Source organism: Pseudomonas thermotolerans DSM 14292, assembly GCF_000364625.1.
GTDB classification, from domain to species: domain Bacteria; phylum Pseudomonadota; class Gammaproteobacteria; order Pseudomonadales; family Pseudomonadaceae; genus Aquipseudomonas; species Aquipseudomonas thermotolerans.
In genome coordinates, this window is sequence record NZ_KB822602.1 from 113,277 (window position 1) to 168,523 (window position 55,247).

General features: G+C 66.2%; 50 protein-coding genes, 3 tRNA genes and 2 pseudogenes (2 of these 55 cut by a window edge). 29 read left to right on the plus strand and 26 right to left on the minus strand.

Translation table 11 applies throughout. The features are described from left to right. The 12 genes from astA to mgtE form a co-directional block, all read left to right on the plus strand. Positions 1–178, plus strand: the 3' portion of a protein-coding gene (astA, locus tag H165_RS0104565; RefSeq protein WP_017937732.1) for an arginine N-succinyltransferase. It extends 848 nt beyond the left edge of the window; 178 of the gene's 1,026 nt are visible here — the last part of the coding sequence; its start codon lies off the left edge, out of view; its stop codon occupies positions 176–178. Further along, the gene (astD, locus tag H165_RS0104570) at positions 175–1,638 is read left to right on the plus strand and encodes a succinylglutamate-semialdehyde dehydrogenase (protein WP_017937733.1); all 1,464 of its coding nucleotides are present in this window, start codon (positions 175–177) and stop codon (positions 1,636–1,638) included. Before astA ends, astD begins: the two co-directional genes overlap by 4 nt. Beyond that, on the plus strand, positions 1,638–2,984 hold the full coding sequence (gene astB / locus H165_RS0104575; protein WP_017937734.1) for an N-succinylarginine dihydrolase: 1,347 nt from the start codon (positions 1,638–1,640) through the stop codon (positions 2,982–2,984). Before astD ends, astB begins: the two co-directional genes overlap by 1 nt. A gap of 10 nt (positions 2,985–2,994) precedes the next feature. Then, complete coding sequence (locus tag H165_RS0104580) at positions 2,995–3,276, plus strand: hypothetical protein (protein WP_017937735.1); 282 nt, start codon at positions 2,995–2,997, stop codon at positions 3,274–3,276. 9 nt (positions 3,277–3,285) lie between these two features. Beyond that, entirely contained in the window at positions 3,286–4,296 is a 1,011-nt protein-coding gene (gene astE / locus H165_RS0104585; protein ID WP_017937736.1) for a succinylglutamate desuccinylase, read from the plus strand. A 272-nt stretch (positions 4,297–4,568) separates the two neighbouring features. Further along, the gene (gene alaS, locus H165_RS0104590; RefSeq protein WP_017937737.1) at positions 4,569–7,193 is read left to right on the plus strand and encodes an alanine--tRNA ligase; all 2,625 of its coding nucleotides are present in this window, start codon (positions 4,569–4,571) and stop codon (positions 7,191–7,193) included. Positions 7,194–7,291: 98 nt separating this feature from the next. Next, positions 7,292–8,530 carry an aspartate kinase gene (locus H165_RS0104595; RefSeq protein ID WP_017937738.1) on the plus strand — a complete coding sequence of 413 codons (1,239 nt, stop codon included), beginning with the start codon at positions 7,292–7,294 and terminating at the stop codon, positions 8,528–8,530. Between the two features lie 209 nt (positions 8,531–8,739). Further along, a complete protein-coding gene (gene csrA, locus H165_RS0104600; RefSeq protein WP_003283978.1) occupies positions 8,740–8,925 on the plus strand; it encodes a carbon storage regulator CsrA in 186 nt (61 codons plus the stop codon). A 62-nt stretch (positions 8,926–8,987) separates the two neighbouring features. Further along, positions 8,988–9,078, plus strand: a tRNA-Ser gene (locus H165_RS0104605). Positions 9,079–9,181: 103 nt separating this feature from the next. Beyond that, a tRNA-Arg gene (locus H165_RS0104610) sits at positions 9,182–9,258 on the plus strand. A 78-nt stretch (positions 9,259–9,336) separates the two neighbouring features. Beyond that, positions 9,337–9,413, plus strand: a tRNA-Arg gene (locus tag H165_RS0104615). A 401-nt stretch (positions 9,414–9,814) separates the two neighbouring features. Then, the gene (gene mgtE, locus H165_RS0104620) at positions 9,815–11,257 is read left to right on the plus strand and encodes a magnesium transporter (RefSeq protein WP_017937739.1); all 1,443 of its coding nucleotides are present in this window, start codon (positions 9,815–9,817) and stop codon (positions 11,255–11,257) included. 29 nt (positions 11,258–11,286) lie between these two features. On the opposite strand, the pseudogene H165_RS19920 reads toward mgtE, so the two are convergent. The 5 genes and pseudogenes from H165_RS19920 to pchA all read right to left on the minus strand — a co-directional run. Beyond that, positions 11,287–11,667 (minus strand): annotated as a pseudogene (locus H165_RS19920) (transposase); the annotation flags it as partial. A gap of 436 nt (positions 11,668–12,103) precedes the next feature. Beyond that, the gene (locus H165_RS0104635) at positions 12,104–13,672 is read right to left on the minus strand and encodes an FAD-binding oxidoreductase (RefSeq protein ID WP_017937742.1); all 1,569 of its coding nucleotides are present in this window, start codon (positions 13,670–13,672) and stop codon (positions 12,104–12,106) included. A 13-nt stretch (positions 13,673–13,685) separates the two neighbouring features. Beyond that, the gene (locus tag H165_RS0104640) at positions 13,686–14,375 is read right to left on the minus strand and encodes a hypothetical protein (RefSeq protein ID WP_017937743.1); all 690 of its coding nucleotides are present in this window, start codon (positions 14,373–14,375) and stop codon (positions 13,686–13,688) included. Positions 14,376–14,385: 10 nt separating this feature from the next. Next, positions 14,386–14,721 (minus strand): c-type cytochrome, encoded by a 336-nt coding sequence (locus H165_RS0104645; protein WP_036987237.1) that lies wholly within the window; start codon positions 14,719–14,721, stop codon positions 14,386–14,388. Between the two features lie 35 nt (positions 14,722–14,756). Further along, complete coding sequence (pchA, locus tag H165_RS0104650) at positions 14,757–16,232, minus strand: 4-hydroxybenzaldehyde dehydrogenase (protein ID WP_017937745.1); 1,476 nt, start codon at positions 16,230–16,232, stop codon at positions 14,757–14,759. Positions 16,233–16,757: 525 nt separating this feature from the next. Between pchA and H165_RS0104655 the strand changes: the two genes are divergently transcribed. Next, entirely contained in the window at positions 16,758–18,611 is a 1,854-nt protein-coding gene (locus H165_RS0104655) for a sigma-54-dependent Fis family transcriptional regulator (protein ID WP_017937746.1), read from the plus strand. A 105-nt stretch (positions 18,612–18,716) separates the two neighbouring features. On the opposite strand, the gene H165_RS0104660 is transcribed toward H165_RS0104655, so the two are convergent. Further along, positions 18,717–19,658 carry a SphA family protein gene (locus H165_RS0104660; RefSeq protein ID WP_051059483.1) on the minus strand — a complete coding sequence of 314 codons (942 nt, stop codon included), beginning with the start codon at positions 19,656–19,658 and terminating at the stop codon, positions 18,717–18,719. A gap of 182 nt (positions 19,659–19,840) precedes the next feature. Continuing rightward, complete coding sequence (locus H165_RS0104665; protein ID WP_017937748.1) at positions 19,841–20,728, minus strand: helix-turn-helix domain-containing protein; 888 nt, start codon at positions 20,726–20,728, stop codon at positions 19,841–19,843. 193 nt (positions 20,729–20,921) lie between these two features. Between H165_RS0104665 and pobA the strand changes: the two genes are divergently transcribed. Both pobA and tatA read left to right on the plus strand, forming a co-directional pair. Beyond that, positions 20,922–22,109 carry a 4-hydroxybenzoate 3-monooxygenase gene (gene pobA / locus H165_RS0104670; RefSeq protein ID WP_017937749.1) on the plus strand — a complete coding sequence of 396 codons (1,188 nt, stop codon included), beginning with the start codon at positions 20,922–20,924 and terminating at the stop codon, positions 22,107–22,109. A gap of 52 nt (positions 22,110–22,161) precedes the next feature. Then, positions 22,162–22,395: a twin-arginine translocase TatA/TatE family subunit gene (gene tatA, locus H165_RS20145; RefSeq protein WP_026146358.1), complete on the plus strand. Its 234-nt coding sequence runs from the start codon at positions 22,162–22,164 to the stop codon at positions 22,393–22,395. 200 nt (positions 22,396–22,595) lie between these two features. Here the strand turns inward: tatA and H165_RS0104680 are convergent, their stop codons facing one another. Further along, entirely contained in the window at positions 22,596–23,972 is a 1,377-nt protein-coding gene (locus tag H165_RS0104680; RefSeq protein ID WP_017937751.1) for an L-serine ammonia-lyase, read from the minus strand. A gap of 175 nt (positions 23,973–24,147) precedes the next feature. Here H165_RS0104680 and H165_RS0104685 point away from each other — a divergent pair, with 175 nt between their 5' ends. Continuing rightward, entirely contained in the window at positions 24,148–25,491 is a 1,344-nt protein-coding gene (locus tag H165_RS0104685) for a glutamine synthetase family protein (RefSeq protein WP_017937752.1), read from the plus strand. Positions 25,492–25,617: 126 nt separating this feature from the next. Continuing rightward, positions 25,618–26,919, plus strand: a complete 1,302-nt coding sequence (locus H165_RS18365) for an MFS transporter (RefSeq protein ID WP_036987239.1) — start codon at positions 25,618–25,620, stop codon at positions 26,917–26,919. A gap of 21 nt (positions 26,920–26,940) precedes the next feature. Here H165_RS18365 and H165_RS0104695 read toward each other — a convergent pair whose 3' ends face one another. The 4 genes from H165_RS0104695 to flgA all read right to left on the minus strand — a co-directional run bounded on the left by H165_RS0104695 (position 26,941) and on the right by flgA (position 29,602). Next, on the minus strand, positions 26,941–27,678 hold the full coding sequence (locus H165_RS0104695; protein WP_017937754.1) for a flagellar brake protein: 738 nt from the start codon (positions 27,676–27,678) through the stop codon (positions 26,941–26,943). Between the two features lie 96 nt (positions 27,679–27,774). Beyond that, positions 27,775–28,242 carry a flagella synthesis protein FlgN gene (locus H165_RS0104700; RefSeq protein ID WP_017937755.1) on the minus strand — a complete coding sequence of 156 codons (468 nt, stop codon included), beginning with the start codon at positions 28,240–28,242 and terminating at the stop codon, positions 27,775–27,777. 69 nt (positions 28,243–28,311) lie between these two features. Beyond that, a complete protein-coding gene (gene flgM, locus H165_RS0104705; protein ID WP_017937756.1) occupies positions 28,312–28,653 on the minus strand; it encodes a flagellar biosynthesis anti-sigma factor FlgM in 342 nt (113 codons plus the stop codon). 187 nt (positions 28,654–28,840) lie between these two features. After that, positions 28,841–29,602 (minus strand): flagellar basal body P-ring formation chaperone FlgA, encoded by a 762-nt coding sequence (gene flgA / locus H165_RS0104710; RefSeq protein ID WP_081609327.1) that lies wholly within the window; start codon positions 29,600–29,602, stop codon positions 28,841–28,843. 65 nt (positions 29,603–29,667) lie between these two features. Between flgA and H165_RS0104715 the strand changes: the two genes are divergently transcribed. Together H165_RS0104715 and cheR are read left to right on the plus strand one after the other, a co-directional pair. After that, the gene (locus H165_RS0104715) at positions 29,668–30,600 is read left to right on the plus strand and encodes a chemotaxis protein CheV (RefSeq protein WP_017937758.1); all 933 of its coding nucleotides are present in this window, start codon (positions 29,668–29,670) and stop codon (positions 30,598–30,600) included. Between the two features lie 46 nt (positions 30,601–30,646). Then, a complete protein-coding gene (gene cheR / locus H165_RS0104720; RefSeq protein ID WP_026146360.1) occupies positions 30,647–31,474 on the plus strand; it encodes a protein-glutamate O-methyltransferase CheR in 828 nt (275 codons plus the stop codon). Between the two features lie 31 nt (positions 31,475–31,505). Here the strand turns inward: cheR and H165_RS0104725 are convergent, their stop codons facing one another. Both H165_RS0104725 and H165_RS18375 read right to left on the minus strand, forming a co-directional pair. Next, positions 31,506–33,089: a glycoside hydrolase family 17 protein gene (locus H165_RS0104725; RefSeq protein WP_026146361.1), complete on the minus strand. Its 1,584-nt coding sequence runs from the start codon at positions 33,087–33,089 to the stop codon at positions 31,506–31,508. Positions 33,090–33,185: 96 nt separating this feature from the next. After that, a pseudogene (locus tag H165_RS18375) lies at positions 33,186–33,409 on the minus strand (DUF2061 domain-containing protein). Positions 33,410–33,728: 319 nt separating this feature from the next. Here H165_RS18375 and H165_RS0104735 point away from each other — a divergent pair. From H165_RS0104735 to H165_RS0104745, 3 genes are all read left to right on the plus strand, one after another. Then, positions 33,729–34,040, plus strand: coding sequence for a DUF485 domain-containing protein (locus H165_RS0104735; protein WP_026146362.1), 312 nt, complete (start codon positions 33,729–33,731; stop codon positions 34,038–34,040). After that, positions 34,037–35,695 carry a cation acetate symporter gene (locus tag H165_RS0104740; protein WP_017937762.1) on the plus strand — a complete coding sequence of 553 codons (1,659 nt, stop codon included), beginning with the start codon at positions 34,037–34,039 and terminating at the stop codon, positions 35,693–35,695. Before H165_RS0104735 ends, H165_RS0104740 begins: the two co-directional genes overlap by 4 nt. A gap of 164 nt (positions 35,696–35,859) precedes the next feature. Continuing rightward, positions 35,860–37,008, plus strand: coding sequence for an acyl-CoA dehydrogenase family protein (locus H165_RS0104745; protein ID WP_017937763.1), 1,149 nt, complete (start codon positions 35,860–35,862; stop codon positions 37,006–37,008). Between the two features lie 42 nt (positions 37,009–37,050). On the opposite strand, the gene H165_RS0104750 is transcribed toward H165_RS0104745, so the two are convergent. Beyond that, positions 37,051–39,093, minus strand: a complete 2,043-nt coding sequence (locus H165_RS0104750) for a S9 family peptidase (RefSeq protein WP_026146363.1) — start codon at positions 39,091–39,093, stop codon at positions 37,051–37,053. 85 nt (positions 39,094–39,178) lie between these two features. On the opposite strand from H165_RS0104750, the gene H165_RS0104755 reads away from it, so the two are divergent. From H165_RS0104755 to H165_RS0104765, 3 genes are all read left to right on the plus strand, one after another. Next, a complete protein-coding gene (locus H165_RS0104755) occupies positions 39,179–39,628 on the plus strand; it encodes a hypothetical protein (RefSeq protein ID WP_017937765.1) in 450 nt (149 codons plus the stop codon). 156 nt (positions 39,629–39,784) lie between these two features. Continuing rightward, the gene (locus H165_RS0104760) at positions 39,785–40,564 is read left to right on the plus strand and encodes a class II glutamine amidotransferase (protein WP_017937766.1); all 780 of its coding nucleotides are present in this window, start codon (positions 39,785–39,787) and stop codon (positions 40,562–40,564) included. Next, a complete protein-coding gene (locus H165_RS0104765) occupies positions 40,564–41,094 on the plus strand; it encodes a DUF2937 family protein (RefSeq protein WP_017937767.1) in 531 nt (176 codons plus the stop codon). Before H165_RS0104760 ends, H165_RS0104765 begins: the two co-directional genes overlap by 1 nt. A 4-nt stretch (positions 41,095–41,098) precedes the next feature. On the opposite strand, the gene H165_RS0104770 is transcribed toward H165_RS0104765, so the two are convergent. The 4 genes from H165_RS0104770 to H165_RS0104785 form a co-directional block, all read right to left on the minus strand. Then, on the minus strand, positions 41,099–41,593 hold the full coding sequence (locus H165_RS0104770) for a PaaI family thioesterase (RefSeq protein WP_017937768.1): 495 nt from the start codon (positions 41,591–41,593) through the stop codon (positions 41,099–41,101). An 87-nt stretch (positions 41,594–41,680) separates the two neighbouring features. Next, on the minus strand, positions 41,681–42,859 hold the full coding sequence (locus H165_RS0104775; RefSeq protein ID WP_017937769.1) for a vWA domain-containing protein: 1,179 nt from the start codon (positions 42,857–42,859) through the stop codon (positions 41,681–41,683). Positions 42,860–42,880: 21 nt separating this feature from the next. Next, complete coding sequence (locus H165_RS0104780) at positions 42,881–43,273, minus strand: GFA family protein (protein WP_017937770.1); 393 nt, start codon at positions 43,271–43,273, stop codon at positions 42,881–42,883. 69 nt (positions 43,274–43,342) lie between these two features. Next, complete coding sequence (locus H165_RS0104785) at positions 43,343–44,188, minus strand: AAA family ATPase (protein ID WP_017937771.1); 846 nt, start codon at positions 44,186–44,188, stop codon at positions 43,343–43,345. Between the two features lie 312 nt (positions 44,189–44,500). Between H165_RS0104785 and cysK the strand changes: the two genes are divergently transcribed. Continuing rightward, positions 44,501–45,475: a cysteine synthase A gene (gene cysK, locus H165_RS0104790; RefSeq protein ID WP_017937772.1), complete on the plus strand. Its 975-nt coding sequence runs from the start codon at positions 44,501–44,503 to the stop codon at positions 45,473–45,475. A gap of 42 nt (positions 45,476–45,517) precedes the next feature. Here cysK and H165_RS0104795 read toward each other — a convergent pair whose 3' ends face one another. Beyond that, positions 45,518–47,701, minus strand: a complete 2,184-nt coding sequence (locus H165_RS0104795; RefSeq protein ID WP_017937773.1) for a patatin-like phospholipase family protein — start codon at positions 47,699–47,701, stop codon at positions 45,518–45,520. A 77-nt stretch (positions 47,702–47,778) separates the two neighbouring features. Here H165_RS0104795 and H165_RS0104800 point away from each other — a divergent pair, with 77 nt between their 5' ends. Beyond that, entirely contained in the window at positions 47,779–48,066 is a 288-nt protein-coding gene (locus H165_RS0104800; RefSeq protein ID WP_017937774.1) for an Rdx family protein, read from the plus strand. A gap of 16 nt (positions 48,067–48,082) precedes the next feature. Here the strand turns inward: H165_RS0104800 and H165_RS0104805 are convergent, their stop codons facing one another. From H165_RS0104805 to H165_RS0104825, 5 genes are all read right to left on the minus strand, one after another. Then, positions 48,083–48,964: a DMT family transporter gene (locus tag H165_RS0104805; RefSeq protein ID WP_017937775.1), complete on the minus strand. Its 882-nt coding sequence runs from the start codon at positions 48,962–48,964 to the stop codon at positions 48,083–48,085. Between the two features lie 23 nt (positions 48,965–48,987). After that, on the minus strand, positions 48,988–49,323 hold the full coding sequence (locus tag H165_RS0104810; protein WP_017937776.1) for a tRNA-binding protein: 336 nt from the start codon (positions 49,321–49,323) through the stop codon (positions 48,988–48,990). 67 nt (positions 49,324–49,390) lie between these two features. Beyond that, positions 49,391–50,158 (minus strand): helix-turn-helix transcriptional regulator, encoded by a 768-nt coding sequence (locus H165_RS0104815; protein WP_017937777.1) that lies wholly within the window; start codon positions 50,156–50,158, stop codon positions 49,391–49,393. Between the two features lie 74 nt (positions 50,159–50,232). Continuing rightward, a complete protein-coding gene (locus H165_RS0104820; protein ID WP_026146364.1) occupies positions 50,233–51,621 on the minus strand; it encodes an adenylate/guanylate cyclase domain-containing protein in 1,389 nt (462 codons plus the stop codon). Between the two features lie 214 nt (positions 51,622–51,835). Beyond that, entirely contained in the window at positions 51,836–52,156 is a 321-nt protein-coding gene (locus H165_RS0104825) for an Mpo1-like protein (protein WP_017937779.1), read from the minus strand. 124 nt (positions 52,157–52,280) lie between these two features. Here H165_RS0104825 and H165_RS0104830 point away from each other — a divergent pair, with 124 nt between their 5' ends. Continuing rightward, positions 52,281–53,282 (plus strand): AraC family transcriptional regulator, encoded by a 1,002-nt coding sequence (locus H165_RS0104830; protein ID WP_026146365.1) that lies wholly within the window; start codon positions 52,281–52,283, stop codon positions 53,280–53,282. Here the strand turns inward: H165_RS0104830 and H165_RS0104835 are convergent, their stop codons facing one another. Further along, on the minus strand, positions 53,283–54,743 hold the full coding sequence (locus H165_RS0104835; protein WP_017937781.1) for a TrkH family potassium uptake protein: 1,461 nt from the start codon (positions 54,741–54,743) through the stop codon (positions 53,283–53,285). 147 nt (positions 54,744–54,890) lie between these two features. Here H165_RS0104835 and H165_RS0104840 point away from each other — a divergent pair, with 147 nt between their 5' ends. Further along, positions 54,891–55,247: the 5' portion of a YkgJ family cysteine cluster protein gene (locus tag H165_RS0104840; protein ID WP_026146366.1), read on the plus strand. 15 nt of this gene lie beyond the right edge of the window; only the first 357 of its 372 coding nucleotides appear in the window; its start codon is at positions 54,891–54,893; its stop codon lies beyond the right edge, outside the window.

Genomic DNA, 55,247 nt, shown 5'->3' on the forward strand with positions numbered 1-55,247 from the left:
TGCGGTGCCCTACCTGATCCACAACCGCAAGCTGGAAGACTGCCGGATTACCGTCGGCCAGGCCCGCAGTGCCGCCGGTACCCTCGTGGTGGACGCGCAGACCGCTCGCCGCCTGCGCCTCGGCGCCGGCGACCAGGTGCGCGCGGTGCCCCTGTCGGCACGGGAGAGCAACCCATGACTACTCACTACGTCGCCGGCCACTGGCTGGCAGGGCAGGGCGAGGCCCTGGAATCCCTGAACCCGGTCACCCAGGCGGTGATCTGGAGCGGCCGTGCCGCCAGCAAGGCGCAGGTGGACGCGGCGGTGACCGCCGCCCGCGCTGCCTTCCCGGCCTGGGCACGGCGCCCGCTGGAGGAGCGCATCGCCATCCTCGAAGCCTTCGCCGCCACCCTCAAGGCGCGCAGCGACGCGCTGGCTCGAGCCATCGGCGAGGAGACCGGCAAGCCGCTCTGGGAGTCGGCCACCGAAGTGACCAGCATGGTCAACAAGGTCGCCATCTCCGTGCAGGCCTACCGCGAGCGCACCGGCGAGAAGCGCGGTCCGCTGGGCGATGCCACAGCCGTGCTGCGCCACAAGCCGCACGGCGTGGTGGCGGTGTTCGGTCCCTACAACTTCCCCGGCCACCTGCCCAATGGCCATATCGTCCCGGCGCTGCTGGCCGGCAACACGGTGATCTTCAAGCCCAGCGAGCTGACCCCCAGGGTCGCCGAGCTGACCGTGCAGTGCTGGATCGAGGCCGGCCTGCCGGCCGGGGTGCTCAACCTGGTGCAGGGTGCCCGGGAAACCGGCGTGGCCCTCGCCGGCCACCCGGACATCGACGGCCTGTTCTTCACCGGTTCGAGCCGCACTGGCAACCTGCTGCACAGCCAATTCGCTGGCCATCCGGAAAAGATCCTTGCCCTGGAGATGGGCGGCAACAACCCGCTGGTGGTCGACGAGGTGAAGGACGTGGACGCCGCGGTTTACACCATCATCCAGTCGGCCTTCATCTCTGCCGGGCAGCGCTGCACCTGCGCGCGCCGCCTCCTGGTGCCGCTCGGCGCCTGGGGCGATGCCCTGCTGGAGCGCCTGGTGGCGGTGGCGGCGAGCCTGCGGGTCGGTGCCTTCGACGAGGAGCCGGCGCCCTTCATGGGCTCGGTGATCTCCCTGGCCGCCGCCGAGCACCTGCGCGAGGCCCAACAGCAGCTGATCGCCAACGGTGCCGTGCCGCTGCTGGAGCTGACCCAGCCGCTCGACGGCGCCGCGCTGCTCACCCCGGGCATCCTCGATGTCAGCGCGGTGGCCGAGCGTCCCGACGAGGAGTTCTTCGGCCCGCTGCTGCAGGTGATCCGCTACGACGGCTTCGACGCCGCCATCGCCGAGGCCAATGCCACCCGCTACGGGCTGGCGGCGGGCCTGCTTTCCGACTCGCGGGAGCGCTTCGAGCGCTTCTGGCTGGAGAGCCGCGCCGGCATCGTCAACTGGAACAAGCAGCTCACCGGCGCGGCCAGCTCGGCGCCCTTCGGCGGCGTGGGCGCTTCCGGCAACCACCGGCCGAGTGCCTACTACGCGGCGGACTACTGCGCCTACCCGGTCGCCTCGCTGGAGAGCGAAGTGCTGAGCCTGCCCACCACCCTGACTCCGGGAGTTTCCCTGTAATGACCGCCTATGAGATGAACTTCGATGGCCTGGTCGGCCCGACCCACAACTACGGCGGCCTGTCTTACGGCAACGTCGCCTCGCAGAGCAATAGCCAGGCGGTGTCCAACCCTCGCGAGGCGGCCTTGCAGGGCCTGACCAAGATGAAGGCGCTGATGGACATGGGCTTCAAGCAGGGCGTGCTGGCCCCGCAGGAACGCCCGGACGTCGCCGCCCTGCGCGCCCTGGGCTTCTCCGGCAGCGACGCCGAGGTGATCGGCAAGGCAGCCAGGGAGGCGCCGGTGCTGCTCGCCTCCTGCAGCTCGGCGTCCAGCATGTGGACCGCCAACGCCTGCACCGTCAGTCCCAGCGCCGACACCGCCGACGGCCGCGTGCACTTCACCGCCGCCAACCTCAACTGCAAGTTCCACCGCAGCATCGAGCATCCCACTACCAGCCGGGTGCTCGCCGCGATGTTCGCCGACGAGCGCCATTTCGCCCATCACCCGGCGCTGCCGGCGGTGTCCCAGTTCGGCGACGAGGGCGCGGCTAACCACACGCGCTTCTGCAAGAGCTACGGTGAGCCCGGCGTGGAGTTCTTCGTGTTCGGGCGCAGTGCCTTCGACAGCCGCTACCCGGTGCCGCAGCGCTACCCGGCGCGGCAGACCCTGGAGGCCTGTCAGGCGGTTGCCCGACTGCACGGGCTGAGCGAGGAGGGCGTGGTCTACGCCCAGCAGAACCCGGCGGTGATCGACCAGGGGGTGTTCCACAACGATGTGATCGCGGTGGGCAACGGCGAGGTGCTGTTCCACCACCAGGACGCCTTCCTCGACAGCGAACGGGTACTTGCCGAGCTGGCGGACAAGCTGGCCCGCCGCGGCGGCCGCTTCCGCGCCATTTGCGTGCCGCGTGACGCGGTGAGCGTGGAGGACGCGGTGCAGTCCTACCTGTTCAACAGCCAGCTGCTGACCCGCACGGACGGCAACATGCTCTTGATCGTCCCCGAGGAGTGCCGGCAGAACCCGCAGGTCTGGCAGTACCTGACGCAGCTCACCGGCGAGGAAGGGCCGATCCGCGAGGTCAAGGTCTTCGATCTCAAGCAGAGCATGCAGAACGGCGGCGGCCCGGCCTGCCTGCGCCTGCGCGTGGCGCTCAAGGAGGAGGAGTTCCAGGCGGTCAACCCCGGCGTGGTGCTGACCCCCGAGCTGTACACCCGGCTGGTGGCCTGGGTGGAAAAGCACTACCGTGATCGCCTGACCGAGGCCGATCTGGCCGACCCGCAGCTGCTGGTCGAGTGCCGCACGGCCTTGGATGAGCTGACCGGCATCCTTAAACTGGGATCGGTCTACCCTTTCCAGATCAACTGAGAACCCGCACATGACCGAAGCCCTGCGCCTCATCCTCGAAGACACCGACGGCACTCAGCTCGAGACCTCCTGCACCCGCTTTGCCGTCGTCTGGCAGGGCAAGGAAGTCTGGGTCCAAGCCGTCGGCGACCAGCTGCTTATCGGTGTGGACGTGGAGGAGGGCGATACCGAGTACGCCAGCCTGTTGCTGCGCCCGCAGGCCACCAACCTGGTCAGCCTGCAGCTGGAAATGGAGCCGATCGGCGAGGACGACGGTCACGTGCACGGCCCGGATTGCGACCACGATCACTGAGGTGATGTGATGCTAGCCCTCGGCAAGCTGCTTGAACTGACCCTGGCCGACCACGAGCCGGCGGCCAAGATCCAGCTCACCCAGGAGGGCGTGCGCCTACGCTGGCTGACCGAAGGGGCCCTGGAGGTGACGCCGCCGGCAGCCGTCGACACGGGGCTCGACCTGCTGCTCTCCGCCGGCATCCATGGCAACGAGACGGCGCCCATCGAGCTGCTCGACCTGCTGCTCCACGAGATCGCCCGTGGCGAGCTCAAGCCTCGGGCGCGGCTGCTGTTCCTGTTCGGCAACCCCGAGGCCATGCGCCGCGGCGAGCGTTACGTGGAGCAAGACATCAACCGTCTGTTCAACGGCCGCCACGAGCAGAGCAGTGGTCGCGAGGCACTGCGTGCCGGCGAGCTGGAGCGCCTGGCGGTCAACTTCTTCGCCCAGCCGGGGCGCAGGCGGCTGCACTACGACCTGCACACCGCGATCCGCGGTTCGAAGATCGAGCAGTTCGCCCTCTATCCCTGGGCCGAGGGGCGCCGGCATTCCGCCCTGGAGCTGGCCCGCCTGCACGCCGCGGGGATCGAGGCGGTACTGTTGCAGAACAAGCCATCGATCACCTTCAGCGCCTATACCTATGCGGCCCTGGGCGCCGAGGCTTTCACCCTGGAGCTAGGCAAGGCACGGCCGTTCGGCCAGAACCAGGCGGTCAATCTGGATCGCCTGGCCAACCACCTGCGTGCTCTGATCGCCGGCAGCGAGCCGCCGGTGGAACCCGCCGACGTGCAGCACCTCCAGCTGTTCGCCGTGGCTCGCGAGGTGATCAAGCACAGCGACGCCTTCCAGCTGCACCTGCCGCAAGACATCGAGAACTTCACCGAACTGCCCCAGGGTTACCTGCTCGCCGAGGACATCGCCGGCACCCGCTGGGTGGTGGAGGAGGAGGGGGCGCGGGTGATCTTTCCCAATCCACGGGTGCAGAACGGCCTGCGTGCGGCGATCCTCATCGTGCCGGCCGACGCCGCGCAACTGGCCTGAAGCGCTCCACGCGGCGCCGGGCGTCGCCTGCAGTTGAAAAAGTGACGTTTTTGGAGGTCCATGGGCCTTTCTATCGCATAACACTCTATGCGCGGCTCGCAAGGCCGATATAATGCGGCCCTTTGCCGGCGAACGCAGAACATTCGCGTTCGCCGCGGTCGAGCGACCACAGGCCGGAAAGGCCGGGTCTGGACTGCCTCTGCCACGACTCCGTCCCGCTTCGATCGCGGCTTCGTCCGTCGCAATCGCCGCCGTTTTCCTGAGAAAAGCCTATGAAAAGCGCAGAAATCCGTGAAGCCTTCCTCCGCTTCTTCGAAGAGAAGGGACATACCCGCGTCGCCTCCAGCTCGCTGATCCCGGCGAACGATCCGACCCTGCTGTTCACCAACGCCGGCATGAACCAGTTCAAGGACTGCTTCCTGGGCCTGGAGAAGCGCGCCTACACCCGCGCCACCACCAGCCAGAAGTGCGTGCGTGCCGGCGGCAAGCACAACGACCTGGAGAACGTCGGCTACACCGCGCGGCACCACACCTTCTTCGAGATGCTGGGCAACTTCAGCTTCGGCGACTATTTCAAGCGCGACGCCATCCACTATGCCTGGGAATTCCTCACCTCCGAGAAGTGGTTGAACCTGCCCAAGGAAAAGCTCTGGGTCACCGTTTACGCTAGCGATGACGAGGCCTACGACATCTGGCACAAGGAAATCGGCGTTCCTGCCGAGCGGCTGGTCCGCATCGGCGACAACAAGGGCGCTCCCTACGCCTCGGACAACTTCTGGGCGATGGGCGACACTGGCCCCTGCGGTCCCTGCACCGAGATTTTCTACGACCACGGCCCGGAAATCTGGGGCGGCCCGCCCGGCTCCCCGGAAGAGGACGGCGACCGCTACATCGAGATCTGGAACAACGTGTTCATGCAGTTCAACCGCACCGCGGACGGTCAACTGCACCCGCTGCCGGCGCCCAGCGTGGACACCGGCATGGGCCTGGAGCGCATCAGCGCGGTCCTGCAGCACGTGCACTCGAACTACGAGATCGACCTGTTCCAGAACCTGCTCAAGGCGTCTGCCGAGGCCATCGGCTGCGCCAACGACGATGCGCCGTCGCTCAAGGTGGTGGCTGACCACATCCGTTCCTGCAGCTTCCTGATCGCCGACGGCGTGCTGCCCTCCAACGAGGGGCGCGGCTACGTGCTGCGCCGCATCATTCGCCGCGCCTGCCGCCACGGCAACAAGCTGGGTGCCAAGGGGCCGTTCTTCCACAAGATCGTTGCCGCGCTGGTCGCCGAGATGGGCGATGCCTTCCCCGAGCTCAAGCAGCAGCAGGCGCACATCGAGCGCGTGCTGAAAACCGAGGAGGAGCAGTTCGCCAAGACCCTGGAGCAGGGGCTGCGCATCCTCGAGCAGGACCTGGCCGAGCTGAAGGGTACGGTGATTCCCGGCGACATCGTCTTCAAGCTCTACGACACCTACGGCTTCCCCTACGACCTGACCGCCGACATCGCTCGCGAGCGCGGCCTGACCCTCGACGAGCCGGGCTTCGAGCGCGCAATGGAGGCCCAGCGCGAGCGCGCCCGCGCTTCCAGCGCCTTCGCCATGGACTACAACGCCCTGGTCAAGGTGGATGGCGACACCAGGTTCCTCGGCTACGAAGGCACCAGCGGCAGCGGCAAGATCATCGCCCTGTTCGCCAACGGTCAGGCGGTGGACACCCTCAAGGAAGGTGAGGAAGGTGTGGTAGTCCTCGACCAGACGCCGTTCTATGCCGAATCCGGCGGCCAGGTGGGCGATTGCGGCTACCTGGAAGGTGCCGGCGTGCGCTTCGACGTGCGTGACACCACCAAGGTCGGTGGTGCCCACCTGCACCACGGCCTGGTGGCCAAGGGCAGCCTGAGTGTCGGCGCTTCGGTTAAGGCTGAGGTGGACGCCTCGGTCCGTCAGGCCACGGCTCTCAACCACTCGGCCACCCACCTGCTGCACGCCGCGCTGCGCAAAGTGCTCGGCGAGCACGTGCAGCAAAAGGGCTCGCTGGTCGACAGCCAGCGCCTGCGCTTCGACTTCAGCCACTTCGAGGCGATCAAGCCCGAGCAGCTGCGCGAGCTGGAGGACCTGGTCAACGCCGAGATCCGCAGGAACACCGCGGTGGAAACCGAGGAAACCGACATCGAGACCGCCAAGGCCAAGGGCGCCATGGCGCTGTTCGGCGAGAAGTATGGCGACCAGGTGCGCGTGTTGACCATGGGCGGCGGCTTCTCCGTCGAGCTGTGCGGCGGTACCCACGTATCGCGCACTGGTGACATCGGCCTGTTCAAGATCGTCAGCGAAGGCGGCGTGGCCGCCGGCGTGCGGCGCATCGAGGCAGTCACCGGCGCCGCGGCGCTGGCTTGGCTGAACGCCGCCGAGGAGCAGCTCAAGGAAGCCGCGACCCTGGTCAAGGGCAGCCGCGACAACCTGCTGGACAAGCTGGCTGCGCTGCTCGAGCGCAACCGCCAGTTGGAGAAGGAGCTGGAGCAGCTCAAGGCCAAGGCCGCGAGCGCGGCCGGCGACGACCTGGCCGGCCAGGCAGTGGCCGTCAAGGGCGCCAAGGTGCTTGCCGCGCGTCTCGACGGGCTGGACGGCAAGGCCCTGCTGGCCCTGGTCGACCAACTGAAGAACAAGCTGGGCAGCGCGGTGATCCTGCTCGGCAGCGTGCTGGACGGCAAGGTGGTGCTGGTCGCCGGCGTCACCCAGGACCTGACTGCCAGGCTCAAGGCCGGCGAGCTGGTGAAGCAAGCCGCGGCGGCGGTCGGCGGCAAGGGCGGTGGCCGTCCGGACATGGCCCAGGGCGGCGGCGTGGAAGCCGGCAAGCTGGACGAAGCTCTGGCCCTGGCAGTGCCCTTCGTCGAGCAGGGGCTGTAAGGAGCGGCGGCCGGGCTCGCGGCATGCCCGCGGGCCTTGGCAGTCTCTCGCGTTAACTGTTTAATGGTCGCCCTTTCGCGGGCTGAGGCAGTTTTGAAATGGCTTTGATCGTACAGAAATTTGGGGGGACCTCCGTCGGCACCATCGAGCGCATCGAGATGGTGGCCGAGAAGGTAAAGAAGTTCCGCGAGAACGGTGACGACATCGTTGTCGTGGTTTCCGCGATGAGCGGCGAAACCAACCGTCTGATCGATCTGGCCAAACAGATCAGCGACGGCAACCCGGTTCCGCGCGAACTGGATGTGATGGTGTCCACCGGCGAACAGGTGACCATCGCGCTGCTGGCCATGGCGCTGATCAAGCGTGGCGTCCCCGCGGTGTCCTACACCGGCAACCAGGTGCGCATTCTCACCGACAGTGCCTTCACCAAGGCGCGCATCCTGCAGATCGACGACCACAAGCTGCGCGCCGACCTCAAGGCCGGTCGCGTCGTGGTGGTCGCCGGTTTCCAGGGCGTCGACGAGCACGGCAACATCACCACCCTGGGCCGTGGCGGCTCCGATACCACCGGCGTGGCCCTGGCCGCGGCGCTGAAGGCCGACGAGTGCCAGATCTATACCGACGTCGATGGCGTCTACACCACCGACCCGCGCGTGGTGCCGAGGGCCCGGCGCCTGGAGAAGATCACCTTCGAGGAAATGCTGGAGATGGCCAGCCTTGGCTCCAAGGTGCTGCAGATCCGTTCGGTGGAGTTCGCCGGCAAGTACAACGTTCCGCTGCGCGTCCTGCACAGCTTCCAGGAGGGGCCGGGCACCCTCATTACCATTGATGAAGAGGAATCCATGGAACAGCCGATCATTTCCGGCATCGCCTTCAACCGCGACGAGGCCAAGCTGACCATCCGTGGCGTGCCGGACACCCCCGGCGTGGCCTTCAAGATCCTCGGTCCGATCAGTGCCGCGAACATCGAGGTGGACATGATCGTGCAGAACGTTTCGCACGATAACACCACCGACTTCACCTTCACCGTACACCGCAACGACTACCAGAACGCGTTGCGCATCCTTGAGCAGACCGCCCGTGACATCGGCGCGCGCGAAGCCGGTGGTGACGTGGACATCGCCAAGGTGTCCATCGTCGGGGTCGGCATGCGTTCCCACGCCGGTGTGGCCAGCCGCATGTTCGAGGCTCTGGCCAAGGAGGGGATCAACATCCAGATGATCTCCACCTCCGAGATCAAGGTATCGGTGGTCATCGAGGAGAAGTACCTGGAACTGGCCGTTCGCGCCCTGCACACCGCCTTCGAACTGGATGCCCCCGCCCCCCAGGGCGAGTAAGATAATCGCTTCGACGAAAGGCGCGGTCTTCCGCGCCTTTCATCGTTTTGTCGGCCAGCGCGGAACTTTCTTTCTGCGTGCGCTAGTCAATACTCAGGTTGAGGGCCAGGCCCTCGCGTGACCCGCTTGATAAGTGCGCAGGCCGCCACCATTTACTTTTTTGCAGACTGAGTTTGTTGTCCTGAACTGTTATCCGTGAGGAGAAAGGAATGCTGATTCTGACTCGCCGGGTCGGAGAGACCTTGATGGTGGGTGATGACGTCACCGTCACCGTGCTGGGTGTGAAGGGTAATCAGGTGCGCATCGGGGTCAATGCTCCGAAGGAGGTCGCGGTACACCGTGAGGAGATCTACCAGCGCATCCAGAAAGAGAAAGACCAGGAACCAAGCCACTAATTTTTCTAAAATTTTTGGCTTTGCAAACGGGGAAAACATGGGTATCATGCGCCCCGTGTTGCGGAGAGGTGGCCGAGTGGCCGAAGGCGCTCCCCTGCTAAGGGAGTACACCTCAAAAGGGTGTCGGGGGTTCGAATCCCCCCTTCTCCGCCATGTTTGCATTACTGGGTTGTCCCGGGCGCTTCGATAAGTCTTTGATTTTATTGAAATAGTGCTTGATTCTCGCGAAGGGCTCCCTATAATGCGCACGCTCAGCGCACTCGTAGCTCAGCTGGATAGAGTACCCGGCTACGAACCGGGCGGTCAGAGGTTCGAATCCTCTCGAGTGCGCCATCTTCAAGAAGTCTGCCTTCAGGATGAAGGCCAGGCTGGCTGGAAACCAGAGGCGATCTGGTCAAAAAGCGCCATCACGCACTCGTAGCTCAGCTGGATAGAGTACCCGGCTACGAACCGGGCGGTCAGAGGTTCGAATCCTCTCGAGTGCGCCACCCCGAAGGGCCTGCAGCGATGCAGGCCCTTTTCTTTGTCCGCGATTTTCCCCGGCGGATCTGGCACTCCATCCAGGAGCGGGGATTGCCAGCCCCTGCGTGGCCATTCGCGCTGCACATGGCGGGGTGGGCGCTAGTTACGGGGATGTGTCCTGTTGGCCGTATCGCACGTCGCAAAGGCATGCAGTCGACGCTCAACTTTGACGTGCAACTGTTTGTTCTTGCCAAGATTTTGTCACCTGAAACGGGTTGCTCGGTGCTATCATGTGCGCCGTCTGCCCCGCCGGGGCTTGTTGGGCATCACCATGGACTTACCCAGTAGATATTCAAATCCGCTATCCGACTCGTACCTGATCGTCTGAGCCCTTGTAGCGCGCGCCGCTGCTGGGGTGGAGCGTGCTATGACCGAAGTAGAAGCCAAAAAGCCGCAAGAAAGCCTGCAGGACCGCCTCGCCTGGGTAGTCGACCTGCTGCACCGCCACAAGCTGGATGAGGACCTGGAGCATCGCCAGGACCGCCAGTATCCCGAACATCTCGTTGAGCTGGCGCGCCGCGAGAACCTCGCCGAACTGCAGCGCCGCCTCGACGAGCTGCACTCCGCCGACGTCGCCCACATCCTCGAAGCCCTGCCGCTGGATGACCGCCTGACCGTCTGGCAACTGGTCAAGGCCGAGCGCGACGGCGACATCCTCCTCGAAGTGTCCGACGCGGTGCGCGAGACGCTGATCGCCGACATGGACGATCACGAGATCCTCGCCGCCGCCAAGGAACTGGACGCCGACGAGTTGGCCGACCTGGCGCCGGAACTGCCGCGCGACGTGGTCCACGAGTTGATGGAGTCCCTGGACGCCCAGCAACGCGAGCGGGTGCGTTCGGCGCTGTCCTACGAGGAGGACGAGGTCGGCGCGCTGATGGACTTCGAGATGGTGACCATCCGCGAGGACGTCAGCCTGGAGGTGGTGCTACGCTACCTGCGCCGCCTGAAGGAGCTGCCGGGACACACCGACAAGCTGTTCGTGGTGGACTACGACGGCATCCTCAAGGGCGTGCTGCCGATCAAGCGGCTGCTGGTCAACGACCCGGAGAAGCTGGTGGCCGAGGTGATGGCCAGCGACCCGGTGTGCTTCGAGCCGGACGAGGACGCCCATGACGCGGCCCAGGCCTTCGAGCGCTACGACCTGATTTCCGCTCCGGTGGTGGACAAGAACGGCAAGCTGATCGGCCGTCTGACCATCGACGAGATGGTCGACCTGATCCGCGAGGAGAGCGAGAACGAAGTGCTCAGCATGGCCGGTCTGCGCGAGGAGGAGGACATTTTCGCCTCGGTGTGGAAGTCGGTGCGCAACCGCTGGTCCTGGCTGGCCGTCAACCTGATCACCGCCTTCGTCGCCTCGCGGGTGATCGGCGTCTTCGAGGGTTCCATCGAGAAGCTGGTCGCCCTGGCCGCGCTGATGCCCATAGTGGCGGGGATCGGTGGCAATTCCGGCAATCAGACCATCACCATGATCGTCCGCGCCATCGCCCTGGACCAGGTGGCCACCGGCAGCACCCGCCGGCTGCTGCGCAAGGAGCTGGGCGTGGCGCTGATAAACGGCCTGATCTGGGGCGGGGTGATCGGCGGAGTGGCCTGGTGGCTGTACGACAGCTGGTCGCTGGGCGCGGTGATGACCGCGGCCATGACCCTCAACCTGCTGCTCGCCGCACTGATGGGGGTGCTGATCCCCATGACCCTGCTGCGCCTGGGCCGTGATCCGGCGATGGGTTCCAGCGTGATGATCACCGCCATGACCGACAGCGGCGGTTTCTTCATCTTCCTCGGGTTGGCCACCTTGTTCCTGCTCTAGGCTGGGCAGAGGCCTGGCATAAAGAAGGTTCATCGCGCTTTCCCGGGGAAGGCGGCCTTGATTTTCAGGAAGAAGTAGGCCGAGTCCCGGGAACCGCAGGCCATGCGCTTGATCGCTTTGATGCGCTTGCTCACGTCCTCCAGGACGACGCCGGTATGCGGAAGCAAGCACAGGCGGGAATGCCCCGGGCCTATTCGCGCAGGTTGCGGGCGAAGCGCTGTAGCGGGGACCGCTGTCCCGGGCATGCCGCAGCCAGCTTCGCCAGCGCGCTAGCCTTCCCGCACGCTGGGGGCGTGCCAGACATCCTTGAGCGGATAGACCGTGGCCAGCGACTGGTTGGCCGCGAGCAGTTTCTGCAATCGCACGGCTTGCCCGTCCTTCGGGTTTTCGCGATTGCGCAGCAGTAGCCATGACCACCAGTCAGTCAATCCGCTCGGTTGCCTGCTCACAACTCAGGCAGTCGACGTGATGCACCGGCAGTTGTCGCAGGACGTGCTGGTCGAATCGCGATCACGCACCAGGCGAATCCGCCGCTCATGGATCGGCGGACAGGCTTGGCGGCAACGCCCGCCTTGGGGGCGGAGCGGCTTGCGGCGTCAATTCGATCAGCAGGGGCGGCAGTGGGGCAGGCGATGACGGCGTAGCCTGGCCAGAAAGCAGGAGGATCAATAGGATGCGCGGCGGCAGCAGGGGTGGGGGCGACTGCCAATCGGCCCACTTCCCTGGCTGTCAACTCGTTCTTTCCTCTGGTCCCGCGAAGAACCACAAAAAAGCCGGACGAGACCTGCAGGTCTGCGTCCGGCTGGGGAATCGGGGAGAGACTTGGCGGAGCCTCTCCGGACCTGATCAGAACTTGTTGTTCAGGTCGATGCCCGACTTGCCCGGGGCCAGGATGTTGTTCGGGTCCAGGGCACGCTTGATGGTGTGCTCCAGACGCCGCTTCACCTCGCCGTAGCTCTGCGCCACGCGCTCCTGGAACGCGGTGTTCACCCGGTACACGGCGTAGCCGTGCTTCTCGAACTCGTCCAGCAGTTCGCTGAAGCAGGCGTGGGCGCGCTGGGTCTCTTCCGGATTGGTGCGGTCATACAGCACGTCGATCACGTGGTGCATGTCGCGCCAGCCGACGATGAACTCGCCGACATAGTCCAGACCGTGCTTGTTGAGAATGCGCTTGGCCATCTCCTGCTGCTTGGCGCACTCGCTGCCGCGGGCCTGGCTGACCGGGGCGAACCACATGGAGCCGCCACCCCCACGCCAGTTGTACAGGCCGAATTCCTGCAGGTTCGGCACGCCGGACATCAGCTGGGCGCGGTACTTGAACGGCTGGGTATCGCCGGCCTCTTCCTGGGTGACCAGCTTGCCCTTGCCGAGTTTCTTCAGAGCCTCGGTGACGATCTTCCAGTTGACATCGACCTGTTCCTGGGTGCCGTACAGCGCGGCGTAGACGTTCCAGGCGCCGAGGTTCTTGTCCTTCTGGATCTGCTTGAGGATGGCCTCCGAGGTGGCACCCGGCTCGCTGGTGTAGTCGGAGCGGCGGGTGTTGCAGGTCGCGGCTTCCCACAGCAGGCCGGCGATCACCACGGCGTTGGGGATGACCTGGGCGATACGCAGCGGACGGATGAATTCGACGATCTCGTTGATGTCGGTCTCTTCTTCGAACTTGATCTCGAAGGGCTTGAACACCGGCGGCTTGGGCATCAGCCAGAAGCCCATCTTGGTGCAGATGCCGTAGTTGGCCTGGGTGAACATGCCGTCCAGGGTCGGGCCGAAGCCCCACTTGAACACCTGCCAGGAGTTGGAACCCTTCACGCCGCCCATGCCGGTGCGGTACACGTCACCGTTGGGCAGCACCACTTCCATGCCGCACTGCATCAGGAAGTGCTCACCGTAGGGGGTGTAGCCCACGCCGCGGTCCATGGTGTTGCCCAGCGGGCCGGCGATGGCCGAGGGCGCGGAGAAGGACAGCATCAGCGGGTAGTTGTGCTCCTGCAGGTAGTCGTACAGCTGCTGGTAGGTGACGCCCGGCTCGACCAGGGCGTAGCACAGGTCCGGATCGACCTCGATGATCTTGTTCATCTTCTTCAGGTCGAGGATCACCTGGCCGCGCTGGCCCGGGGCGGCGGAGCCGTAGCCGAAGTTGCGGCCGGTGGAGATCGGCCACAGCGGGATCTTGTGTTCGTTGCAGATCTTCACCACGCCTTGCACTTGCTCGACGGTGGTGGCGGTGAGGGCGGCGGACGGGGTGTGCTGGGCATCCTCCACGGCCATCATGATCTTGTTGTAGGGGATCAGCTGATCGTCCTGGACCAGGACGTTCTCATCACCCAGCAGCTTGCGGAACTTGGTCACGGCCTGCTGGAAGTTGGCAGCGTCCACTCCGTGCGGGAGCGGGCTCTTGTTGGTTTGCTCGGTCATGTAGTCAGCTCCTTCAAGCTTCGATCGAGAACGAAACGAAATGGCCGGTCAGCGATGCGCGCTGGTGGCTGGTCAGCGGAACCTGGGTGGCGTCCAGGCGGCCCAGGGTGGCCAGGGTGAAGCCCAGGGTGGCGGCCCACTGGCCGGCGGTGTCGCTGCGCCGGGCCGGGGCGGACAGGTGTAGCGGCGCGTGCTGGTCGTGAATGTGCTGGGCGCTCAGCTCGAAGCCGGCGCCGCAGGCATTCAGCTGACGGCCCAGGTTCAGGGCGCAGCCGCTGGCGGATGCGGCACCCAGCAGGCGGTGCCGAGAGCCCTCGACTTCGATGCCGTGCTGGCCGAGCCACTGCACCCGGGCGCCGGCGCTGCGCGCCAGGTCCAGGACCAGGGCGGCGCTGGCGTCATCCAGCAGGCCGATGACGCGCTGTGGGCGACCGCTGCGCAGGCGCTGCTCCAAACCCAGGAGGAACTCCAGGCCGGCGTCGGTGCGCTGTACTTCCACCTGACGGGCCAGGGGGCTGGCACCGATGCCCAGCAGGAAGGCGGACTCGGCGGTCTGCGCGTTGACCAGGGCGAGGATCGGTTGCTCGGGCAGGGGCTGACCGGCCATCGCCTTGGCTACGGCCAGGCCGGAGCTGCTGAGAGTCATGCCGGCCAGGCTGCCGAGGGCCATGCCCTTGAGCAGAGAACGACGTTCGACGTTCATGCGAGGCTCCTCATTGCTGGGCGGCAGGTGCCGGGGCCTTGGAGATGTATTCGGCGACCTGTTGCAGCGACTTGTCGTCGATGAAGGAGGCCGGGAACGCCGGCATGGCGCGGAAGCCGTGGCGGACGATGGCGGTGATGTACTGCGGCGGCAGCTCGCGGCCTTTGATCACCGGGCCGACGCCAGCTTCGTGGCAGTGACCGCAGATCTTGGCATAGACGTTCTCACCGCCTTTCCAGACGCCGTCGCCGTCGGCTGCGGCAGCGCCGGCGAATAGGGTCAGTGGCAGGGCAAGGCAAGCGGCAAGGGTCCGCTTCACAGCAGGACGGTCGGGGAGTGGGGACATGGCGTTCTCCGTATTGTTATGGATGGAGCGGTTCATCAGAACGGATAGGGACGCGGTGCGTGCTGCACGGTGATCCAGTGATCGGTAGTGAACTCCTCGATCGCCCAGTCGCCGTTGAAGCGGCCGAGGCCCGAGTTCTTCTCACCGCCGAACGGCGCGTTGGGTTCGTCGTTGACTGGGATGTCGTTGACGTGGGTCATGCCGGCGTGGATCTGCTGGGCGAAGCGCACGCCACGCTCCAGGTTGCTGGTGAACACGGCGCTGGACAGGCCGTACTCGCTGCGGTTGGCCAGTTCCAGGGCGTGCTCGGCGTCACGCGCGGCCTGGATGCCAACCAGCGGGCCGAAGATTTCCTCGCGGGCGATCTCCATGTCGGCGGTGACGTTGCCGAACACGTGGGGCGGCAGGACGTTGCCCTGCGGCTCGCCGCCGACCAGCAGCTTGGCGCCCTCGGCCTGGGCCTGGGCGATCTTGTCCTTCAGACCGGCCAGCTGGCGGGCGTTGATGACCGGGCCGACCACGGTCTCCGGCTTGCTCGGGTCGCCATAGGGCAGCGCTTTGACGCGCTCGACGAAGCGCTCGGTGAAGGCCTCCAGCAGCGGCTGCTCGACGATGATGCGGTTGATGGCCATGCAGATCTGCCCCTGGTGGAGGAACTTGCCTACCACCGCAGCGTTCACCGCCTGCTCTAGGTCGGCGTCGGCGAGGACCACGAACGGGCTGTTGCCGCCCAGCTCCAGAGCCACGTGCTTGAGGTGTTCGCCGCCGCTGGCGATGCGGCCGATGTTGCGGCCCACCTGGGTGGAGCCGGTGAAGGAAATGAAGGCCGGTACCGGATGCTCGACGAAGGCGTCGCCGATCTCCGCGCCGGAGCCCACCACCACGCTGAGCAGACCGGCGGGCAGGCCGGCTTCCTCGAAGATGCGCGCCAGTAGCAGACCGCCGGTGACCGGGGTGTCGCTGGCTGGCTTGACCACCACGGCGTTGCCCAGGGCCAGGGCCGGCGCCAGGGAGCGGGCGGTGAGGTGCAGCGGGAAGTTCCACGGACTGATCACGCCGATCACCCCCAGGGGGGCGCGGTAGACGCGGCTTTCCTTGCCGGGGATGTTGGAGGCGACGATGCGGCCGTGCACGCGGTTCGGCAGGCTGGCCGACTCCAGGGTGATGGCGCGGGCGGCGCCCCACTCGATCTGCGCCTTGATGCGGGTGCTGCCGGACTCGCGGATCAGCCAATCGATGATCTCTTCGCGGCGCTCGTCGAAGATGCGTACCGCCTCGAGCATCACCCGGGCACGCTCGGCCGGGGCGGTGGCGGCCCAGGCGGTCTGGGCTTCGCGGGCCTTGCGGTAGGCCTCATCGAGGTCCTCACGGCTGGCCAGAGTGATGGTCAGCAGACGTTCCTGGCTGTAGGGGTCGGAGACGTCCAGGGGGCGACCGGTGCTACCGGCACGCCACTGGCCGGCGATCGGTTGCAGTTCGAGGTTCGCATAGGCAGAACGAGTGATACTCATCGCTTGTCTCTCTTTGTCTAGACGAAGGCGTGACTGCCGCCAGCCAGGCGGCGGCCGCAGGGGGCACGGCTACTCGGTTACTGTAGGCGTGGTATCAGGCTTCGGCTGGGAAGCCCGCTGTGAACGAGGTGCGGGAGGTGGGCAAGGGGAGGCGCAGGCAAATAATCGTCATGGCGGTCACCGGATTCTTGTTATGAAAAATGCACGTGACCCGGCTTAAACAACTATCGTGCCAGCTCTTCATTCAATTATTTTTCTATATAAAACAATGGCTTATGAAGGGTGCTCGGAAATTTCCAAGAGAGCGGGCAGGGGTGTCGCAGAAAATTGTGCAGAGAAACCTGCGGTCCTGCGGAAAGCTCGGCATTTTGGACGAACGGTATCGGCTCATCGAATCGGTGCGTTTATCGGACGGATTCATCCCCATGCCGACGAGCTGCGGCCGAGGTCGCATTGACCGCAGCGGGTGGCAGCCCATACTGCTGCGTCTCGTACCTGCCTACCTTTTTCGATTCTCGACTGCCTATGACCAATACGACTTCGGGCAAGCCCGGGCGCGCCACCGACGAGTTCCTCCGACACATCCTCAGCCGGCAGAAGTGCCTGATCGTGGATCGCGCCAGCCAGTTCGATCCCCGGGGTCTGCCGTCGGCCGAGCAGCTGGCGGAAACCGTCGCCTTCGCCCCCCAGGATGGCAGCATCTGGCTGTGTGGCCAGCGCATGATGCTTCTGCAGGGGGCGGCCTTCGGGGCCATCCGCCGCGAGCTGATCGAGGCGCTGGGCATCGACAAGGCGCGCGGCCTGCTCACCCGCATCGGCTGGCAGGCCGGGGCACGCGACGCGGCGCAGGTCAGCGAGCAGTGGCCGGACGGCGACCATGCCAGCCTGTACAGCGCCGGGCCGCGCCTGCACATGCTCGAGGGCATGGTCAACGTCGAGGTGGTGCGCTTCGAGATCGACTCTGACATCGGCCATTTCTATTCCGAGTTCCTCTGGCACAACTCCCTGGAGGCCGAGCAGCACATCGCCACCTACGGGCTGAGCAACGAGCCGGCCTGCTGGATGGAGATCGGCTATGCCAGCGGCTATGCCTCCTCGCTGCTCGGTCGCCTGGTGGTGTTCCGCGAGCAGGAATGCCGCGCCACCGGCAAGCATGCCTGCCGGATCATCGGCAAGCCGGCCGAGGAATGGGAGGATTTGGATGCCGATCTGGCGCACCTGGATGCCGGCGACTTCCTCAGCCGCAGTACCTATACCGCCGGCCTGGAAACCGAGCTGGCCGAGCTCCCGGAAATGCCCGACGAGCCCTCCATGGTGGGGGTCTCCGCGGCCTTCGTGGCCGCCACCCAACTGCTCGAGCGGGTGGCGCCGACCCAGGCCACGGTGTTGCTCACCGGCGAGTCCGGGGTGGGCAAGGAACTGTTCGCCCGCACCCTGCACCAGGCCAGCCCGCGCCGCAACACACCGCTGGTGGCGCTGAACTGCGCCACCCTCCCGGAGAACCTGGTGGAGGCCGAACTGTTCGGCGTCGAGCGGGGCGCCTTCACCGGCGCCGAGCGCTCGCGGCCCGGGCGCTTCGAGCGGGCCAGCGGTGGCACCCTGTTCCTCGACGAGATCGGCACTCTGAGCCTCAGCGCGCAGAGCAAGATCCTCCGTGCCCTGCAGGAAGGCGAGATCGAGCGGGTCGGCGGCACCACGCCGATTCGCGTCGACGTGCGGGTGATCGCCGCCACCAACGTCGACCTGCGCCGCGAGGTGGCGGAAGGACGGTTCCGCGAGGACCTGTTCTACCGGCTGAACGTCTTCCCCATCCACCTGCCGCCGCTGCGCGAGCGCCGCGAGGACATTCCTCTGCTGATGAGCTACTTCCTGCGCAAGTTCAGCGCCCGTCACGGACGCCAACTGGCCGGGATCAGCGCGCGACTGGTCAATGCCCTGCTGACCTACGACTTTCCGGGCAACATCCGCGAGCTGCAGAACCTCATCGAGCGTGGGGTGATCGCCGCTGGCGACGGTGAGGTGATGGACGTCTTCCATTTGTCGGAAGGCGGCACCTCGCCAGTCTCTCCGCCGGTGGGTCTGACCGCCGAAGGGCGGCTCTCCGCTCCGCCGGAAATGACCGGACGGCGCAGCAGCACGCCGGCCACGCCGGAACGCAGCTCCGAGGTGTCGCGGGGCGCGTCGGACGAGGCGCCGGAGCTGGCCAGCCTGCTGGCCTTCGTGTCCGGCCGCGAGCAGGCCTTGGGCACCTCGCTGGAGGAGATCGAGCGGCTCCTGGTGCAGCTGGCGCTGGAGCGCTCCGGCGGCAACATCACCGCGGCCGCGCAGATGCTCGGCATGAGTCGGGCGCAGGTCAGCTATCGCTTGAAGGGGAAGTGAGGAGGGGCTGGATGGAGAGCCTCGCCGCCCCCCGGCCGGAGTCCGTAGGGGCCGGCCGGGAAGCGGGAACGGACAGCCGACGGCGTCCGTTCCCGAGGCTTGCGCTTAGAGCGGAGTGGTGAACTTCAGCCAGTAGGTCTGGCCTTCCGGGCGGTTGCGGACGCCGGACTCGTCCTGCCACTTGGCGCTGAACAGCCAGCCGTCCTTGCTGGCGTACTGGATCGCCGGGCCGATCGAGAAGGTGCTGCCACGGTTGCCGTGGGCCGCATCCACCGCAGCGGCGGCATCGCAGTTGGAGTAGCTGCACTTGTCGTCGCTGATCTGCTTGTAGGCGTGACCGCCGACACCCACCACCCAGCCGTTGCCCAGGCCCCAGCCGAGGGTGTAGTCGGCGTGCAGCTCGCGGCCGGACTGGTAGTTGGTGTCCTTGTTCTCGAAGTTGTAGTCGTGCATCAGGCGCACGTCGGCGTTGAAGCCGCTGGGATCCGCGTAGGTCATCGCCAACACGGCCTGCACGGTGTAGTAGTTGTTGCCCAGGTTGACCAGATCGTCCTTGTCGTACTCGCTGCCGGTGGGCAGCACGAAGTCGACGCCGGTGGCGATGTGGAACTTGTCGCTCAGGTGGTAGCCGAGCACCGGGCCGAGGTGGGCGTCGCCGATGCCGCGCTTGTGGTCGTGCCGACCGCCCACGTTGGCGCGCATGTCATTGAGTGGCAGCAGGGCGTGGAAGCCGAGCTGGCCGCCGAACACCTGCTGTTCGGTCACCCAGACGAAACGCGGCACTAGGGTGGTGACGCGCAGGTCGAAATCCACCGGAACCTTTTTGCCGGCATTGTCGCGCAGGGTGTCGGCCAGGTAGTTGCCGACGAACACCTGTCCGTAGAAGCCGGGCGGAGGCAGGATGCCCATGCCATGGATTTCGATGCCCATGGGCCAGGATGAGGCACCGCCTTCGGTGGCCTGGGCCAGGGTGGCACTGCTCGCGAGGATCACGGCAGAGGCGAGACGAGTCAGGGAGGAGGCACGGAAGGAAGATGATTTATACATAGCAAAGCCAGCCTTTGTTGTTATCAGCAAGGCGCGAAAGGTACGCCCCGGCCGGACAAGTCAACTAGCGTGCCAACTTCTCTGTTATAAAAAAATCCTTATATTTCAACCAGATAGATTTCTTTCTCGGTTGCCGCCGCGCGAAGCTGTTAAGAAAAATCCGCTCTGCCGAGGAAAAATCTTCAGCGGCTGCGCTGTTCCGCGGCCTGGCGGAAGGCCTGCGGTGAAATCCCGGTGAGGCGCCGGAAGAACCGCGAGAAGTAAGCCGGATCGCTGAAGCCCAGATGATCCGACAGCTGACTGATGGTCATGGTGGTATAGACCAGGTTGCGCTTGGCTTCGAGCAGCAGACGCTGGTGGATGATCTGCAGGGCGGTCTGCCCGGTCAGTCGGCGGCACAGGTTGTTGAGGTACACGCTGGACAGCCCGAGCCTGTGGGCAAAGGTCTCCACTGTGAGGTGCTCGCGGTAGTGGGCCTCCACCAGGCGGATAAAGTGACTCAGGTACTGCCCGTAGCGCTCATCGCGGTTGGCCGGCGGCAGGTTTTCCTGGCCGCGCCGGCTGATCCACACCATCAACACGTTGACCAGAGAGTGCAGCATCAGGTCGCGGGATGGCTGGCTGGCGTCGTACTCGCGTTGCAGGGTAGCGAAGAGGGTGTTCAGGTGGCGGCGGTCGCGGCCCACCGGATAGCAGCCCGGTGCGGTGAGTACCCGCAGCGGTCCCAGCTGTTCCTCCAGTTGCGCTACCAGCGGCGCGCCCAGGCTAAGCACGTAGCCTTCGGTATTTTCCGAGAAACGGAAGCCATGCACGCACAGCGGCGGGGTAACCTGGATCGTCGCCTCGCGGACCTCCCGCAGCTGTCCCTCGATCTCGATCAGTGCCGGGCCGCGCTGCACGTAGAGCAGCTGGAACAGGTCGGCGTGGCGGTGCGGCTGGATCTCCCAGTGGTGCAGGCGGCTGCGTGCCGGGATGGATTCGCAGTGCAGCAGATCGGGCGTCGGCCAGGCCTGCTCCTCGCCGTAGAGCTTGAAGACGGGAACGCTGGCGGGCGTGGTTTTCGTGGTCATGGCTGTGCCTGGGGTGGAGGGGCGACGGACCGCGAGTCGGTCCGATAATCGCCCGGTGTTTGTAAAAGTACCATTTATAGGCTGATTTTTACCTTCTTTGGCGGTCTCTTGAATAAAAAAATACAGGCATTCCCGCGGCTTGCCTGATTCATCTGCCCGGGATGCTTCTTTGACTATAAGAGAGACAAGCAAAATGAAGACTCAGGTTGCCATCATCGGGGCCGGTCCGTCCGGTCTTCTTCTGGGCCAGCTGCTGCACAAGGCCGGTATCGACAACGTCATCGTCGAGCGCCAGACCCCCGATTACGTACTGGGCCGCATCCGTGCCGGCGTGCTGGAGCAGGGTACCGTCGACATGCTGCGTGAGGCCGGCGTGGCCGCGCGCATGGATGCCGAGGGGCTGGTGCACGAAGGCGTCGAACTGATCGTCGACGGTCGTCGCGTGCGCATTCCGCTGAAGGAACTGACTGGCGGCAGCACAGTGGTCGTCTACGGCCAGACCGAAGTGACCCGTGACCTGATGGAAGCCCGCCAGGCGGTCGGCGCGACCACCATCTACTCGGCCGACAACGTGCAGATCCACGATGCCAAGGGCGACAGCCCCTATCTCACCTACGAGAAGGACGGCCAGACCCACCGCATCGACTGCGACTACATCGCTGGCTGTGACGGCTTCCACGGTATCTCCCGCAAGAGCATCCCGGCCGAAGTGCTGACCCACTACGAGCGCGTCTATCCGTTCGGCTGGCTGGGCCTACTGTCCGACACCCCGCCGGTCAACGAGGAGCTGATCTACGCCCACCACGAGCGCGGCTTCGTGCTGTGCAGCCAGCGTTCCCTGACCCGCAGCCGCTACTACCTGCAGGTGCCACTGACCGAGAAGGTGGAGGACTGGTCCGACGAGCGCTTCTGGGAAGAGCTCAAGGCACGCCTGCCGGAAGACGTGGCCAGCCGTCTGGTGACCGGCCCGTCCCTGGAGAAGAGCATCGCCCCGTTGCGCAGCTACGTGGTCGAGCCCATGCAGTACGGCAAGCTGTTCCTGGTCGGCGACGCCGCCCACATCGTTCCGCCGACCGGCGCCAAGGGCCTGAACCTGGCCGCCTCGGACGTCTGCTACCTGTACCGCATCCTGGTCAAGGTCTACAAGGAAGGTCGTACCGACCTGCTGGAGAAGTACTCCGAGCTGGCCCTGCGCCGGGTCTGGAAGGGCGAGCGCTTCAGCTGGTTCATGACCAACCTGCTGCACGACTTCGGCGACGCCAAGGACGCCTGGGATCGCAAGATGCAGCAGGCCGACCGGGAGTACTACCTGAGCTCCCACGCCGGTCTGGTCAACATCGCCGAGAACTACGTCGGCCTGCCCTACGAAGACGTCGAATGATGCCCCGCCACCGGCCGTGGCCGGTGGCCTTCTAGCAAGAGGTGCACAAGTCGTGGGGATTTTTGACTGGAAACACTGGCTGGTGCTGCTGCTGGTGGTGCTCGTGATCTTCGGCGGCAAGCGCCTGAAGACCCTGGGCACGGACCTCGGCGAGTCCATCAAGGGCTTCCGTCGCTCGATCCGCAGCGACGCCGACGAGGAGACGCCCGCCGTCGCCTCGCCATCGGCCATCGGCCACGAGGCCGACGGACGCCGCGAGCGTCCGGCCCCCATCGAGCCCGGCTAGCCGGACACCTGCTGCGGGCTCTGGTCCGCAGCCTCCTTTTCGGACGCGCCGGTTCGGTTCCGGAGCCGGTGCGCCTTCCCCGATTCCTCGTATCTTTGCCTCGCCCGACTGGCTTGCCGGGCGGGGCGATTTTTTCTGGCTGCTTCGTCCGGCGGTGGAATTTTCCCGGCAAGCGGCCGTGCCACGGGCGGGTGCCGGCGTCAGCATTCGATGATGTTCACCGCCAGCCCGCCGCGGGCGGTTTCCTTGTACTTGCTCTTCATGTCCGCGCCAGTCTGGCGCATGGTGCGGATCACCTTGTCGAGGGAAACGAAGTGCTTGCCGTCGCCGCGCAGGGCCATGCGCGCGGCGTTGATGGCCTTCACCGAACCCATGGCGTTGCGCTCGATGCAGGGCACCTGGACCAGTCCGCCGACCGGGTCGCAGGTCAGCCCCAGATTGTGCTCCATGCCGATCTCCGCGGCGTTCTCCACCTGCTGCGGGCTGCCGCCGAGCACCTCGCAGAGCGCCCCGGCGGCCATGGAGCAGGCTACGCCGACCTCGCCCTGGCAGCCCACCTCGGCGCCGGATATGGAGGCGTTCTCCTTGTAGAGGATGCCGATGGCCGCGGCGGTGAGCAGGAAGCGCTCCACCCCCTCGGCGGTGGCTCCGGGGATGAAGCGCGTGTAGTAGTGCAGCAGCGCCGGGATGATGCCCGCCGCGCCGTTGGTCGGTGCGGTTACCACCCGGCCGCCGCTGGCGTTTTCCTCGTTGACCGCCAGGGCGTAGAGGTTGACCCAGTCCAGCACGCTCAGGCTGTCGCGCAGGTTGGCTTCCGGGTGCTCGCTGAGCTGGCGGTACAGCGCCGGAGCGCGGCGGCGCACCTTGAGCCCACCGGGCAAGACGCCTTCGGTATGGCAGCCGTTGTCCACGCACTCCTGCATCACCTGCCAGATGCGCTGCAGGCCGGCCGAGGTCTCGGTGTCCGGGCGCCAGGCCCGCTCGTTTTCTCGCATCAGCTGGCTGATCGACAGGCCGTGGCGGGCGCACTGCTCGAGCAGCTCGCGGGCGCTGTGAAACGGGTAGGGCAGCTCGGTGCGATCCTCGACGATGCGGTCCAGGCCGGCGGCGCTGTCGTCCACCACGAAGCCGCCGCCCACCGAGTAGTACTCGCGGCTGCGCAATTGCAGGCCGGCGGCATCGAAGGCGCGGAAGATCATGCCGTTGGGGTGGTAGGGCAACGGCTTGCGGACGAAGGTCAGGTGTTCCTTTTCGCTGAAGGCGATGGGCTGGCGGCCGAGCAGACGCAACTGGCCGCTGACGTGGATCCGCTCCAGGCGTTCGGGGATGCTGCGGGTGTCCACTAGGTCCGGTTGCTCGCCCTCCAGGCCGAGCAGCACCGCCTTATCACTGCCGTGGCCCTTACCGGTGGCGCCCAGGGAACCGTACAACTCCACCCGGACGGTTGCGGTGCGTTCCAGCAGGCCTTCGCGCAGCAGTCCTTCGGCGAAGCGCGCGGCGGCGCGCATTGGACCCACAGTGTGCGAGCTGGAGGGGCCGATGCCGATCTTGAACAGGTCGAAGACGCTGAGTGCCATGGTGATCTCGTTCCGGTGGGGTTCCTGTTCAGCTTAGAACATGGCTTCCGGGCGATCCTAGAGGTCTCGCCGCCGGCTGCTTTTCCGCTTGAAATATTGAACGGCGGATGCGAATTTCCGCACATGGTCTTCCCATCTGGAGACCGCTTCCCTTCCTGGTCAGGATCAGATCTGCATGAATAACAACAATCGTGGGTCGCTCGCCGAGCATCTGAGCGGAATCGACGAAATCGAATGTGTCACCCCCGACCTCAATGGCGTGCCGCGCGGCAAGGTGATGACCGCCGAGGGCTTCCTCTCCGGCCGCCGCCTGCAACTGGCCCGTGGCGTATTGCTGCAGTGCATCATGGGCGGCTATCCGCCTTCCAGCTACTACGGCAGTGACGACGGCGACCTGGCGCTGGTCGCCGACCCTGCGCAGGTGCATCGTCTGCCGTGGAGCGACAGCCCGCGCGCCCTGGCGATCTGCGATGCCCAGGAGCTGGACGGCCAGCCGTCCGGGCTGTCCACCCGCACGCTGCTCAGGCAGGTGATCGCCGCCTACGCCGAGCGCGGTCTGGCACCGGTGGTGGCCACCGAGCTGGAGTTCTTCGTGTTCGCCGCCCACACCGATCCGCAGCAGCCCTTCCTGCCCCCGAAGGGCCTGGACGGTCGCCGCGAGTTCGGTGGCTCGGCGTTCAGCGTGTCCTCCCACAACGGTCTGCGCCCATTCTTCGAGGACGTTTACCGCTGCATGGCGGCGCTGGGCCTGCCGCGCGACACCTTCATGCACGAGATGGGCGTCAGCCAGTTCGAAATCAACCTGGTGCACGGCGATCCGCTGCTGATCGCCGACCAGACCTTCCTGTTCAAGCACCTGCTCAAGGAAGTGGGGCTGCGCCACGGTCTGATGGTGGTGTGCATGGCCAAGCCGCTGGCCGGCATGCCGGGCAGTTCCATGCACATCCACCAGAGCGTGGTGGAGCAGGGCAGCGGCCGCAACATCTTCAACGACCAGGCGGGCAACCCCACGCCGGCCTTTCGCCACTTCATCGGCGGCCTGCAGGCGCTGCTGGCCGACTTCACCCTGCTGTTCGCCCCGCACGTGAACTCCTACCAGCGCCTCTGCCATCCCTACGCCTCGCCGAACAACGCCTGCTGGTCTCACGACAACCGTGGCGCCGGCCTGCGCATCCCGCACAGCACGCCGGCCGCGCGGCGGGTGGAGAACCGCCTGCCGGGCGCCGACGCCAACCCCTACCTGGCCCTGGCCGCCAGTCTGGCCGCCGGCCTGCACGGGATCGACAAGGCGCTGGAGCCCAGCCCGCCGTTGCAGGGCGAATTCCAGGTGCCCGACGAGTTGACCCTGCCCTGTGCCATGCACACGGCCATCGAGCGTCTGAAGAAGAGCCAACAGGCGCGAGAATTGTTCGGCAGCGAGTTCATCAACGGCTACATTGCAACCAAGAGCCTGGAGCTAAGCAGCTTCCTCGATGAGATCACGCCCTGGGAGCGGCGGGTACTGGCCACCCAGGCCTGAGGCAGGCCGCCCGGTCCGTGCGTGCGGCGGACCGGGCCCGGTTCGGCGTTTCCTCCATCCCCTGCTGGCACGGAAACATTCGGCACGTCATCCACTCACCCAAGTCAAGGAGCCCCCGGCAGGCACATGAGAGGTATCTGGAAGTCCTTCAGGGCGTTGTATTTCGCCACCTTGCTGATGCTGGTCGGTTCCGGCCTGCTCAGTACCTACCTGGCCCTGCGCCTGGCTGACCGCGTCGACGGTCTGTGGGTCGGCGCATTGATGGCCGCCTACTACTTCGGTCTGGTGCTCGGCGCCAAGATCGGCCATCGACTGATCGCACGAGTCGGCCACATCCGCGCCTACGTGGCCTGTGCCGGGATGGTCACCGCGGCGGTGCTCGGCCACGGGCTGATCGAGCTGATCCCCGCCTGGCTGATCCTGCGCGCGCTGGTCGGCCTGGGCATGATGTGCCAGTACATGGTGATCGAGAGCTGGCTTAACGAGCAGGCCGACGTCAGCCAGCGCGGCCAGGTGTTCTCCGGCTACATGATCGCCTCCTATCTGGGGCTGGTGCTCGGCCAACTGGCGCTGATGCTGCACCCAGGGCTCGGTCCGGAGCTGCTGATGGTGGTGGCGCTGTGCTTCGCCCTCTGCCTGGTGCCGGTGGCACTGACCCGCAAGGTGCACCCGGCACCATTGCGGCCGGCGCCACTGGAGCCGCTGTTCTTCATCAAGCGGGTGCCGCAGTCGCTGACCACTGTGCTGGTTTCCGGACTGGTGATCGGTTCCTTCTACGGTCTGGCGCCGCTGTACGCCGCGCGGCAGGGGATGGGCACCGAGCAGATCGGTCTGTTCATGGGCAGCTGCATCCTCGCAGGTTTGCTGGTGCAGTGGCCGCTGGGCTGGCTATCCGATCGCTATAACCGCTCGGTGCTGATCCGCAGCTGCGCCGTGCTGCTGGCGCTGGCCGCCCTGCCGTTGGCGGTGCTGCCCAAGGTTGGCCTGCCGCTGCTGTTTAGCGTCGGTTTCGCGGTCTGCCTGCTGCAGTTCAGCCTCTATCCGCTGGCGGTAGCCTTCTCCAACGACCATGTCGAGAGCGAGCGGCGGGTCTCGCTGAGTGCCATGCTGCTGGTCACCTTCGGGGTCGGTGCCTGCGCCGGTCCGCTGCTGGCCGGGGTGCTGATGCGTAGCCTGGGCGCCAACATGTTCTACGCCTTCGAGGTGTTCTGCGCGCTGATCCTGATCTGGAGGGTGCGGCCGAAGGAGGTCACCAACCTGCACCAGGTGGAGGACGCGCCGCTGCAGCACGTGGCGGTGCCGGACAGCATGACCAGCTCGCCGCTGGTGGCGGCCCTCGACCCGCGGGTCGATGAGAAGGTGGCCAAGGAGCAGATGCGGACCGAAGACGCCCCGCCGGAGACGGGGCCGGCGTCGCCCAACGTCTGACGGCAGGCCGCGCCGCGCGGTTCAGAGGTCGTCGCGGCGCACCTCGCGCTGCAGTTGATGGACGAAGCGCTCGACCTGGCGCTGCTCCATGCCGCCGATGCGGTGGAAGCGCAGGCCGGCGAAGCTCAGGTCCAACTTGTCCTCGTACTGCAGGTGGCGCAGTTCCACCTGGCAGGTGAGAGTGCCGAAGGGAAGCTGCACGGTCAGTCGTTCGTAGATCTGGCCGGGCTGCAGCTGCTTGCTCTGGTCGCCGGCGATGCGCACCTTGCAGCCGGTGGCGGAGATATCCAGCATCTGCCCCTCGAGCGGCTTGACCAGTTTGTCCCCGGCCAGCTCGATGTCCACCAGTTGGGTCTGCTTGAGCGGCGCGCGGTAGGCATTGCGGCGCTGATGGTAGATCACTTCGCTCGGTAGGCGGGTCCAGTAGCAGGGATGGCCGTCCAGCTCGCCCTTCTGCACCGGGCCCCGGCATTCCCAGGTGATGCGGATACCCTCGTGATAGCCCTCCACCCTGAAGCTTTCGCCGTTGGCCAGGTAGCGCTCGCCATCGTTGGGGATCAGTTCGTCGAAGGCCAGGTAGCTCCGTTCGCGGTTGAGTTCGATGAGGTAGCTCTGGAAACGCTGGCTGCGCCCTTCGAAGGCGATTACCAGCGGATCGTGGTGCTGTTGCAGCAGGCGCAGATTGGCGTAGATCTCCAGGGGCGCCGTCAGGGTCTTCGGGGGTTGCGGGCCATTATCCGCGTGGAACGGGTTGGACACGGTCCAGTCATCTCCGGGCTGGAATTGCAGAGGCCGCATAATAGCAGTAAGCCATTATGTGGCGCTCGTCTTGCAGGGCTGGCTTGACGAGCGGTGTCAGGCCTGGCTGAGCGGGCGCTGCAGCGTGGTTCTGGCGGTGCCGCCCCGGCTGTCGTAGAGGGTCGGCGTATCCCCGCCGCGGAGGATGCCCAGCACGCTGCGTACCGAGGCCTGGCCGGTGCGCACGATGCGCCCGTTGCGCAGGTTGGCGGCTTGGCACTGCTCCAGCAGGGCGGCGAGTTCGTCGCCGCGGGCGAGCAGTTCGGCCCCTTGAGCGGAACGTGCGGCGAGGGCCTCGAGGCCGGCGCGGTCGGCGCTGAGCTGCAGTTCCTGCATGATGCGACTGCGCTGCTGGCCATGCTCGCTGAGTAGAGCCAGCAGCGGCTGCTTCTCGCCGAGCAGCACTTCCAGGCGCGGCAGGTCGCGCGCGCCGAGTGCCTGGTACTCGGCCTCGATCAGTTCCAGCAGGCGCCGGGCGGCGGCGATGTCCTCGTTGAACAGTTGCAGCAGGGTAAGGTCATGCATGGTTGGCTCTGAGCGGTCTGCGGGCCGCCTGCGGCCCGGGCGTCCAACGTCCTCGGCGCACCCTGGGGGTTAGCGCTGGGATTCGAAGTCGAGCAGTTTCTTGGCGACGCGCTGGCTGTCGACCTGGTAGCTGCCGTCGGCGATCGCCTGTTTGAGGCGTTCGACGCGAGCCTTGTCGACGATCGGCTGGTCGTTCAGCTTCTCGGTGATCTGCTGCAACTGCTGAGCTTCCTGGCTGAGTTGCACGGATTCGCCGGCCTGCCGGGTGGTCGCCTGTTCCGCGGCCGCCTGGGGCGAGGTGGACTGCAGGGTGCCGACGCCTTCGCCACGCTGCCCGGACTGGGTACCGGTGGTACGCCCAGCAGTGCCGGGAGTGGCGGCGTTGTTGGGGCGGTTGAAGTCGATGACCATGGTGCGGAAACCTCTGACGGTGTTGGACGCTTGCCTGCTGTTTCGGCCGAACCTGAGAGAACTTTAGGGGAAAAGCGAGTATTCCGTCACAAAATCGGTCGGCCGGTCTCCAAGGGTGGCCGGGGCAATCGCTTCGCCGGGGGATTTTAGGGGCATTCCCGCGGCGAAGGCCACCGTCGCGCCGTGGCTAGAGGTCCACTTCCACCAGGCCCGGGCCGGCGACTCGCGCCTTGATGATCCGCTGCGAGCTGAGGTTGCGCACGCGCACCTGCTGGCCCTCGGCGCCATCGCCCAGGGCTTCGCCGTTCATGTGCACGCTGACCTTACCGCTGTTCGCGCTGATCAGCACCTGGTCGCCCTTACGGACCACTCGCGAGCTCTGCAGATGGGTGGGGGTCAGCACCTGGTCGGCCAGCAGCGGGCGGGTCACCGTCTTGCCGGCGGCCTGTTCCGGGGCGGTGAGGAAGCCCTGGCCGAGCAGGCCGACGTCGCGTTCCAGCAGGGTCAGGTCCTGCATGCCGACCACCTCGCCGCGCTTCAGCGGTCGAACGGTCACCAGTACGTCGCGGAACAGCCTGACCTGGGCGGGCACGAACACCGTCCAGGGAGAGCTGCCGTCGCAGCGGACTCGCACCGTGACGCGGCCGATGGGCGTGGCGGGGCTTTCCAGGGAGGCCGTCAAATCGCTGTCGCATTCGGCCAGTCGCAGGCGTGGGTCCAGGCGGTTGACCTCGACCTCGTAGCGGCCCTCGATGCCGCTGCGCTGCAAATAATCTTCGACGGTAAACTCAAGAAATCCCTGCGCTGTGCCGATTAGTATTTCCGGAGAGGTCGTCGTGGCGCCGCTCGCCGGACCATGGCCCAGCCAGCCCAGCGCCGCGACAATGGCCAAGCAGAAGGAGCGGCATGGCGCCGGCGTGCGTCGGAAATGTGTCGTCATCTGTTTCATGTGGTGTTGATTAGCAAGGCCCGTGCCGCTCTGGGACGGTGTCAACGAACAAGGAGACCAGCGGCATGGCCGGTGTGATGGATTCGGTAAACCAGCGGACGCAACTGGTCGGGCAGAACCGGCTCGAGCTGCTGCTGTTCCGTCTGGATGGCCGTCAGCTGTACGGCATCAACGTGTTCAAGGTGAAGGAGGTGCTGCAGTGCCCCCGGCTCACCGTGATGCCCAAGGCCAGCCCGGTGGTGCGCGGCGTGGCGAACATCCGCGGCGGCACCATCCCGATCCTCGATCTGTCGCTGGCCACCGGCCGGCGCAGCCTGGACAGCCTGGAGAACAGCTTCGTCATCATCACCGAGTACAACACCAAGGTGCAGGGCTTCCTGGTGCGTTCGGTGGAGCGCATCGTCAACATGAACTGGGAAGAGATCCTGCCGCCGCCGAAGGGCACCGGCCGCGAGCATTACCTCACCGCGGTCACCCGGCTCGACCAGGAGCTGGTGGAGATCATCGATGTGGAGAAGATCCTCGCCGAGGTGGCGCCCACGTCCGAGGTGGTGTCCGACGGGGTGATCGACGCCGAGACCCAGCAGAAGGCGGGCAGCAAGCACGTGCTGATCGTCGACGACTCCTCGGTGGCGCGCAAGCAATTGATCCGCTGCCTGCAGTCGGTGGGCGTCGAGGTCACCGCGCTGAACGACGGCCGGCAGGCGCTGGACTACCTGCGCGGCCTGGTCGAGTCCGGGCGCAAGCCGGAGGAGGAGTTCCTGATGCTGATCTCCGACATCGAGATGCCGGAGATGGACGGTTACACCCTGACTGCCGAGATCCGTCATGATCCGCGCATGCAGAACCTGCACATCCTCCTGCATACTTCGCTTTCCGGGGTGTTCAACCAGGCGATGGTAAAGAAGGTCGGCGCGGACGATTTCCTCGCCAAGTTCCGTCCGGACGAACTGGCGGCCCGGGTGGTGGAGCGCATCAAAGTGACGGACGGCGCCTGAGCGTCATCTCTTGGCAGCAGTATCCATGACAGCAGAGGCGGCCTTAGTGTCTTCGGGTGATTTGGGTTTCGAACAGTTCCGGGCATTCCTGGAGAAGGCCTGCGGTATCCTGCTGGGCAGCAACAAGCAGTATCTGGTCGCCAGTCGACTCAACAAGCTGATGGAGCAGAACGGCATCAGGAGCCTCGGCGAGCTGGTGCAGCGCCTGGAAGCCGCGCCGCGCAGCCTGCTGCGCGAGCAGGTGGTGGACGCCATGACCACCAACGAAACCCTGTGGTTTCGCGACAACTACCCCTTCGAGGTGCTGAAGTCCAAGGTGCTCCCGGAGCTGCTGCGGGAAACTCCCAACCAGCGCCTGCGCATCTGGTCGGCGGCGGCCTCGTCCGGCCAGGAACCCTATTCCATCGCCATGGCCATCGACGAGTTCGAGCGCAGCAACCCGGGCATGCTCCGCGGCGGCGTGCAGATCATCGCGACCGAGCTGTCCGGCACCATGCTGCAGGCCTGCCGCAAGGCCGAGTACGACAGCCTGGCGATCGGTCGCGGACTGTCGACGGAGCGCCTGCATCGCTACTTCGACAACAAGGCGCCAGGGCGCTGGGTGGTCAAGCCGGCGATCCGCAGCCGCGTGGAGTTCCGTGCGCTCAACCTGCTGGATAGCTACGCCGCGCTGGGCCGCTTCGACATCGTGTTCTGCCGCAACGTGCTGATCTACTTCTCCGCCGAGGTGAAGCGCGACATCCTGCTGCGCATCCACGCCACCCTGCGTCCGGGCGGCTACCTGTTCCTCGGTGCCTCCGAGGCCCTGAACGGCCTGCCGGACCACTACCAGATGATTCAGTGCAACCCTGGGATCATCTACAAGGCGAAGTGAGCTTCGCCTTCCTGCCTTCGCACGTTCGGCTTTAGCCAACCGCCACCGGGGCCGCCACGCCGCTTGCCCGGGACCGGCGCAGGCTGCGCCACAGCGCGGCGGCCATCAACGTGCTGACCAGCGCCCAGCCCAATGCCTGCAGGTTGCCCGGGGTTTCCTGGATCAACTGCGGGACGATGCCGGCGCCCACCAGAGCGCAGAGCAGGCCGGTTTCGCGGCGCGGCGCGACGACCGGGCGGCACAGGTAGACCAGCGCTGGTAGCAGTAGGGCGGCGCTGGGGAACTCGCGGTAACGCGGATCGAAGACCAGGGCGAGCATGCTCACCGCCGCGGCGAAGCCGGCTGCGCACAGCCACCAGCCGCCGCGGGTCTCCAGCCAGGCGAACAGTCGTGCGCGCCAGCCGTCGCGGCTGGCCAGCGCCAGGGCGCTGTGGGCGAGGACGATCAGGTTGAGCCCCGTTAGCGTCGCCGCCCACAGCCATTCCCCGGCGTAGCGGCACGAGACTCGCGCCAGCTCGGCCCAGAGGGCGATGCTGGTGGTGCCCAGGGCTGCCAGGAACGGCAGCAGCAGGGCGGTGGGGACGGAGGCGGGGCGTCCGGCGACGAATAGGGCGGCGATGGCGAGCAGGGCGCTGACCGTGAGATGCCAGGGCCAGTGCGGCAGGTTGCTGACTGGCCCGGCGAGGATGCCCTTGTCTTCGCGGTCGGCGTCGAATAGCCCCCAGTAGCCGCCCATGGTGCCCTCGCTGACCCGTTTCCAGGGCTGGTCGAAGGCTTCGATCAGGTTGTAGCGCCAGCCGTGTTGCTCGGCCATGGTGACGAAACCGCGTATGAACCTGGCCTCGTTGACCCGGCTGGGCAGCGCGGTTTCCCGCTGGCGGCCCTCGCTCGGCCAGCCGGTCTCGCCGATCAGGATATCCTTGGGCGCGAAGCGTTCGCCGAACCACCGGCGTACCTCGGCGACGTGGGCCAGGGCGGCGTCGATGCCGGTTGGCTGGTCCTCCCAGTAGGGCAGTAGGTGGATGGTCAGGAAATCCACCTCCGAGGCCACTTCCGGGTGCTTCAGCCAGAACTCCCAGACGTCGGCGTAGGTGACCGGCTGGACGACCCGGGCCTTCACCTCGCGGATCAGCGCGGCCAACTGCTGGGCGGTGACCTCCTTGCGCAGCAGCGTCTCGTTGCCGACGACCAGCGCCTCGACCACGTCTGGGTATGCGCCGGCGACGCGCACCAAGGCGTCGATTTCCCGACGGGTCTGCGTGGGATCGGCATTTACCCAGGCGCCCAGGAGCATCTTCAGGCCGTGCTGGCGGGCCAGCTTCGGCAGCTCCTCCAGGCCGGTCATCGAATAGGTGCGGATGCAGCGGAAGCGCCCGGCGAGCAGGGCCAGGTCTGCCTCCACCCGTTCCGGACGCAGCCTGAAGGGCTGCTCGAAGGGCGACTGGTCCTTGTCGAAGGGCGTGTAGGAGGCGCACTGCAGCTTGTGCGTGGGCGTCGCCGCGTCGGGCAGCGATACCGGCCTGCCGAGGCCGTACCAGAAGCTGGCGAGGGCGAGGAGGGCGAACAGGCAGGCGAGCAGGTAGGGTGGCAGCGGGAAGCGTGTCGGGGTGGTCATGACGTCGCTCGGCCAGAAGGCGAGCACAGGATCTTAGCGGATGGCCAGCGAACCTGTTAACTCGGTCTGCATGTCACTGACAGGTTCGCCGGCGCTTCAGGCATGCTGATGCAGCAGGCGTGCTTTGGGATGCTCCGCCGTTCGCCCTGGTTCTTCTCGATGCGGTTCCAGATCTTCTCATGGATGTAGAAGCCCACTGAGTTGCACAGGGGTTCGATCGCCGCGACCAGACCGCCCACGGTCACGCTGCCAGTCAGCACGTAGGCGACGCTGAAGGCGATGCAGAAGTGCATGACGGTGAAGGTGATGGTCTTGAGCATGATTGCTTCTCCAAGGGGAATGAGAACGCTTCTTGTTGGTTTCAGGTTAGCTATGCCCTTATTAGGTATAAAGCAATCGAAGTATATTTCATTGATAGTTTTTGTTAATGTTGGAAACGGTGCCGTCAAGGGGCCGAGAGCCGCTTCGGGAAGGCTCGCACGGAAGAACCTGCAGGACGCCGGAAGGGGCCTGGGATGGGGCCTACGACCTTAGTCGGGGAAGCCCGCTGAATACGACTAAGGTCGTCTGTCGTGACGGCGGCGTCGCCCTAGAGTTGGCCTACCAGCAACCCTTGCTGCTGTGGAGGACAACAACAAAATGAACGACAGCACCTACAAGCGGATTGAACAGAATCCGCGTTTCCAGGAACTGGTAGCCAAGCGGGATCGCTTCGCCTGGTCACTGTCCTTTCTCATGCTCGGCCTGTACGTGGCCTTCATCCTGCTGATCGCCTTCGAGCCGCAGGTGCTCGGTGCGCGCATCAGCGACGACTCGCCCATCACCTGGGGCCTGCCGATCGGTGTCGGTCTGATCGTCGCCGCTTTCGCTCTGACCGGTATCTACGTCAGGCGCGCCAACGGCGAGTTCGACGAGATGAACAAAGAGATCCTCAAGGAGGCTCAACAATGATCGGGCGCGTGTTTTCCGCTCTGGGTCTGCTGGCCCTGGCCCCGACCCTCTGGGCGGCTGGTGCGATTGAGGGCGAGGTGCAGCGCCAGCCGCTGAACGTCTCGGCCATCATCATGTTCGTGCTGTTCGTCGCTGCGACCCTGGGCATCACCTACTGGGCCGCCAAGCGCAGCAAATCGGCTTCCGACTTCTATTCGGCCGGCGGCCGCATCACCGGTTTCCAGAACGGTCTGGCGATTGCCGGTGACTACATGTCGGCGGCTTCCTTCCTGGGTATCTCCGCCCTGGTGTTCACCTCCGGCTACGACGGCCTGATCTACTCGATCGGCTTCCTGGTCGGCTGGCCGATCATCCTCTTCCTGATGGCCGAGCGCCTGCGCAACCTGGGTCGCTACACCTTCGCCGACGTGGCCTCCTACCGCCTCGGCCAGACCCAGATCCGTACCCTGTCGGCCAGCGGCACCCTGGTGGTGGTGGCCTTCTACCTGATCGCCCAGATGGTCGGTGCCGGCAAGCTCATCGAGCTCCTGTTCGGCCTCAACTACCACGTCGCGGTGGTACTGGTGGGCGTGTTGATGGTGCTCTACGTGCTGTTCGGCGGCATGCTGGCGACCACCTGGGTGCAGATCATCAAGGCCGTGCTGCTGCTCTCCGGCGCCTCCTTCATGGCCCTGATGGTGCTCAAGCACGTCAACTTCGACTTCGCCACCCTGTTCAGCGAAGCCATCAAGGTGCATCCGAAGGGCGAGGCGATCATGAGCCCCGGCGGTCTGGTCAAGGACCCGATCTCGGCGATCTCCCTGGGCCTGGCGCTGATGTTCGGTACCGCCGGCCTGCCGCACATCCTGATGCGCTTCTTCACCGTGGGCGATGCCAAGGAAGCCCGCAAGTCGGTGTTCTTCGCCACCGGCTTCATCGGCTACTTCTACATCCTGACCTTCATCATCGGCTTCGGCGCCATCCTGCTGGTCAGCACCAACCCGGCCTTCAAGGACTCCACCGGCGCGCTGCTGGGCGGCACCAACATGGCCGCCGTGCACCTGGCCGACGCCGTGGGCGGCAGCCTGTTCCTCGGCTTCATCTCGGCCGTGGCCTTCGCCACCATCCTCGCGGTGGTCGCCGGCCTGACCCTGTCCGGCGCCTCGGCGGTGTCCCACGACCTGTACGCTAGCGTGATCAAGAAGGGCAAGGCCAACGAGCGCGACGAGCTGCGCGTCTCCAAGGTGACCACCCTGATCCTCGGCGTGCTGGCCATCGTCCTGGGCATCGCCTTCGAGAAGCAGAACATCGCCTTCATGGTCGGCCTGGCCTTCTCCATCGCGGCGAGCTGCAACTTCCCGGTGCTGATCCTCTCCATGTACTGGAAGCGCCTGACCACCCGTGGCGCCATGCTCGGCGGCTGGCTCGGTCTGATCACCGCGGTGGCGCTGATGGTGCTCGGCCCGACCATCTGGGTGCAGATCCTCGGCCACGAGAAGCCGATCTACCCGTACGAGTACCCGGCGCTGTTCTCGATGATCGTCGCCTTCGTCGGCATCTGGTTCTTCTCCATCACCGACAGGTCGGCCGCGGCCAACGAGGAGCAGAACAAGTTCTACTCCCAGTTCGTGCGTTCCCAGACCGGTCTGGGCGCCAGTGGTGCAGTGGCCCACTGAGCAAGCATCTGCTGAGCAATTGGGCGGCCTTCGGGCCGCCTTTTTTGTGGCCGGGCGTTTAGTGGACGAAAGGGCTTTTCTTGTCGATCGACGCTTTTTTCTCTTGAAAACCAAGCAAGCGCTAGGTAGCGTTGTCCTTCATAAAAAACAACTGGAGCTTGCCCATGTCCGCCTTCCAGGAATACTTCGATGAGTCCCATCAACTGGTCCGCGATTCGGTGCGGCGCTTCGTCGAGCGGGAGATCCTGCCTTACATCGCCGAGTGGGAGGAGGCCGAGGAGTTCCCCCGTGAGCTGTATCGCAAGGCCGGCGCGGCCGGGATCCTCGGCATTGGCTTTCCGGAGCGCTACGGCGGCAGCTACGAGGGCGACCTGTTCGCCAAGGTGGCGGCCAGCGAGGAGCTGATGCGTTCCGGCTCCGGCGGCCTGGTGGCTGGCCTCGGTTCCCTGGACATCGGTCTGCCGCCGGTGGTCAAGTGGGCCAAACCGGCGCTGCGCGACCGCATCGTCCCCGAGGTGCTGGCCGGCGAGAAGGTCATCGCCCTAGCGGTCACCGAGCCTTCCGGCGGCTCCGACGTGGCCAGCCTGAAGACCCGCGCGGTGCGCGACGGTGACTACTACCGGGTGACCGGAAGCAAGACCTTCATCACCAGCGGGGTGCGTGCCGATTACTACACGGTGGCGGTGCGCACCGGCGGCGAGGGCTTCGGCGGTGTCAGCCTGCTGCTGATCGAGAAGGACACTCCGGGCTTCACGGTCAGCCGCAAGCTGAAGAAGATGGGCTGGCGATGTTCGGACACCGCCGAGCTGTTCTTCGACGATTGCAAGGTGCCGGTGGAGAACCTGATCGGCGTGGAGAACGCCGGCTTCGCCTGCATCATGGCCAATTTCCAGAGCGAACGCCTGGCCCTGGCGCTGATGGCCAACATGACCTCGCAGATGGCTCTCGAGGAGGCCAGGGCCTGGGCCCGCCAGCGCGAGGCCTTCGGCAAACCGATCGGCAAGTTCCAGGTGCTCAAGCACCGTCTGGCGGAGATGGCCACCCAGCTGGAGGTGTCGCGGGAGTTCACCTACCGCCAGGCGGCGAAGATGGCCGCCGGCAAGAGCGTGATCAAGGAAATCTCCATGGCCAAGAACTTCGCCACCGACGTGGCCGACCGCATCACCTACGATGCCGTGCAGATCCTCGGCGGCATGGGCTACATGCGCGAGAGTCTGGTGGAGCGGCTGTACCGCGACAACCGCATCCTCTCCATCGGCGGCGGTACCCGCGAGGTGATGAACGAGATCATCGCCAAGCAGATGGGCCTCTGACCCTTCCGGCGTCGGCGGCTCGAGCAGCCGGCGCCGCCTCCCTCACTCGATCCCCAGCACCTTGAACAGGAAGGCGTATTCCAGGGCAGCGTCCCGGTACGCTTGGTAACGGCCACTCATCCCGGCGTGGCCGGCATCCAGGTCGGTCTTCAGCAGCAGCAGGTTGCTGTCGGTCTTGCTGGCGCGCAGCCTGGCCACCCACTTGGCTGCCTCCCAGTACTGCACGCGGCTGTCGTTGTAGCCGGCCACGACGAGGATCGCCGGGTAGGCCTGGGCGCGGACGTTCTCGTAGGGCGCGTAGCCCTTGATCCGCTGGTAGACGACCGGGTCGCTGGGATTGCCCCATTCGTCGTACTCGGTGACGGTCAGCGGCAGCTCGGGGTTCAGCATGGTGTTCAGCACGTCGACGAAGGGCACCTCGGCGATGGCAGCGGCGAACAGCTCGGGGCGCTGGTTGAGCACCGCGCCGATCAGCAGGCCGCCGGCGCTGCCACCGCTGATTGCCAGGCGCTGCGGGGTGGTGTAGCCGGCGGCGATCAGCTGCTCGGCACAGGCGATGAAGTCGTCGAAGGTGTTGTGCTTGTGCTCCAGCTTGCCGGCCCGGTACCAGGCCTCGCCCAGCTCGCCACCGCCGCGCACGTGGGCGATGGCGAACACGAAACCGCGCTCCAGCAGGCTCAGGCGGGCGTGGGAGAACCAAGGATCCAGGCTCGAGCCGTAGGCGCCGTAGCCGTACAGGTAGAGCGGCGCCGGGCGGCCGGCGGCGAGCACTTCGCGGCGCGCCACCAAGCTGATTGGCACCTGGGTACCGTCCGGCGCTGTGGCCCAGATCCGGCGGCTCTCGTAGGCGTCGGCGTTGAAGGGGCCTTCCACCGGGGTTTCCTTGAGCACCTTCTGCTCGCCGCTGGCCAGGTCCAGCTGGCGGATCTGCGCGGGGCGGTTCAGCGACTCGTAGCGCAGGCGGATCACCGGGCTGTCGAATTCCAGATTGTCCTGCACGTACAGGCTGTAGGTGGCATCCGGCAGCTTGACCCGCGCCGGTGCCTGGCCGGCGGCACGCACCTCGATGATTGGCAGGCCCTGCTCGCGCAGGCTGAGGACGATGGCGTCGCGGTTCAGGCTGACGTCCTCGAGCATCACCTGCGGGTCGTGGCCGATCAGCTCGCGCCAGTAGGGACGCTCTGGGGTAGCATCCAGGGCGGCGTAGAGCGCGAAGTTGATGCCGGCCTGGTTGCTGCGGATCAGCCAGGCCCAGGCACCGTCCAGGCAGCCGTGATCGACGTAGTACTCGTGGCCTTCTTCGCGGGGTGCCAGGCAGCGGAAGGCCTGCTCCGGATGTTCGGCGTCCAGCACCCAGGTCTCGCTGGTGGTCTTGCTGTTGAGCAGCAACAGAAGTTGACGCTCGGAGCTGGAGCGGTAGCAGCTGAGGAAGAAGCGCCCGTCCGGCTCGTGGAACACTTCCTCGGCGCTGGCTTCGCCCAGGCGGTAGCGGAACAGCCTGTGCGGGCGGTGGGTGTCGTCCAGGGTGGCGAAGAACAGGGTGCGGTTGTCGTTGGCCCATGTCAGGCTGCCGTCGCAGGATTCGAAGGGCAGGGGGATGACCTCGCCGCTGGCCAGGTTCTTGACGTAGAGGCGGAAGACTTCCTCGCCGCTGCTGTCCAGGCTGTAGGCCAGCCAGGCGTGGTCTGGGCTGATGCTGAAGGCGCCCAGGGACAGGTAGCCACCGCCGGCCAGGGCGTTGGGGTCGAGCAGCAGTTGCTCGGCGCTTTCGTCCACCTTCAGGGAACCGTCGGCCGGGCGTGGGCAGCGGTAGTGGCGCGGGTACTCGTCGCCGGCGCTGGTGCGTGTGTAGTACAGCCAGGGGCCCCAGGGCACAGGGAGGGACAGGTCGGTCTCGCGGATGCGGCCTTTGATCTCCTGGAACAGCCGCTCGCGCAGCTCGGCCTGATCGGCCAGCTCGGCCTCCAGATAGGCGTTTTCCGCTTTCAGGTACTCCAGCACCTCCGGAGCGTCGCGGTTCTCCAGCCAGCGGTAGGGATCGGAGCCGGGTTCGATGCGGGCGACGGGAGGTTGGGGCATGGGCATTCCTCTGTTGCGGACGGCAGGTGCGCCGGGCCGGCGAAAAGCCGTTATGATAAGCGCCCCTTTGTCAGCCTCGCCACGGAACGCGATGATCGAAAACGACTACCTGCTCGCCTGGGGCGCCTATGCGGTCGCCGCGCTTGGTTGCCTGCTGGTCTGGTTCCGGATGACCGGCTGGATGTGGCGTTATCTGCGCGAGCCGCTGCGCGTGCTGGTGGCCGTTCTGCTGTTCACCCCGACCATCGTCGATCCGGCCCGCGAGCTGTTCGCCCCGGCCATCGCCATCAGTGCCCTGGATCTGGCCTTCAAGGTCGGCAACAACGCCTGGCGCGCGGTGGCCGACCTGGCCCTGTACGGCATCATCGCCTTCGTCCTCTACCTGCTGTTCGTGCTGATCCGCTGGCCGCTGGAGAGCTGGTGGAAGCGGCGCAGGGCCGAGGCCGCACCGGCCCAGGACGAGGGCGACGAGCCAACCCTGCGCGAGGTGCTGGCCCGCGAGCGCTCCCCGGGCGGAGCACGGGGCGAGCCGCGCCTCTGAGTCTGCGCCCGACCGCCCTCCCGCAGTATCCCGGCATCCCTTGATTCTCGCGGAGAGGCCCTTCAGCATGGGGCCTTCCGTCCGTGGAAGGCTGCGCCGGCGGGCGCTCGCTACCGCGGTGAGAACAGCAACGCTTTGCCACGAGAACCCTGAGCCATGTGCGAACTGCTGGGCATGAGCGCCAACGTGCCGACCGACATCGTTTTCAGCTTCACCGGCCTGATGCAGCGCGGCGGCGGCACCGGTCCGCACCGCGACGGCTGGGGCATCGCTTTCTACGAGGGGCGCGGCCTGCGCCTGTTCCAGGACCCGGCGCCGAGCGTCGAGTCGGAGGTGGCCAAGTTGGTGCAGCGCTATCCGATCAAGAGCGAGACGGTGATCGGCCATATTCGTCAGGCCAACGTCGGCCGGGTCTGCCTGGCCAACACCCATCCCTTCGTGCGCGAGCTCTGGGGACGCAACTGGTGCTTCGCCCACAACGGCCAGCTTGCCGATTTCCAGCCGGAGCCGGGCTTCTACCGCCCGGTGGGCGACACCGACAGCGAGACGGCCTTCTGTGACCTGCTCAACCGGGTGCGCCGCGCCTTCCCCGAGCCGGTGGCGGTGGAGATCCTCCTGCCTACCCTGATCGGCGCCTGTGCCGAGTACCGCGGCAAGGGGGTGTTCAACTGTCTGCTCAGCAACGGCGACTGGCTGTTCGCCTTCTGTTCCAGCAAGCTGGCCAGCATCACCCGCCGCGCGCCCTTCGGCCCGGCGCAGCTGAAGGACGTGGACGTCACCGTGGACTTCCAGGCGGAAACCACCCCGGACGACGTGGTCACCGTGCTGGCCACCGAGCCGCTGACCGCCAACGAGACCTGGCGGATCTTCCAGCCCGGCGAGTGGACCCTGTGGCGGCGCGGCGAGTGCGTGGCCCATGGCCGGGTGGACGGCTGATGCTGCGCGGCTACCTGCGCCTGCTGCTGTTCGCCTTCGGCCTGCTGGTCGGCGTGCAGGTGCCTGGCTTCGTCGACGACTACGCCAAGCGCGTGGCCGCCCACCGCGCCGAGTCGGAGGAGAGCCTGCTGGGCTTCCGCGAGACCGCTGCGCGCTTCTTCGATGGCGACCTGAACGCCCTGGTCGCCCATTACCGGGCCAGCAGCGATGCGGTGATGCAGAGCGATGCCGAGAGCGTCGGCCATCTGGTGGCCCGCGCCGAGCTGCTGGAGGACGAGTGGCTGGCCATGCATGGGCCCTGGTACGCGCAGGTCTGGCACCTGGCGAGCGCCGCCGACCGGGCGCTGCTCGCGGAAACCTTCGAGGCCTACAGCTACCAGGTGCTGCTGGCGCCGCAGGCGATCGCCTGGGGCCTGGGCAGCGGGCTGCTGCTGGCCTGGCTGGTGGAGCTGCTGGGCCTGGCCGTCGGCTGGCTGCTCGGCAGTGGGCGGCGTCGCGAGCAGCGCCTCAACGCCCGGCGCTGGAGCTGAGCACTCAGGCGCCCTTGCCGTGGGCCTGGGCGGCCAGTTGGCTGGCATCCACCCGTACGAACACCGAGTCGCCCACCGCGGTGAGCACCTCGCCGGCGTAGATCTCGCAGATTACCCGGGTCTTGCGCCCGACCTCTCCCTCGACACGCGCCCTCAGCTGCAGCGGCACGCCCATGGGGGTCGGCTTGATGAACTTGATGCCCAGGTTGCCGGTGACGCACTCGATGCGCGGCAGGCTGCCCGGCTCGCGACCCTCGGCGCGGTAGTGGTAGGCCATGGCGGTCCAGTTGGAGTGGCAGTCCACCAGCATGGCGATCAGCCCGCCGTAGACCAGGTCCGGCCAGCCGCAGTGCATGGGGTCGGGGAGGTGCTCGGCGACTACGTGGATGCCGTCCTCGTGCCAGCGGCTCTTGATGTGCAGGCCGTGGGGGTTGCGGCTGCCGCAGCCGTAGCAGACTCCGTCCGGGGCTGCGGCGTCCTGCAGGGGAAGCTCGTGCATGATGGTTCGACTCTGTGGCAGGGAAGAAGCGACCAAGCCTAACGGCTTTCGCTGCAAAGCAGAACGGGCCCGTGGGGCCCGTCCGCGTCACTTGGCGAGGAAGCGCATGCCTTCTTCCAGTCCCTGGAGGGTCAGGGGATACATCTGGTTGTTGATCAGCTCGCGGATGATCCCGGTGGAGGCGGTGTAGTTCCAGGTGTCCTTCGGGTAGGGGTTGATCCAGATGAGCTTCTTGTACTTTTCCATGAAGCGCTGCATCCACACGTAGCCGGCTTCCTCGTTCCAGTGCTCGACGCTGCCGCCGGGCTGGGTGATTTCGTAGGGCGCCATGGCGGCGTCGCCGACGAACACGACCTTGTAGTCCGGGCCGTACTTGTGCAGCAGATCGAGGGTAGAGGTGCGCTCGCTCATGCGCCGCAGGTTGTTCTTCCACACGCTCTCGTAGATGAAGTTGTGGAAGTAGAAGTACTCCAGATGCTTGAACTCGGTGCGGCAGGCGGAGAACAGCTCCTCGCAGACCTTTACGTGGGCATCCATGGAGCCACCGATGTCGAGCAGCAACAGCAGCTTCACGGCGTTGCGCCGCTCCGGGCGCATCTGGATGTTGAGCAGACCGCCGTCGCGCGCTGTGTGGTCGATGGTGCCCTGCAGGTCGAATTCCTCGGCCGCCCCCTCGCGGGCGAACTTGCGCAGGCGGCGCAGGGCGATCTTGATGTTGCGGGTACCCAGCTCCACCTGGTCATCAAGGTTCTTGTACTCGCGCTGGTCCCAGACCTTGACCGCGCGGCCCTGGCGCTTGCCGGCATCGCCGATGCGAATGCCTTCCGGGTTGTAGCCGCCGGAGCCGAACGGGCTGGTGCCGCCGGTGCCGATCCACTTGTTGCCGCCGGAGTGCTTCTCCTTCTGCTCCTCGAGGCGCTTCCTGAATTCCTCGATCAGCCTGTCGAGGCCGCCGAGGCTTTGGATCTGCGCCTTCTCCTCGTCGGTCAGGTAGCGCTCGAACTCCTTGCGCAGCCATTCCTCGGGAATCATCGCCTGGAGGAAGTCGTCGAGCTTCTCCAGGCCGTTGAAGTAGGCGGCGAAGGCACGGTCGAATTTGTCGAAGTGGCGTTCGTCCTTGACCATCACGGTGCGCGCCAGGTAGTAGAACTCGTCTAGGTCGGCGAACACCATGTTGTGCTTCAGCGCGTTGATCAGGTCGAGCAGCTCGCGCACCGATACCGGTACCTTGGCCGCGCGCATTTCATTGAACAAACCAAGCAGCATGCTTACCTCGATGGCGGCGCTTCAGATGTCGCCGCTGTGCTGGGGCAGATCGTCCTGGATGCGATACCAGTCCGCCCTGGAATCCACAAAAATGTGCGCCTGGCGCACCGCGCCCAGGGGCGAGTCCAGGGTGCCGAGCGCCACGCCGATTTCCCCGATGCGTTCGTCGATGAACTGCAGGGTGGCGCCGCAGCGCCCGCAGAAGGTGCGCATCACCCCCGGCGAGGACGGGTAGCGGACCACCAGCTCCTCGCCCCGGGTGAAGCGGAAGGCCGCCAGTGGTACCCCCGCGTAGCTGGCGAAGGCTGCGCCATGGGCCTTGCGGCACATGCTGCAGTGGCAGTGGGTGACTTCCTCGACGGCGTGATCGATGCGGTATCTCACCGCGCCGCACAGGCAGCTGCCTTCAAGCATGGGAAGTCCTCCTGGGTCGGTGGCTCCACCCTCTGGCCCCTCTCTCGCGGGCGGGCGAGGGGATCTTCGTCAGCGGCTGGCGCGGCGGCTCATGAAGGCCAGGCGTTCGAGCAGTTGCACGTCCTGTTCGTTCTTCACCAGCGCGCCGGCCAGCGGCGGGATGGCCTTGGTCGGATCGCGTTCGCGCAGCACCGCCTCGCCGATCTCGTCGGCCATCAGCAGCTTCAGCCAGTCCACCAGCTCGCTGGTGGAGGGCTTCTTCTTCAGGCCCGGCACCTTGCGCACATCGAAGAAGATGTCCAGCGCTTCGGAGACCAGCTCGGCCTTGATGTTCGGGAAGTGCACGTTGACGATTCGCTGCAGGGTCTCGCGGTCCGGGAAGGCGATGTAGTGGAAGAAGCAGCGGCGCAGGAAGGCGTCCGGCAGTTCCTTCTCGTTGTTCGAGGTGATGATGACGATCGGGCGGTGCTTGGCCTTGATGGTCTCGTTGGTCTCGTAGACGTAGAACTCCATCTTGTCGAGTTCCTGCAGCAGGTCGTTGGGGAACTCGATGTCGGCCTTGTCGATCTCGTCGATCAGCAGGACCACGCGCTCGTCGGCCTCGAAGGCCTCCCAGAGCTTGCCCTTCTTGATGTAGTTGCGGACGTCGTGGACCTTCTCGGAGTTCAGCTGGGAGTCGCGCAGGCGGCTCACCGCGTCGTATTCGTAGAGCCCCTGCTGAGCCTTGGTGGTGGACTTGATGTGCCAGGTGATCAGCCGGGCGCCGAAGGCCTCGGCCAGTTGTTCGGCGAGCATGGTCTTGCCGGTGCCCGGTTCGCCCTTGACCAGCAGCGGACGCTGGAGGGTGATGGCGGCGTTGACGGCCAGCTTGAGGTCGTCGGTGGCAACGTACGACTGGGTACCTTCGAACTTCATCGGCAAATCCTCGGAAAGGGTAACGCTCGGCGGCAAACCGGAGGCTTCGGTAATTGTTGGACTGGTGCGCGACTATACCGTGCACGGCGGTGGACTGTGAACGCAGGCGTGCCATTCGGTCACTGAATGGCGGCGGGTACGCCGGGAAGTTGTCATGCGGGGCGGCCGCGGTCGGTCGTCCCTCGTTCGGAACCGTCAGGCCGGCGAAGGTTCGCGGATCGGCGCGGCCACCGGGCGGACGACTGGACGGAGGGCCGGGGCGGGCTTAGTCTCATTTATTTGTCTGGCTTTCTTACCCGAAGGAACACCGCCATGAGCCGCATTTACGCAGACAATGCCCAGTCCATCGGCAATACGCCGTTGATCGCCATCAACCGCCTGGGCCCCAAGGGCGTGACCATCCTGGCCAAGACCGAAGGGCGCAACCCGGGCTATTCGGTGAAGTGCCGGATCGGCGCCAGCATGATCTGGGACGCCGAGGAGCGTGGTGTGCTCAAGCCGGGCATGACCATCATTGAACCGACTTCCGGCAATACCGGCATCGGTCTGGCCTTCGTCGCTGCCGCCCGTGGCTACCCGCTGCTGCTGACCATGCCGGCGTCGATGAGCCTGGAGCGCCGCAAGGTACTCAAGGCTTTGGGCGCCGAGCTGGTGCTCACCGAGCCGGCCAAGGGCATGAAGGGCGCCATCGAGAAGGCCAAGGAGATCCTCGAATCTGCTCCGGACAAGTACTACATGCCGCAGCAGTTCGACAACCCGGCCAACCCGGCGATCCACGAGAAGACCACCGGCCCGGAGATCTGGAACGATACCGACGGTGCCATCGACGTGCTGGTGGCCGGTGTGGGTACCGGCGGGACCATCACCGGGGTGTCGCGCTACATCAAGCAGACCAAGGGCAAGCCGATCCTCTCGGTGGCGGTGGAGCCGAGCGCCTCGCCGGTGATCAGCCAGACGCTGGCCGGCGCGGAGGTCAAGCCCAGCCCGCACAAGATCCAGGGCATCGGTGCCGGCTTCGTGCCTAAGAACCTAGACCTGTCGCTGGTCGACCGCGTCGAGCAGGTGGGCGACGAGGAGGCCAAGGCCATGGCCCTGCGCCTGATGCGCGAGGAAGGCATCCTCTGCGGGATTTCCGGCGGCGCGGCCATGGCGGCGGCGGTGCGCCTGGCCGAGCGGCCGGAGATGCAGGGCAAGACCCTGGTGGTGATCCTCCCCGACTCGGGCGAGCGCTACCTGTCCAGTATGCTGTTCAGTGACCTGTTCGGCGAGCAGGAACTGGTGCAGTAAGACGCGGGCTGCGCGCGGCCCCCGCTCGCCGCGCGCAGCGCTTTAGAAGATCTGCCCGAGGTTCAGGTACAGCGCCTGCTCGTTGTCGTCGTTGCGCCCGTAGCTGAAGTTCAACGGGCCGAGCGGCGTGTCGAAGGCGAAGAACAGGCTGCCGGCATTGATGTAGCCGCTGTCGTAGGCGTTGTCGTTGTTCCAGGCACGGCCGCGCTCCAGGCTGCCGCCCACGTAGACGGGGAAGTCGAAGGGCAGGAAGCTGCGCGGGGTCAGCCGGCGGTAGTAGATCACCCGGCCGAGGCTGACGTTCTGCGCCGCCAGGACATCCTGGCGGAAGCCTGAGAGCTGCAGCGGGCCGCCCAGCTCGAAGCTGGAAGTCACCACCTCCACGTCGTCCACCGTGCGCCCGTAGCGGCCGCCGAACACCCAGGAGTTCGGCCCGTGGCTGAACGCCTTGTCTAGGCTCAGTTCCCACTGCCGGTAGTCGCTGTCCGAGCCCAGCGAGTGCTCGTAGCTGCGCAGGTCGAGGGCGATGCTCTCGCCGGAATGCGGGAAGTTGACGTTGTCCAGGGTGTCGAAGGAGTACTTCAGCTCGTAGAAGCCTTCGCTGAAGCTGAAGCTCGGCAGCTCGGTGGGGCCCAGGCTCACCTCCGCCTCACCCCAGCCCTGCCCGAGGCCGAAGCGGATCTCGCCGCTGTTGGTGATCTGCCGGCCGAGGTTGAGGCCGTAGCCGTAGCGCTCCAGGCGGTATTTGGCGAAGGGCTCGTTGTCCACCAGCAGTTCGACGTTGCGCGCCTCGCCGAACAGATAGGGGGCAACGAAGTAGCGCGAGCCGGCGTCCAGCGGCTGGTAGAACTCGCTGTACAGTTCCTGGTGGTCGCCCAGCTGCAGGCGGGTCAGCCATTCGGCACCGAGGCGGTTTATGCCGTTGACCCGGTAGCTGGCACCGATGTTGAACACGCTCTCGCCGCGCATGTCGTCGGAGAGGTTCAGGCCCAGGCGCAGGTAGTCGGTGCCGGCGCGCTTGCCGTGGGCGTTGATCACCAGGGCGTTGCCGTCCCGCTCGTGGACTACCCGGTAGTGCACCTGCTCGAAGTAGTCGAGGCCGTAGAGGGTGCCCATGTCGTCCTGCAGGCGCTCCAGGTCGAGGGGTTCGCCGAGGCGCTGGCGGATGTAGTGGCGGATGGTCGCGTCGCTGACCTTGGAGGTGTTCTCGATGCGGATCCTGTCGATCACCGGGGTGCGTGCGCCGGGGGCGCGGGCTGCGCTGAGCTCCAGCGGCGGCTCGTCTGCGCGCAGTTCGGCGAGGCGCGGGGCGAGGATCTGGGTGGCGCGGTAACCGGCGTCGATCATTTCCCGGGTGCGCCCGAAGTCGGTGGCCGCGTAGCCGGCCAGCGGCGGCTGGATGAGGATGTCGTCGCTGCGCAGGGTGGCCAGCTGGGCCTCGGAATTGCTGCGGGTCATCAGGGTGATTGACTGGTTCAGCACGTTGAACACCGTCTTCAGGTCGCGGCGTGCCTGTAGCGGCGTGCCGATATCCACCGCGATCACCCGGTCGACACCCATCTCGCGGGCCACGTCGATGGGGATGTTGTCCACCATGCCGCCGTCCACCAGCAGGCGGCCGTCCACCTCGGTGGGGGCGAATACCGCAGGGATCGACATGCTGGCGCGGATCGCCTGTGGCAGGTGGCCGCTGCGGAACACCACCTTGTCGCCGGTGGCGATGTCGGTGGCCACGGCGCGGAAGGGGATGCCCAGGCGGTCGAAGTTGCGGATGTCGCTGGTGTGCACCAGCAGGCTTTCCAGCAGCAGGTTGAGGTTCTGGCCCTGGATCACCCCGAGCGGCAGGCCGAGGCTGCCGTCGTCGCGAAAGCTGATCTTCTGCTTGACCAGGAAGTCGCGGTCGTCCTGCTTGCGGCGGAACGGGATGTCGGCGCGCCGCGGCGCATCGGAGAGCGCCTGCTGCCAGTCGATGCCGAGGGCCAGCTTCTCCAGTTCCTCGGCCTTGTAGCCCGCCGCGTAGAGGCCGCCGATCACCGCGCCCATGCTGGTGCCGGCGATGGCGTCGACCTGGATGCCCTGTTCCTCCAGGGCTTTGAGCACGCCGATGTGGGCCAGGCCGCGGGCCGCGCCGCCGGAGAGCACCAGGCCGACCTTGGGGCGCGGCGACTCGGCAGCGTGCAGGGCGAGCGGGAGCAGCAGGAGGAACAGGCAGAACAGGCGGCGCATGGAAGACTTCCTGGCGGACGGGAACGCGACGGGCGGCGCTATTATAGGTCCGGTCCTTCCTTGCCGAGCCTGTCGCCATGTCCAAGCCGGAAATCGTCATCACCTACTGCACCCAGTGCCAATGGCTGCTCCGCGCCGCCTGGCTGGCCCAGGAGCTGCTCTCCACCTTCGCCGACGATCTCGGCAAGGTCAGCCTGGAGCCGGGCACTGGCGGGGTGTTCCGCATCCAGTGCGACGGCGTGCAGATCTGGGAACGCAAGGCCGACGGCGGCTTCCCCGAAGCCAAGGTGCTCAAGCAGCGGGTCCGCGACATGATCGACCCGGGCCGCGACCTTGGCCACAACGAACGCCCGCGCCAGGGCTGACGGTTTTACCAAGGGCTTACTCAGGTCCGACGCTCGCCGGCCTGGGTGCCGCCTTGCCGTGTCGGGCGACCAGCAGCGAGGCGAGGAGGATCAGCGCGCCGCCAGCCAGCATGCGTAGGGTCGGCTGCTCGTGGAACAGCAGCCAGGCGATGGCGATCCCGTAGACCGGCTCCAGGGCGAGGATCACCGAGGTGCTGCGCGCCTTGAGTACCTTCAGGCTGGCGACGAACAGACTGTGTGCCAGGCCGGTGCACAACACCCCGAGGAGCAGGATCCACAGCCAGTCCAGAGCCGGCACCGCCGGCAGCTGCGGCCAGGCGAAGGCGGCCAGGCAGGCGGTGATCGTCAGGTTCTGCCAGAGTGCCGCCTGTACCGCATCCACCGCGCCGGCGCTGGCCCGGTTGAGCAGCGACAGCAGGGCGAACAGCAGCCCGGAGAGCACCGCCCAGAGCAGGCCAAGGGTGGCCTGGCTGCCGAGCTCGAAGTGCGGGGTGACTAGCGCCAGGCCCAGGCAGACCAGCCCGACCACCAGGTATTCCTGCCGGTGCAGGCGTTCGCGGAACAGCAGCCCCTCGAGCAGCAGAGTGAAGGCCGGGAAACTGGCGAAGCCCAGGGTGGCGATCGCTACCCCGGCGACCTTCACCGCCAGAAAGAAGGTCAGCCAGTGACTGCCCAGCAGCAGGCCGCCGAGGCAGAGTGGTACCAACTGCCGGGGCGTCGGCCGGCGGTCGCCAGCGCCGGCCAGGCGGGCGAACAGGGTCAGGGCGGCTACCGCGAACAGGGCGCGGCCGAAGGTGATCAGCAGCGGCGAGCTGTGCGCCAGCTTGCCGAGCACGCCGGTGAGGCCGAACAGGAAGGCGCCGAGGTGCACGGCGAGCAGGGCATTGCGGTGGTTCATCGGGGGATTCGCATTCTCGTGGTTCAGGCCAGGCGCGCGCCGTTGGGCAGTGGCTTGTCGAAGCTCGCCAGGACCACCCGGCCTGCGTCGTCGTAGACACCGGTCACCAGCACTTCCGAGCGCACCCCGGCGATCCGTTTGGGCGGGAAGTTGCAGACGCAGAGTACCTGGCGGCCGGGCAGTTCTTCGGTGGTGTAGTGGGCGGTGACCTGGGCGCTGGAGGTCTTGATGCCCAGCTCGCCGAGGTCGATTTCCAGCACGTAGGCTGGTTTGATCGCCTTGGCGTTGGGCCAGGCGCGCAGAATGGTACCAACGCGCAGTTCGACGCGCTGGAAGTCCTCCCATTGGATCAGGTTCATGTGGCTGACTCCGCAGTGGTAAACCGCGGCAGTCTAGGCGCTGCGCGCCCACCTGTCTGTCGCGTGGCTAGCGGCTTTTGTCGCGCGCCTCGCGGCGCAGTGCGCGCGGCGTGGTGCCGCAGTGACGGGCAAGGGCGGCGGTGAAGGCGCTCTGCGAGGCGTAGCCGACCTGGCAGGCGATTTCCCCAACCGGCAAGGCGGTCTCGCGCAGCAGGCGCATCCCCAGTTGCAGGCGGCGCTGGCGTACGTAGTCCATGGGCGTCAGCCCGGTCTCGGCGAGGAAGCAGGCGTGGAAGCGCGCGACGGATAGCCCGGCCAGGCGCGCCAGGTCGGCGACCTGCAGGGGATGGGCGGCATGTCGGTCGATATGCGCATCCAGAGCAGCCAGCGGTAGGCGTCCGGAGGGGCGGGACAGGGCGCTCCCGCTGCTCAGGGTGGCCAGCAGCAGAGCGGCGCCCTGGCGGGCGATCAGCGGGTTTTCCAGGGCGCTGGCGGCCAGCCAGTCCACCAGCTGCTGCTGCGCCGGAGCCAGCGCGCCGGTGTGCGGTTTCTCCAGCAGGCGCCGGCCGACGTCCAGATGCTCGCCGAGCTGGGCGCGCAGCCAGTCCTCGCCGGGTACGTCGAGCACCAGGCAGTGACTGCCGCCCCGGCTGCCGCTGCAGGCGTGGTGGGTGGCCGGCGGGATCACTGCCAGACAGTGGCGCAGCACCCGGCTGCCGCGCCCCTCCATCTCGAAGTCCAGTTGGCCGCGCAGGCCGATCACCAGCTGCGGATGCGCGTGGCTGTGGGCGAGGTAGTCGTGGCTGTAGTGGCGCAGGCTGAGGATGGGCTGCATGGCGATGTCTCGGTGGCCGACCTGGCAAGCCTAGGCCGGCCGCGGCGCGGCGCAAAGGTCCGCTCGGCGGAACCTCAGAGGATGACCTTGTCGCGGAGCTTGTCGGCGGCCTGGCTGAGCGCCTGGATGACCCGCTCCTTGTCGTAGTTCTGCACGCTGTTGATGTCCAGGTACATGGAGAAGCCAGGCAGCTCGTGCTCCACGTAGCTGGAAGTGGCGCCCAGGTCGCGGCGGAAGTCCACCACCTGGTAGATCTGCACCGGGCGGGTGAAGCCCTTGACGGTGATCTGGCCCTTGTCGCGGCACATGATCACGTCCTTGACCAGCGAGTAGGTCTCGTGGGAGATGAGGATCTCGCCGGCCTCGGCGGCGCTCTCCAGACGGCTGGCGAGGTTCACCTCGCGGCCGATGATGGTGTAGTCCATGCGCGTGTCGGCGCCGAAGTTGCCCACCGTGCAGTAGCCGGTGTTGATCCCCATGCGGATCTCCAGCGGCTTGGTGATGCCCTGGGCACGCCAGTGCTGACGCAGCACCTTCATGTGCTTGCGCATGGCGATGGCCATGGACACGGCGTTCACCGCGTCCTTCTTGGCGCCCTGGCTGGTGGGGTCGCCGAAGAACACCATGACGCTGTCGCCGACGAACTTGTCGATGGTGCCGCCGTACTTGAGGGCGATCTTCGACATCTCGTTGAGGTAGTTGTTGAGCATGTCGGTGAGTGCCTCGGCTTCCAGCTCCTCGGACAGCTCGGTGAAGCCCTTGATGTCGGAGAAGAACACCGAGAGCTTCTTGCGCTGGGTCTCCAGGCGCACGTGCTTCTTGCCGCTGAAGATCATTTCCCAGACCTGCGGCGACAGGTACTTGGCCAGGCTGCGCGCCAGACGTGCGGCTTTCTCCTGCTCCTGCTTGATCTCGCTGCGTGCCTGGGTCAGGTGCAGGCCCTGCTGGTGCATGTAGTAGGCAGTGGTGGCAATGCACAGGGTGCTGAACAGGATGCACACCAGCGCTACCAGCGCCGGGGTGCTGTCCTTGAACTCCGGCTGCAGCCAGCTGCCTAGCAGCAGCGCGGTGCTCGCGGTGATCAGCAGGGTGACGCCGAGCAGGCGCAGGCTGCCACTGAGCAGTGAGGCGAAGCTGAGGATCATCATCAGCAGCAGACTGGGCACTATGGCGAAACTCATCAGCACTGCGCAGACACCGACGTGCAGGGCGTCGACCGCCAGCAGGACGACGCGCACCCGCTGCGCATGGGCGTGGCGAAAGCGCAGGTCGATCTGGTGGGCCAGGTGGGGATAGAGCAGGGTGTAGGGGACCAGCCAGAGGATGTCGTAGCTGAAGTACTGGACGTAGGTCCCGGCCGCGACGGTGGCCGCAGCAGTCAGGTAGGCCAGCACGCGCGAGTAGTACATGCGCAACGACGAGGAGGGCAGGCCTGGAGACTGCGTGGCACTGGTGGATTTCATCGAGCTGGCGATCCCTGTTGTTGGTGCGTCTCTGCGGGCGCTTGGCCGGTCCATCAAGAAATGGGCCAAAAAATTGACTGGCGGCGATCATAACCAGCCGACATCTTGTCGCCAAGTAGTCGTCATGCCGCTGGGGACGGGGATCTCGTGCTAGCGGGGCGGTTATCGGCAAGCTCGGCGCCGGGGACGGGACCGGCGCCGGAGAGGCAGGCGGTCAGAAGCGGATGCGGCCGGTGAAGGCGTCCTTCAGCATCACCCAGTCGCCCATCAGCGAGTACAGCGGGTATTTGAAGGTGGCCGGCTTGTTCTTCTCGAACACGAAGTGGCCGACCCAGGCGAAGCCGTAGCCCACCACGGGCATGGCCAGCAGCCACAGCCACTGCTGAGTGGCCAGGGCGTAGGCGAGGACGACCAGCACCAGGATGCTGCCCACGTAGTGGAGTCGCCGGCAGGTCGGGTTGCTATGTTCCTGCAGGTAGTAGGGGTAGAACTCGGCGAAGCTGTGGAAGCGTTGTTCGGCGGTTCGCGTGGTCATGACGCACCTCCTGTCGTTCTTGTCGACACCTCTTTCAAGTCTAGATTCGCCGCCCGGCTGGGCCAGTGACATTGCGTGCCAGTCTTGTATCCTTGCTGGCGTCAGTCCCTTATAAGTAGACGTTATGAGCGAGCGTACGACTTCGGCCAGCTGGGCATCCGGCATCGTCCAGGCACTGGAAATGGGTGGTGTCGACTGCCGGGCGCTGTTTGCCGAACTGGGACTGGACTACGAGGCGCTGAGCGATGCCGACGCGCGCTTCCCGCAGGACGGCATGACCCGCCTCTGGGCACGTGCCGTGGAGCTTTCCGGCAACCCGGCGATCGGTTTGAACATGGCCAGCGTGGTGCGCCCCTCGTCCTTCCACGTGGTGGGTTACGCGGTGATGTCCAGCCGCAACCTCAAGGAAGGCTTCACCCGTCTGGTGCGCTACCAGCGGATCATCGCCGAGGGCGCCGATCTCAGCTTCCAGCAGGTGGGCGACAGCTACGGGCTGATCCTCGCCATCCACGGCGACCGCCTGGTGCCGGTGCGGCAGAGCGCCGAGGCGTCCCTGGCCTACACCCTGGCGTTCTGCCGCTGGATGACCGGCAAACCGCTGAAGCCGCGCGAGGTGCGCTTCCAGAGCGACACCCCGGTGGACATCGCGCCCTACCAGCAGGTGTTCCAGGCACCACTGCGCTTCAACGCCGATCACTATGCGCTGATCTTCGAGCGTGCCGACCTGGAGACTCAGCTGCCCAGCGCCAACGAGTCCCTGGCGCAGCTCCACGATCGCTTCGCCGGAGAGTACCTGGCGCGCTTCTCGGGCAGCCGGGTCACCCACCAGGTGCGTCAGGTGCTTTGCCGCCTGCTGCCCCAGGGCGAGCCCAAGCGCGATCTGGTGGCACAGGCTCTGCACCTGTCGCAGCGCACCCTGCAGCGCCGCCTGCAGGAGGAGGGCACCAGCTTTCAGCAGTTGCTCGACGACACCCGCCGCGAGCTGGCCCTTCAGTACCTGTCGCAGCGCAACCTGACCCTGCTGGAGATCTCCTACCTGCTGGGCTTCGCCGACCCCAGCAACTTCTTTCGCGCCTTCCGCCGCTGGTTCGGCAGCACCCCGGGGGAATACCGCAGCCGGCTCTGATCAGTGCCGCCAGAAGGTGGGGATGAACAGCACCAGCACGGTGATGATCTCCAGGCGGCCGATCAGCATGCCCAGGCACAGCAGCCACTTGGCCGTGTTCGGAAGGTCGGCGTAGTTGCCGGCCGGGCCGATCAGCTCGCCGAGGCCGGGGCCGACGCCGGATACCGTGGCTGCTGCGCCGGTCAGCGCGGTGGTCCAGTCCACGCCGAGCAGAGAAAGGCCGAGGGCGATGGTGGCGATGGTGATGGTGAAGAAGAACGAGAAGGCCAGGATGGAGCGGACGATATCCTCGTCCAGGCGGTGGCCGTTGTACTGCTGGCTGATCACCGCGCGCGGGTGGATCAGTTGCTTGAGGTTGGCCTTGAGGAGGATCCAGGCTACCTGGAAGCGGAAGATCTTGATGCCGCCTGCGGTGGAGCCGGAGCAGCCGCCGATGAAGCCCAGGTAGAAGAAGATCATCAGCGCGAAGTTGCCCCACAAGCTGTAGTCGCCGAGGGCGAAGCCGGTGGTCGTGGTGATCGAGGTGACGTTGACCATCACGTGACGCAGGGCGTCCAGCCAGGACATGTCGCGGTCCTGGGTCAGCCAGTACCAGACGCTCAGCAGCAGGCTGGTGGTCAGGATCAGGCTGACCAGTCCACGTACCTGGGCGTCGCGCAGCAGCGCCCTGCGGTTGCCGCGCAGGGTCGCCACATAGAGCACGAAGGGCAGGCTGCCGAGGATCATCACCACCACCGCCACCCAGTGCACCGCCGGCTCCTTCCACTTGGCCAGGGACAGGTCGGAGGTGGAAAAACCGCCGGTGGAGATGGAGGTCATGGCGTGGTTGACCGCATCGAACAGGCTCATTCCGGCCAGCCAGAAGGCTAGGGTGGCGAGCAGACTGATGCCGACGTAGCTGGCGACGATGTACTTGGCGACCATGTGCGAGCGCGGCATGACCTTTTCCGAGCGGTCCGAGGATTCGGTCTGGAATAGCCGCATACCGCCGATGCGCAGCATGGGCAGGATCGCCACCGCCATGCCGATGAAGCCGATGCCGCCCAGCCACTGCAGCATGGAGCGCCAGATCAGCACCCCCGGCGAGGTGTTGTCCAGATCCTCGAGCACTGTGGCGCCGGTGGTGGTGATGCCCGACATGCTCTCGAAGAAGGAGTCCGTGTAGCTCATGTCGCGGGCGAACAGGAAGGGCAGGGCGGCGAACACGCACACCGCCACCCAGCTGCAGACGGTCAGCATGTACATGTCCCGCGGGCGCAGGTGGACGTGCTCCGGGCGCCCGGGGAGGACCAGCGCCAGGCCGGCGATGAAGGTGAGCAGGCTCGACCAGAGGAAGGCGTTGATCTCGCTGGCGCGGTTGAACACCAGCAGGGTGATCATCGGGACGATCATGCTGACCGCCAGGGTAATCAGGAAGATGCCGATGATGAAACCGATGACGCGCAGGGTCGGCAGGGACATGAAATGGGCTCTGGACCAATATGGGGCGGCAGTTTAGTGGACGGGCCGCATCCCGACCAAGTGGGGGCTTCCCAGATGGCCGGCGCTCCATAGAATAACGCGCAGCATTCTTATGGCCTTCTTCGTTCGTACCGATTTCGATCGATCATGCCCAATGCCAATCCCTGCTTGACCTGCGGTGCCTGCTGCGCGCATTTCCGGGTGTCTTTCTTCTGGGGCGAATGTGCCTCCTCTGGGGGCACGGTGCCCGATGACCTGGTGGTCCAGGTCAGTCCCTACCACGTGGCCATGCGCGGCACCGAATGCAAGCCGGCACGCTGCGTCAGCCTGCTCGGCGAGGTCGGCGGCCAGGTGCGCTGCACCATCTACGAGCAGCGCTCCTCGCCGTGTCGGGATTTCGCCGCCTCCTGGAGCGACGGCCAGGCCAACCCACGCTGCGACGCGGCGCGCGCTGCCCACGGCCTGCCGCCTCTGGAACCGCCGCTGGAGCCGCTGCTGAGTCCG

What these genes read in the sequence shown, in the direction of transcription:
- H165_RS0104700 (WP_017937755.1), bottom strand. Translation starts at nt 28,242, where the DNA reads ATGCATGACCTTACCCTGCTGCAACTGTTCAACGAGGACATCGCCGCC.
- H165_RS0104740 (WP_017937762.1), top strand. Translation starts at nt 34,037, where the DNA reads ATGATCGGGCGCGTGTTTTCCGCTCTGGGTCTGCTGGCCCTGGCCCCG.
- H165_RS0104745 (WP_017937763.1), top strand. Translation starts at nt 35,860, where the DNA reads ATGTCCGCCTTCCAGGAATACTTCGATGAGTCCCATCAACTGGTCCGC.
- H165_RS0104580 (WP_017937735.1), top strand. Translation starts at nt 2,995, where the DNA reads ATGACCGAAGCCCTGCGCCTCATCCTCGAAGACACCGACGGCACTCAG.
- H165_RS0104735 (WP_026146362.1), top strand. Translation starts at nt 33,729, where the DNA reads ATGAACGACAGCACCTACAAGCGGATTGAACAGAATCCGCGTTTCCAG.
- mgtE (WP_017937739.1), top strand. Translation starts at nt 9,815, where the DNA reads ATGACCGAAGTAGAAGCCAAAAAGCCGCAAGAAAGCCTGCAGGACCGC.
- pchA (WP_017937745.1), bottom strand. Translation starts at nt 16,232, where the DNA reads ATGAGTATCACTCGTTCTGCCTATGCGAACCTCGAACTGCAACCGATC.
- H165_RS0104780 (WP_017937770.1), bottom strand. Translation starts at nt 43,273, where the DNA reads ATGCTTGAAGGCAGCTGCCTGTGCGGCGCGGTGAGATACCGCATCGAT.
- H165_RS0104785 (WP_017937771.1), bottom strand. Translation starts at nt 44,188, where the DNA reads ATGAAGTTCGAAGGTACCCAGTCGTACGTTGCCACCGACGACCTCAAG.
- H165_RS0104815 (WP_017937777.1), bottom strand. Translation starts at nt 50,158, where the DNA reads ATGCAGCCCATCCTCAGCCTGCGCCACTACAGCCACGACTACCTCGCC.
- csrA (WP_003283978.1), top strand. Translation starts at nt 8,740, where the DNA reads ATGCTGATTCTGACTCGCCGGGTCGGAGAGACCTTGATGGTGGGTGAT.
- astB (WP_017937734.1), top strand. Translation starts at nt 1,638, where the DNA reads ATGACCGCCTATGAGATGAACTTCGATGGCCTGGTCGGCCCGACCCAC.
- H165_RS0104645 (WP_036987237.1), bottom strand. Translation starts at nt 14,721, where the DNA reads ATGTCCCCACTCCCCGACCGTCCTGCTGTGAAGCGGACCCTTGCCGCT.
- H165_RS0104635 (WP_017937742.1), bottom strand. Translation starts at nt 13,672, where the DNA reads ATGACCGAGCAAACCAACAAGAGCCCGCTCCCGCACGGAGTGGACGCT.
- alaS (WP_017937737.1), top strand. Translation starts at nt 4,569, where the DNA reads ATGAAAAGCGCAGAAATCCGTGAAGCCTTCCTCCGCTTCTTCGAAGAG.
- astD (WP_017937733.1), top strand. Translation starts at nt 175, where the DNA reads ATGACTACTCACTACGTCGCCGGCCACTGGCTGGCAGGGCAGGGCGAG.
- H165_RS0104775 (WP_017937769.1), bottom strand. Translation starts at nt 42,859, where the DNA reads ATGCTGCTTGGTTTGTTCAATGAAATGCGCGCGGCCAAGGTACCGGTA.
- H165_RS0104680 (WP_017937751.1), bottom strand. Translation starts at nt 23,972, where the DNA reads ATGGCACTCAGCGTCTTCGACCTGTTCAAGATCGGCATCGGCCCCTCC.
- H165_RS0104715 (WP_017937758.1), top strand. Translation starts at nt 29,668, where the DNA reads ATGGCCGGTGTGATGGATTCGGTAAACCAGCGGACGCAACTGGTCGGG.
- H165_RS0104640 (WP_017937743.1), bottom strand. Translation starts at nt 14,375, where the DNA reads ATGAACGTCGAACGTCGTTCTCTGCTCAAGGGCATGGCCCTCGGCAGC.
- H165_RS0104800 (WP_017937774.1), top strand. Translation starts at nt 47,779, where the DNA reads ATGTCCAAGCCGGAAATCGTCATCACCTACTGCACCCAGTGCCAATGG.
- H165_RS0104830 (WP_026146365.1), top strand. Translation starts at nt 52,281, where the DNA reads ATGAGCGAGCGTACGACTTCGGCCAGCTGGGCATCCGGCATCGTCCAG.
- flgA (WP_081609327.1), bottom strand. Translation starts at nt 29,602, where the DNA reads ATGAAACAGATGACGACACATTTCCGACGCACGCCGGCGCCATGCCGC.
- H165_RS0104805 (WP_017937775.1), bottom strand. Translation starts at nt 48,964, where the DNA reads ATGAACCACCGCAATGCCCTGCTCGCCGTGCACCTCGGCGCCTTCCTG.
- H165_RS0104810 (WP_017937776.1), bottom strand. Translation starts at nt 49,323, where the DNA reads ATGAACCTGATCCAATGGGAGGACTTCCAGCGCGTCGAACTGCGCGTT.
- cysK (WP_017937772.1), top strand. Translation starts at nt 44,501, where the DNA reads ATGAGCCGCATTTACGCAGACAATGCCCAGTCCATCGGCAATACGCCG.
- H165_RS0104770 (WP_017937768.1), bottom strand. Translation starts at nt 41,593, where the DNA reads ATGCACGAGCTTCCCCTGCAGGACGCCGCAGCCCCGGACGGAGTCTGC.
- H165_RS0104655 (WP_017937746.1), top strand. Translation starts at nt 16,758, where the DNA reads ATGACCAATACGACTTCGGGCAAGCCCGGGCGCGCCACCGACGAGTTC.
- H165_RS0104835 (WP_017937781.1), bottom strand. Translation starts at nt 54,743, where the DNA reads ATGTCCCTGCCGACCCTGCGCGTCATCGGTTTCATCATCGGCATCTTC.
- H165_RS18365 (WP_036987239.1), top strand. Translation starts at nt 25,618, where the DNA reads ATGAGAGGTATCTGGAAGTCCTTCAGGGCGTTGTATTTCGCCACCTTG.
- pobA (WP_017937749.1), top strand. Translation starts at nt 20,922, where the DNA reads ATGAAGACTCAGGTTGCCATCATCGGGGCCGGTCCGTCCGGTCTTCTT.
- H165_RS0104820 (WP_026146364.1), bottom strand. Translation starts at nt 51,621, where the DNA reads ATGAAATCCACCAGTGCCACGCAGTCTCCAGGCCTGCCCTCCTCGTCG.
- H165_RS0104750 (WP_026146363.1), bottom strand. Translation starts at nt 39,093, where the DNA reads ATGCCCATGCCCCAACCTCCCGTCGCCCGCATCGAACCCGGCTCCGAT.
- H165_RS0104660 (WP_051059483.1), bottom strand. Translation starts at nt 19,658, where the DNA reads ATGTATAAATCATCTTCCTTCCGTGCCTCCTCCCTGACTCGTCTCGCC.
- astE (WP_017937736.1), top strand. Translation starts at nt 3,286, where the DNA reads ATGCTAGCCCTCGGCAAGCTGCTTGAACTGACCCTGGCCGACCACGAG.
- H165_RS0104755 (WP_017937765.1), top strand. Translation starts at nt 39,179, where the DNA reads ATGATCGAAAACGACTACCTGCTCGCCTGGGGCGCCTATGCGGTCGCC.
- H165_RS0104665 (WP_017937748.1), bottom strand. Translation starts at nt 20,728, where the DNA reads ATGACCACGAAAACCACGCCCGCCAGCGTTCCCGTCTTCAAGCTCTAC.
- H165_RS0104725 (WP_026146361.1), bottom strand. Translation starts at nt 33,089, where the DNA reads ATGACCACCCCGACACGCTTCCCGCTGCCACCCTACCTGCTCGCCTGC.
- H165_RS0104760 (WP_017937766.1), top strand. Translation starts at nt 39,785, where the DNA reads ATGTGCGAACTGCTGGGCATGAGCGCCAACGTGCCGACCGACATCGTT.
- H165_RS0104795 (WP_017937773.1), bottom strand. Translation starts at nt 47,701, where the DNA reads ATGCGCCGCCTGTTCTGCCTGTTCCTCCTGCTGCTCCCGCTCGCCCTG.
- H165_RS0104595 (WP_017937738.1), top strand. Translation starts at nt 7,292, where the DNA reads ATGGCTTTGATCGTACAGAAATTTGGGGGGACCTCCGTCGGCACCATC.
- flgM (WP_017937756.1), bottom strand. Translation starts at nt 28,653, where the DNA reads ATGGTCATCGACTTCAACCGCCCCAACAACGCCGCCACTCCCGGCACT.
- H165_RS0104685 (WP_017937752.1), top strand. Translation starts at nt 24,148, where the DNA reads ATGAATAACAACAATCGTGGGTCGCTCGCCGAGCATCTGAGCGGAATC.
- H165_RS0104825 (WP_017937779.1), bottom strand. Translation starts at nt 52,156, where the DNA reads ATGACCACGCGAACCGCCGAACAACGCTTCCACAGCTTCGCCGAGTTC.
- H165_RS0104765 (WP_017937767.1), top strand. Translation starts at nt 40,564, where the DNA reads ATGCTGCGCGGCTACCTGCGCCTGCTGCTGTTCGCCTTCGGCCTGCTG.